At 53.6% G+C, this 57,671-nt stretch carries 52 protein-coding genes, 5 tRNA genes, 1 pseudogene and 1 riboswitch (1 of these 59 running past the window's edge); of the genes and pseudogenes, 47 read left to right on the top strand and 11 right to left on the bottom strand.

Annotated features, from left to right (window positions below; all coding sequences use genetic code 11):
- The 4 genes from TX77_RS06340 to TX77_RS06325 all read right to left on the bottom strand — a co-directional run.
- Positions 1 to 807, bottom strand: partial view of an MATE family efflux transporter gene (locus TX77_RS06340; RefSeq protein WP_044503936.1) — the 5' portion only. It extends 531 nt beyond the left edge of the window; only the first 807 of its 1,338 coding nucleotides appear in the window; its start codon is at positions 805 to 807; its stop codon lies beyond the left edge, outside the window.
- A 62-nt stretch (positions 808 to 869) separates the two neighbouring features.
- On the bottom strand, positions 870 to 1,136 hold the full coding sequence (rpsT, locus tag TX77_RS06335; protein ID WP_044503935.1) for a 30S ribosomal protein S20: 267 nt from the start codon (positions 1,134 to 1,136) through the stop codon (positions 870 to 872).
- Positions 1,137 to 1,226: 90 nt separating this feature from the next.
- Entirely contained in the window at positions 1,227 to 2,192 is a 966-nt protein-coding gene (gene fba / locus TX77_RS06330; protein WP_044503934.1) for a class II fructose-1,6-bisphosphate aldolase, read from the bottom strand.
- A gap of 37 nt (positions 2,193 to 2,229) precedes the next feature.
- On the bottom strand, positions 2,230 to 3,111 hold the full coding sequence (locus tag TX77_RS06325; RefSeq protein ID WP_044503933.1) for an RluA family pseudouridine synthase: 882 nt from the start codon (positions 3,109 to 3,111) through the stop codon (positions 2,230 to 2,232).
- 320 nt (positions 3,112 to 3,431) lie between these two features.
- Here TX77_RS06325 and dnaG point away from each other — a divergent pair, with 320 nt between their 5' ends.
- From dnaG to TX77_RS13605, 7 genes and pseudogenes are all read left to right on the top strand, one after another.
- Positions 3,432 to 5,225 (top strand): DNA primase, encoded by a 1,794-nt coding sequence (dnaG, locus tag TX77_RS06320; RefSeq protein ID WP_044503932.1) that lies wholly within the window; start codon positions 3,432 to 3,434, stop codon positions 5,223 to 5,225.
- A gap of 24 nt (positions 5,226 to 5,249) precedes the next feature.
- A pseudogene (gene rpoD / locus TX77_RS06315) lies at positions 5,250 to 6,498 on the top strand (RNA polymerase sigma factor RpoD).
- Between the two features lie 54 nt (positions 6,499 to 6,552).
- On the top strand, positions 6,553 to 7,368 hold the full coding sequence (locus tag TX77_RS06310; RefSeq protein WP_044503931.1) for a dihydrofolate reductase family protein: 816 nt from the start codon (positions 6,553 to 6,555) through the stop codon (positions 7,366 to 7,368).
- A 360-nt stretch (positions 7,369 to 7,728) separates the two neighbouring features.
- Complete coding sequence (locus TX77_RS06305; protein WP_081651709.1) at positions 7,729 to 8,634, top strand: Fic family protein; 906 nt, start codon at positions 7,729 to 7,731, stop codon at positions 8,632 to 8,634.
- Positions 8,635 to 8,672: 38 nt separating this feature from the next.
- A complete protein-coding gene (locus TX77_RS06300) occupies positions 8,673 to 9,929 on the top strand; it encodes a hypothetical protein (RefSeq protein ID WP_044503930.1) in 1,257 nt (418 codons plus the stop codon).
- Positions 9,930 to 10,531: 602 nt separating this feature from the next.
- A complete protein-coding gene (gene feoB, locus TX77_RS06295; protein ID WP_230198075.1) occupies positions 10,532 to 12,925 on the top strand; it encodes a ferrous iron transport protein B in 2,394 nt (797 codons plus the stop codon).
- A 21-nt stretch (positions 12,926 to 12,946) separates the two neighbouring features.
- Positions 12,947 to 13,096 (top strand): FeoB-associated Cys-rich membrane protein, encoded by a 150-nt coding sequence (locus TX77_RS13605; RefSeq protein WP_154651875.1) that lies wholly within the window; start codon positions 12,947 to 12,949, stop codon positions 13,094 to 13,096.
- Positions 13,097 to 13,450: 354 nt separating this feature from the next.
- On the opposite strand, the gene TX77_RS06290 is transcribed toward TX77_RS13605, so the two are convergent.
- Positions 13,451 to 13,525, bottom strand: a tRNA-Ile gene (locus TX77_RS06290).
- 258 nt (positions 13,526 to 13,783) lie between these two features.
- Here TX77_RS06290 and TX77_RS06285 point away from each other — a divergent pair.
- The 4 genes from TX77_RS06285 to TX77_RS13235 all read left to right on the top strand — a co-directional run bounded on the left by TX77_RS06285 (position 13,784) and on the right by TX77_RS13235 (position 20,452).
- A complete protein-coding gene (locus TX77_RS06285; RefSeq protein WP_044503929.1) occupies positions 13,784 to 15,910 on the top strand; it encodes an ASKHA domain-containing protein in 2,127 nt (708 codons plus the stop codon).
- 12 nt (positions 15,911 to 15,922) lie between these two features.
- Positions 15,923 to 18,394 carry a homocysteine S-methyltransferase family protein gene (locus TX77_RS06280; RefSeq protein ID WP_044503928.1) on the top strand — a complete coding sequence of 824 codons (2,472 nt, stop codon included), beginning with the start codon at positions 15,923 to 15,925 and terminating at the stop codon, positions 18,392 to 18,394.
- Between the two features lie 16 nt (positions 18,395 to 18,410).
- Positions 18,411 to 19,385 (top strand): Gfo/Idh/MocA family protein, encoded by a 975-nt coding sequence (locus TX77_RS06275; RefSeq protein WP_044503927.1) that lies wholly within the window; start codon positions 18,411 to 18,413, stop codon positions 19,383 to 19,385.
- A 143-nt stretch (positions 19,386 to 19,528) separates the two neighbouring features.
- Positions 19,529 to 20,452 carry a metallophosphoesterase family protein gene (locus TX77_RS13235; RefSeq protein WP_044503926.1) on the top strand — a complete coding sequence of 308 codons (924 nt, stop codon included), beginning with the start codon at positions 19,529 to 19,531 and terminating at the stop codon, positions 20,450 to 20,452.
- A gap of 107 nt (positions 20,453 to 20,559) precedes the next feature.
- Here TX77_RS13235 and TX77_RS06265 read toward each other — a convergent pair whose 3' ends face one another.
- Entirely contained in the window at positions 20,560 to 22,170 is a 1,611-nt protein-coding gene (locus TX77_RS06265; protein ID WP_044503925.1) for a peptide chain release factor 3, read from the bottom strand.
- 234 nt (positions 22,171 to 22,404) lie between these two features.
- Here TX77_RS06265 and TX77_RS06260 point away from each other — a divergent pair, with 234 nt between their 5' ends.
- The 15 genes from TX77_RS06260 (at position 22,405) to TX77_RS06190 (ending at position 38,188) form a co-directional block, all read left to right on the top strand.
- The gene (locus TX77_RS06260) at positions 22,405 to 22,848 is read left to right on the top strand and encodes an RrF2 family transcriptional regulator (RefSeq protein WP_044503924.1); all 444 of its coding nucleotides are present in this window, start codon (positions 22,405 to 22,407) and stop codon (positions 22,846 to 22,848) included.
- A gap of 46 nt (positions 22,849 to 22,894) precedes the next feature.
- Positions 22,895 to 23,359 (top strand): DUF2076 domain-containing protein, encoded by a 465-nt coding sequence (locus TX77_RS06255; protein WP_049917313.1) that lies wholly within the window; start codon positions 22,895 to 22,897, stop codon positions 23,357 to 23,359.
- Positions 23,360 to 23,500: 141 nt separating this feature from the next.
- Positions 23,501 to 24,319: a Cof-type HAD-IIB family hydrolase gene (locus TX77_RS06250; RefSeq protein ID WP_044503923.1), complete on the top strand. Its 819-nt coding sequence runs from the start codon at positions 23,501 to 23,503 to the stop codon at positions 24,317 to 24,319.
- 108 nt (positions 24,320 to 24,427) lie between these two features.
- The gene (locus TX77_RS06245) at positions 24,428 to 25,939 is read left to right on the top strand and encodes a phosphohexomutase domain-containing protein (RefSeq protein ID WP_044503922.1); all 1,512 of its coding nucleotides are present in this window, start codon (positions 24,428 to 24,430) and stop codon (positions 25,937 to 25,939) included.
- An 87-nt stretch (positions 25,940 to 26,026) separates the two neighbouring features.
- A riboswitch (ZMP/ZTP riboswitch) is annotated at positions 26,027 to 26,104 on the top strand.
- A 45-nt stretch (positions 26,105 to 26,149) separates the two neighbouring features.
- Positions 26,150 to 27,829 (top strand): formate--tetrahydrofolate ligase, encoded by a 1,680-nt coding sequence (locus TX77_RS06240; protein ID WP_044503921.1) that lies wholly within the window; start codon positions 26,150 to 26,152, stop codon positions 27,827 to 27,829.
- Between the two features lies 1 nt (position 27,830).
- Positions 27,831 to 28,451 (top strand): cyclodeaminase/cyclohydrolase family protein, encoded by a 621-nt coding sequence (locus TX77_RS06235; protein WP_044503920.1) that lies wholly within the window; start codon positions 27,831 to 27,833, stop codon positions 28,449 to 28,451.
- A 107-nt stretch (positions 28,452 to 28,558) separates the two neighbouring features.
- A complete protein-coding gene (locus TX77_RS06230) occupies positions 28,559 to 29,185 on the top strand; it encodes a site-2 protease family protein (RefSeq protein ID WP_044503919.1) in 627 nt (208 codons plus the stop codon).
- Positions 29,186 to 29,200: 15 nt separating this feature from the next.
- Positions 29,201 to 29,743, top strand: coding sequence for a hypothetical protein (locus TX77_RS06225; RefSeq protein ID WP_230198074.1), 543 nt, complete (start codon positions 29,201 to 29,203; stop codon positions 29,741 to 29,743).
- Positions 29,744 to 29,836: 93 nt separating this feature from the next.
- Entirely contained in the window at positions 29,837 to 30,694 is an 858-nt protein-coding gene (gene htpX / locus TX77_RS06220) for a zinc metalloprotease HtpX (protein WP_044503917.1), read from the top strand.
- Between the two features lie 139 nt (positions 30,695 to 30,833).
- The gene (locus TX77_RS06215) at positions 30,834 to 32,363 is read left to right on the top strand and encodes a cobyric acid synthase (RefSeq protein ID WP_044503916.1); all 1,530 of its coding nucleotides are present in this window, start codon (positions 30,834 to 30,836) and stop codon (positions 32,361 to 32,363) included.
- Positions 32,360 to 33,319, top strand: a complete 960-nt coding sequence (gene cbiB / locus TX77_RS06210; RefSeq protein ID WP_044503915.1) for an adenosylcobinamide-phosphate synthase CbiB — start codon at positions 32,360 to 32,362, stop codon at positions 33,317 to 33,319. The genes TX77_RS06215 and cbiB overlap by 4 nt, the downstream gene beginning before the upstream one ends.
- Positions 33,310 to 34,170 carry a GHMP family kinase ATP-binding protein gene (locus TX77_RS06205; RefSeq protein ID WP_044503914.1) on the top strand — a complete coding sequence of 287 codons (861 nt, stop codon included), beginning with the start codon at positions 33,310 to 33,312 and terminating at the stop codon, positions 34,168 to 34,170. Before cbiB ends, TX77_RS06205 begins: the two co-directional genes overlap by 10 nt.
- A gap of 6 nt (positions 34,171 to 34,176) precedes the next feature.
- Positions 34,177 to 35,259: a threonine-phosphate decarboxylase CobD gene (gene cobD / locus TX77_RS06200; protein ID WP_044503913.1), complete on the top strand. Its 1,083-nt coding sequence runs from the start codon at positions 34,177 to 34,179 to the stop codon at positions 35,257 to 35,259.
- A gap of 175 nt (positions 35,260 to 35,434) precedes the next feature.
- Complete coding sequence (brnQ, locus tag TX77_RS06195; protein WP_044503912.1) at positions 35,435 to 36,775, top strand: branched-chain amino acid transport system II carrier protein; 1,341 nt, start codon at positions 35,435 to 35,437, stop codon at positions 36,773 to 36,775.
- 18 nt (positions 36,776 to 36,793) lie between these two features.
- Positions 36,794 to 38,188, top strand: a complete 1,395-nt coding sequence (locus tag TX77_RS06190; RefSeq protein WP_044503911.1) for an amino acid permease — start codon at positions 36,794 to 36,796, stop codon at positions 38,186 to 38,188.
- Positions 38,189 to 38,291: 103 nt separating this feature from the next.
- On the opposite strand, the gene TX77_RS06185 is transcribed toward TX77_RS06190, so the two are convergent.
- Positions 38,292 to 39,191: a fumarylacetoacetate hydrolase family protein gene (locus TX77_RS06185; RefSeq protein WP_044503910.1), complete on the bottom strand. Its 900-nt coding sequence runs from the start codon at positions 39,189 to 39,191 to the stop codon at positions 38,292 to 38,294.
- A gap of 235 nt (positions 39,192 to 39,426) precedes the next feature.
- Between TX77_RS06185 and TX77_RS06180 the strand changes: the two genes are divergently transcribed.
- From TX77_RS06180 to gatB, 8 genes are all read left to right on the top strand, one after another.
- Positions 39,427 to 41,106, top strand: coding sequence for a glutamine--tRNA ligase/YqeY domain fusion protein (locus tag TX77_RS06180; protein ID WP_044503909.1), 1,680 nt, complete (start codon positions 39,427 to 39,429; stop codon positions 41,104 to 41,106).
- Between the two features lie 99 nt (positions 41,107 to 41,205).
- The gene (locus tag TX77_RS06175) at positions 41,206 to 41,481 is read left to right on the top strand and encodes a DUF4321 domain-containing protein (RefSeq protein WP_044503908.1); all 276 of its coding nucleotides are present in this window, start codon (positions 41,206 to 41,208) and stop codon (positions 41,479 to 41,481) included.
- A gap of 17 nt (positions 41,482 to 41,498) precedes the next feature.
- Entirely contained in the window at positions 41,499 to 42,059 is a 561-nt protein-coding gene (locus TX77_RS06170; RefSeq protein ID WP_044503907.1) for a Maf family protein, read from the top strand.
- Positions 42,056 to 42,745, top strand: a complete 690-nt coding sequence (gene radC, locus TX77_RS06165; RefSeq protein ID WP_044503906.1) for a RadC family protein — start codon at positions 42,056 to 42,058, stop codon at positions 42,743 to 42,745. The genes TX77_RS06170 and radC overlap by 4 nt, the downstream gene beginning before the upstream one ends.
- A gap of 101 nt (positions 42,746 to 42,846) precedes the next feature.
- The gene (locus TX77_RS06160; RefSeq protein WP_044503905.1) at positions 42,847 to 43,608 is read left to right on the top strand and encodes an EFR1 family ferrodoxin; all 762 of its coding nucleotides are present in this window, start codon (positions 42,847 to 42,849) and stop codon (positions 43,606 to 43,608) included.
- A 199-nt stretch (positions 43,609 to 43,807) separates the two neighbouring features.
- Positions 43,808 to 44,098, top strand: coding sequence for an Asp-tRNA(Asn)/Glu-tRNA(Gln) amidotransferase subunit GatC (gene gatC / locus TX77_RS06155; RefSeq protein ID WP_044503904.1), 291 nt, complete (start codon positions 43,808 to 43,810; stop codon positions 44,096 to 44,098).
- Positions 44,099 to 44,112: 14 nt separating this feature from the next.
- The gene (gatA, locus tag TX77_RS06150) at positions 44,113 to 45,570 is read left to right on the top strand and encodes an Asp-tRNA(Asn)/Glu-tRNA(Gln) amidotransferase subunit GatA (RefSeq protein ID WP_044503903.1); all 1,458 of its coding nucleotides are present in this window, start codon (positions 44,113 to 44,115) and stop codon (positions 45,568 to 45,570) included.
- Positions 45,570 to 47,009 carry an Asp-tRNA(Asn)/Glu-tRNA(Gln) amidotransferase subunit GatB gene (gatB, locus tag TX77_RS06145; protein ID WP_044503902.1) on the top strand — a complete coding sequence of 480 codons (1,440 nt, stop codon included), beginning with the start codon at positions 45,570 to 45,572 and terminating at the stop codon, positions 47,007 to 47,009. The genes gatA and gatB overlap by 1 nt, the downstream gene beginning before the upstream one ends.
- A gap of 484 nt (positions 47,010 to 47,493) precedes the next feature.
- Here gatB and TX77_RS06140 read toward each other — a convergent pair whose 3' ends face one another.
- Entirely contained in the window at positions 47,494 to 48,225 is a 732-nt protein-coding gene (locus TX77_RS06140; protein WP_230198073.1) for a type I 3-dehydroquinate dehydratase, read from the bottom strand.
- A 135-nt stretch (positions 48,226 to 48,360) separates the two neighbouring features.
- Between TX77_RS06140 and TX77_RS06135 the strand changes: the two genes are divergently transcribed.
- The 4 genes from TX77_RS06135 (at position 48,361) to TX77_RS06120 (ending at position 48,887) form a co-directional block, all read left to right on the top strand.
- Positions 48,361 to 48,437, top strand: a tRNA-Pro gene (locus TX77_RS06135).
- Between the two features lie 9 nt (positions 48,438 to 48,446).
- Positions 48,447 to 48,520 (top strand) — tRNA-Gly (locus tag TX77_RS06130).
- Between the two features lie 9 nt (positions 48,521 to 48,529).
- Positions 48,530 to 48,606: transfer RNA gene (locus tag TX77_RS06125), tRNA-Arg, on the top strand.
- Positions 48,607 to 48,812: 206 nt separating this feature from the next.
- A tRNA-Arg gene (locus TX77_RS06120) sits at positions 48,813 to 48,887 on the top strand.
- Between the two features lie 172 nt (positions 48,888 to 49,059).
- Here TX77_RS06120 and TX77_RS06115 read toward each other — a convergent pair.
- The 3 genes from TX77_RS06115 to TX77_RS06105 all read right to left on the bottom strand — a co-directional run bounded on the left by TX77_RS06115 (position 49,060) and on the right by TX77_RS06105 (position 51,900).
- The gene (locus TX77_RS06115; protein WP_044503900.1) at positions 49,060 to 49,836 is read right to left on the bottom strand and encodes a DUF1828 domain-containing protein; all 777 of its coding nucleotides are present in this window, start codon (positions 49,834 to 49,836) and stop codon (positions 49,060 to 49,062) included.
- Positions 49,826 to 50,302: a DUF6978 family protein gene (locus TX77_RS12970; RefSeq protein WP_154651874.1), complete on the bottom strand. Its 477-nt coding sequence runs from the start codon at positions 50,300 to 50,302 to the stop codon at positions 49,826 to 49,828. Before TX77_RS12970 ends, TX77_RS06115 begins: the two co-directional genes overlap by 11 nt.
- A 371-nt stretch (positions 50,303 to 50,673) precedes the next feature.
- Entirely contained in the window at positions 50,674 to 51,900 is a 1,227-nt protein-coding gene (locus TX77_RS06105; protein ID WP_044503899.1) for an RNA-guided endonuclease TnpB family protein, read from the bottom strand.
- A 551-nt stretch (positions 51,901 to 52,451) separates the two neighbouring features.
- Between TX77_RS06105 and TX77_RS06100 the strand changes: the two genes are divergently transcribed.
- From TX77_RS06100 to TX77_RS06070, 9 genes are all read left to right on the top strand, one after another.
- Entirely contained in the window at positions 52,452 to 53,342 is an 891-nt protein-coding gene (locus tag TX77_RS06100) for a LysR family transcriptional regulator (protein WP_044504834.1), read from the top strand.
- A 220-nt stretch (positions 53,343 to 53,562) separates the two neighbouring features.
- Positions 53,563 to 54,009: a GNAT family N-acetyltransferase gene (locus TX77_RS06095; protein ID WP_044503898.1), complete on the top strand. Its 447-nt coding sequence runs from the start codon at positions 53,563 to 53,565 to the stop codon at positions 54,007 to 54,009.
- Between the two features lie 87 nt (positions 54,010 to 54,096).
- The gene (locus TX77_RS14240; RefSeq protein ID WP_268257933.1) at positions 54,097 to 54,516 is read left to right on the top strand and encodes an aldo/keto reductase; all 420 of its coding nucleotides are present in this window, start codon (positions 54,097 to 54,099) and stop codon (positions 54,514 to 54,516) included.
- Positions 54,517 to 54,521: 5 nt separating this feature from the next.
- Positions 54,522 to 54,941: an aldo/keto reductase gene (locus TX77_RS14235; protein ID WP_268257932.1), complete on the top strand. Its 420-nt coding sequence runs from the start codon at positions 54,522 to 54,524 to the stop codon at positions 54,939 to 54,941.
- 66 nt (positions 54,942 to 55,007) lie between these two features.
- Positions 55,008 to 55,544: a cyclophilin-like fold protein gene (locus TX77_RS06085; protein ID WP_230198072.1), complete on the top strand. Its 537-nt coding sequence runs from the start codon at positions 55,008 to 55,010 to the stop codon at positions 55,542 to 55,544.
- Between the two features lies 1 nt (position 55,545).
- Positions 55,546 to 56,550: an aldo/keto reductase gene (locus TX77_RS06080; RefSeq protein ID WP_044503897.1), complete on the top strand. Its 1,005-nt coding sequence runs from the start codon at positions 55,546 to 55,548 to the stop codon at positions 56,548 to 56,550.
- A 256-nt stretch (positions 56,551 to 56,806) separates the two neighbouring features.
- Positions 56,807 to 56,998 carry a CPCC family cysteine-rich protein gene (locus TX77_RS06075; protein WP_044503896.1) on the top strand — a complete coding sequence of 64 codons (192 nt, stop codon included), beginning with the start codon at positions 56,807 to 56,809 and terminating at the stop codon, positions 56,996 to 56,998.
- A 129-nt stretch (positions 56,999 to 57,127) separates the two neighbouring features.
- Positions 57,128 to 57,301, top strand: a complete 174-nt coding sequence (locus tag TX77_RS13600; RefSeq protein WP_154651873.1) for a hypothetical protein — start codon at positions 57,128 to 57,130, stop codon at positions 57,299 to 57,301.
- A 154-nt stretch (positions 57,302 to 57,455) separates the two neighbouring features.
- Positions 57,456 to 57,671, top strand: a 216-nt coding sequence (locus TX77_RS06070; protein WP_154862479.1) for a hypothetical protein, incomplete at its 3' end; no start/stop codon positions are given.

Raw genomic sequence — 57,671 nt, 5'->3', positions numbered from 1 at the left:
TAAGGTCCCGAATTCTGCCATCAAAAGGCTGACGATGGAAAAGAGGCTGGTCTCACAGAAGACGGCGATGAAGATGGGAATGCCCAGTTCCAACTGGTGATAGGCGTGATGCCAGCTGAAAGGACGCAGGCGGCGCCATAAATCGTACGAGCGAAAGGGTTCCATAAAGGTCAGGACGGCGACGAAGAGTAAAAAGGACACCCAGCCGGCGATGGTAATGGCATAGCCCGTGCCGATGCCGCCCATGGCCGGAATGGGGCCGGCGCCGAAGATGAGCAGGCGAAAGAGGATAATGGTGAGAACCAAGTTGGTCATGAGGATGGCCATCGATATCTGGGTCTTGCCGTGGGCGTCGACGACGTAGCGAATCGTCGCCTGAAGACAAATGGGAACCAGTCCCAAAGCCAGGGCCTTGAGATATTCCCAGGCAATATAATGAACCTTTGGCTCAAGGCCCATGAAGTCGAGAAAGGGCGGCAGCAGCACATAGCCTAAGAGGAAAATCACGACCGTAAAGGCCAGGCTCAGATAGAGGCTCTGCATGATATATATGGGAATCTCTTCCGTCTTTTTGGCGCCGCGGAGCTGGGCGATGATCGGCGAGATGCCGAAGAAGATGCCGCACAGGCCGGCAAAGACGGGAATCCAGATGTTGACGGCAACGGCGACACCGGCCAGATCGACCGTACCGGCACGGCCGCTGAAAATCGAGCTGAAGACCGACGTGCCGACTTGGGCCATCTGGGTCAAGAGCAGGGGAAAAAACAGGGTCAGAAAATGACGCCATTGGCTGCGATGGGGGAACATAGAAACCTCCTTATACGAAAAAAGCGTTGTCTCAGAGGACAACGCTTTTTCTACAGTTCAACTTATTTGCCCATCGCATTGACTTTGGAAGCCAAACGGGATTTTTTACGAGCTGCCGTATTTTTATGGAGAACGCCTTTACGTGCGGCGCTGTCGATTACGCTGCTAGCTTTATCAAATGCCTGTTTAACGGCATCAGCGTCACCGCCGAGGATGGCTTCGTTCGTACGGCGGATAGCGGTATGAACGGAAGATTTTACTCGAGAGTTAGCTGCATGACGAGCTGCGTCTTTTTCCATCGTTTTCATGTTGGATTTAATCTGCGGCAATGGATTCACCTCCCTAATTTACAAGAACACTAGAAAAAATTTTACCATATGCCACAGAAAAAATCAATAGTTTTTTTGCAGGACATGCGATTAGGCTTTACCTTCCGAACCGAGGACGGATTTAATTTTGTGAGCTACGATGTCGTGAACGAACTGACGGCCGTCGGTCAGGTACTGGCGCGGGTCGAAGTGATCCGGATGCTGAGCCATGTGCTGGCGGATGCCGGCAGTCAGGCCGAGACGGAGGTCAGAGTCGATGTTGATCTTGCAGACCGAGAGAGAGGCTGCTTTGCGGAGCTGATCTTCGGGGATACCGACAGCATCAGCGAGGTCGCCGCCGTTGGAATTGATGATCTTGACGTATTCCGGTACGACAGAGGAAGCACCGTGGAGTACGATCGGGAAGCCCGGCAGGCGTTTGGAAATGTCTTCGAGGATGTCGAAGCGGAGCGTCGGCGGTACGAGAACGCCGTCGGCGTTGCGCGTGCACTGTTCCGGAGTGAATTTGAAAGCGCCGTGGCTGGTGCCGATAGCGATAGCCAAGGAATCGACGCCCGTGCGGGATACGAATTCTTCGACTTCTTCCGGACGAGTGTAGTGAGCTTCTTCAGCCGAGACGTTGACATCGTCTTCGATGCCGGCCAGCTGACCGAGTTCGCCTTCGACGACGACGCCCTTGGAATGAGCATATTCAACGACTTTTTTCGTCAAAGCAATATTGTCTTCGAAAGAATGTTTGGAGCCGTCGATCATGACAGACGTGAATCCGCTGTCGATGCAGTCTTTGCAGGTTTCAAAGTCAGCACCGTGGTCGAGGTGAAGGGCGATGGGGAGATCGTAATCTTCCAGGGCTGCGGCTACGAGATGTTTCAAGTACGACGGTTTCGCATATTTGCGGGCACCGGCCGAAGCCTGAAGGATGATCGGGGATTTCAATTCAGCAGCAGCTTCTGTGACAGCCTGGACGATTTCCATGTTGTTGATGTTGAATGCACCGATGGCATAGTGGCCTTCATAGGCTTTTTTAAACATTTCTGTAGTTCCAATTAATGGCATGTTTACATTCCTCCTACAAGTTACGTATAGAATAGTGTTAATGTATATAATTCCAGCCGGCCTGACGGACGAGGGCGTCCATATCTTCAGGCAGCCGGGAATTAACGGTAATGAAGCGATGTGTCATGGGGTGGGTAAACTGCAGGCAGTAGGCGTGGAGGGCCTGACGCTGCATGAGTCGGCGGGAACCGCCGTAGAGGTCGTCCCCTAAGAGGGGATAGCCGAGGTAACTGCTGTGGACCCGGATCTGATGAGTCCGTCCGGTATGAAGCACCACTTGGAGCAGGCTGTATTCAGAGGACCTCGCCAGGCAGGTGAAATCGGAATGAGCCGGCTTGCCGTCGAGCCTGACACAGCGGGTAATGATGCTGTCGGGACATCTTCCGATGGGGGCGTGTACAGTTGTGACCCGCGCAGGGTATCGTCCCTGACAAATGGCCAGATACAGCCGTTTATAGCTGAGATCTTTTTTGTCGAAGGCGTACTGAATCTGCGGTTCTTTGGCGACCATGCACAGGCCCGACGTATTTTTATCGAGGCGATGCATGGGGTGATATGAGCAGTGTTGACCCGTCGCGGCGTAGTGATAGGCCACGGCGTTGGCCAACGTCCCGTCTCGAACGGCCGACGTCGGATGCATTAAGATGCCTGCCGGCTTATCGATGACCATGAGGTAGTCGTCTTCGTAGACGATGCCGATGGGGATATCCTCGGGTGCAAATTCGTTTTTGACGGGAATGACGATGGACACGACATCCCCTTCCCGGACGAAATCGCGCGTCGAGGCAGGCTGGCCGTTGATGGTACAGCTGCCGCTGTGCTTGATGCGGCGTCTTAGTGTGGATGAGACGCCGAAGTGTTTCATCGCGCCGGCTACGGTCGTAGGCCGGTGGAGCGGACCGACTGTAAAATGAATCATTGGCATATTCCTCTATCTTGGCGTTGTCTATCCTTATTATACCCAATAGAAATAAATAAATCCACACATTTCAGGAAAAGAGGTGGGCTATATTTTAGCCCGCAAGCAAGGAAATACGCTGATTTTGAGAAAATGGAGAAAATTTCATCTTCATAAACAGGAAACTTGACGCTATGCGTCGAAATAGTATAACATAGAAAGGCTATGTATCCGTTTTCGGCATTTCTGCGAAAAGGGCCTTTCAAAAAGAAGGAATTGGACAGGTCGACAGAGAATATATAAATACATCAGCTTAATTGAAACAAAGCAGGTGATAAGGAGTGAAACGGTTTTCCAGCGAATTTATTGAACAGGTTCGCCAGGCCAATGACATCGTCAGCGTCATCTCGGATTACGTCTCGCTGAACAGACGGGGCCGCAATTTTTGGGCCTGCTGTCCTTTCCATAATGAAAAGACGGCGTCCTTCAGCGTCACGGCCGATAAGGGATTTTTCTACTGCTTCGGCTGCCATGCCCATGGCGACGTTTTTCAGTTCATTATGAAAAAAGAAAACCTTTCCTTTGCAGACGCCGTCGAGCGATTGGCCGAACGGGCCCATATTGCCCTGCCCGTCATCGAACGGTCGGCTGAAGAAGTAGCCCGCGATAAACTGCGGGACCGACTCTATGAAATCAATGAAATGGCAGGGAATTTCTTCCATAACTGCCTGGTAAAGACCCATTACGGGGAACCGGGGCTGGCCTATTTTCACAAGCGTCACGTATCGGGCGATACGATTGACGCCTTTAAGCTGGGCTTTGCACCGGACAGCTGGGATAAGCTGACCGGCGCCTTTATGAAAAAGGGCGTCACCGGCAAAGAACTGGTTGCACTGGGTCTGGCAAAAGAAAAAAACGGCCACTTTTACGACGCTTTTCGCGGCCGGGTCATGTTTCCCATCCGCGACGGCCGCAGCCGCATCGTCGGTTTCGGCGGGCGAGTCCTCGACGACAGCAAGCCGAAATACCTCAATTCCCCGGAAACGCCGATCTTCAATAAACGGCGCCTCTTGTTTGCCATGGATATGGCCCATAAGGCGATTTTCGAAGAAGGGCGGGCCATTTTGGTAGAAGGCTATATGGATGTCATCTCGGCCCATAACCGAGGCATTCACAACGTCGTAGCGTCCTTGGGGACGTCCTTTACAGATGAACAGGCGCGGCTCCTCCAGCGTCAGGCTAAAGAACTCGTCCTGGCCTACGATATGGACGGCGCCGGCCGCCAGGCCACCCAGCGGGCCATGACCATCGTCAGAGGCCTCGGCATGCACATTCGCATCCTGTCCCTGCCTCAAGGGAAGGACCCTGATGAATACATCAATGCTGCCGGGCCGGATAAATTCCGGGAAGCCGTAGGCGATGCGCCCAACGTTCTCGACTACATGCTGAGACGGGCCCTGACCCTTTACGATGCGGCGACCTTGGAAGGAAAGTCGGCCATTACGGCCATGGTCCTCCCCGTCGTGGCCGCCGTCGACAATCGGGTCCTCTTAGAGGCTTTTTTGAAAAAAATGGCCGGTCAGCTGCAAATCGGCGAAGACGCCGTTCGCAGTGAATTTAATAAATACGTCGCAGCCCATCCGGAGGCCGGACAACAGCAGGTCGTCATCTCGCCGTCTGTATCGCAGCACAATGCTGCCGCCCGCGGCACGGGAACCATGGCAGTCGCCGAAGAAAACATCCTGCGCTTTCTCTTGGAAAAGCCGGCGGCTTGTGAGCGCATCCGCGCGAAAGTAGACCCGGTGTTCTTTGCCGATGAACGGCGCCGCCGTATTTATCAAATTATATTAGATACATATGCACACCAAGGGATGTACACACTACATGACATCCAGCAAAAATTAACTCCTGAGGAGGCCGAAGAAGTTGCAAGAATTATGGTTCTGCAAGATGTCCCGTTGGACGAAAACGTGTTGATGGATTATGTCAAACGGTTTCGCCTGGCGGACCTGCAAAAACAGTACCTTGAACACAGCCGCCTGGCTGCCGGCTACAGCCGCACGGGCGATGCAAGATTGGCAGCTGAGCTTGCCATCTGCAAACAAATTAACGATGAAATGAAGCAATGGTCTTAAGGAGCAGAAAGGAGCCTGTACACCATGGTGAATAAAAAGACAGACGATATGAACGAAACGAATAAAACGACAAAGAAGACCGTACGCCGCAAGACGACGAAGAAGAAAGACGCGTCGGCGAAACCGGCCCTGACGGAAAAAGAACGTCGGGAATTGGCCCTGCAGCACATACAGCAACTCCTGCAAACGGGGCAGAAGAAGGGCAGCCTGACCTATACGGAAATCATGAACCTCATGGAAGAAGACGACTTGACGCCGGACCAAATCGACAAGATGTATGAACTCTTTGCCGATAAGGGCATCGACATCATCGGAGAAGATGACTCCATGCGCGATCGTGATGACATAGATGATGAAGATACGGAAAAAGTACCGGATATGCACACCGTCGACCTCAGCGTGCCCGAAGGCATCAACATCGACGACCCGGTCCGCATGTATTTAAAAGAAATCGGCCGCGTGCCCCTCTTGTCGGCAACGGAAGAAATCACCCTGGCCAAGGCCATTGAGCAAGGGAACGCTCCCGATGCGACGGAAGAAGATATCAAAGCCGGCACCATTGCCAAGAAAAAACTGACCGACGCCAACCTGCGTCTCGTCGTCAGCATTGCCAAGCGCTACGTCGGCCGAGGCATGCTGTTCCTCGACCTCATTCAGGAAGGCAATCTGGGCCTCTTGAAAGCCGTCGACAAATTCGACTACAGCAAGGGCTATAAATTCAGTACCTATGCTACTTGGTGGATCCGCCAGGCCATTACCCGCGCCATTGCCGACCAGGCCCGGACCATTCGAATCCCGGTCCACATGGTCGAAACGATCAATAAACTGATCCGCATTTCCCGTCAGCTCCTCCAGGACAAGGGCCGCGAACCTCTTCCGGAAGAAATCGCCGAAAAGATGGATATCCCCGTCGAACGCGTTCGGAATCATGAAGATCGCCCAGGAACCGGTATCCCTGGAAACGCCGATCGGCGAAGAAGAAGACTCCCACTTAGGCGACTTCATCGAAGACTCGGAAGCCGTAGCGCCCGATGACGCCGCGTCCTTCATCCTCTTGAAAGAACAGATCGAAGACGTCTTCTCGTGTCTCACGGACCGCGAACGAAAGGTCCTCTACCTTCGCTTTGGCCTCAAAGACGGCCGGCCGCGGACCCTAGAAGAAGTAGGGCAGCACTTTAACGTCACCCGTGAACGTATCCGCCAGATTGAAGGCAAGGCGTTGAGCAAGCTCCGCAACTGGGGCAAGCGGGAAAAAATCAAGGATTTCCTCTAAGCCATTTATATTTCTATTATATAGGATCTCGTTTCTTTCGAAGGAGGCAGTTTCATGGATAAAGCCAATCGCCCCCACATCTTCTGCCATATGGAGACGTCTCTTGACGGCAAGATCATGGGGAAGTACCTTTGGATCGAAGAAACAAACGCTGAAGAAGATTCGTTTTACACCTTGTTTTCCGGCCCCAAGGCGTACTTTAAGCCCCAGGCACTCTTAAACGGCCGGACGACGGTGGAAGACAATTTCACCTTTTATAAGACACCTGACGTCGATGAGAGCGCCGCTCTCGTTCCCGACGGAGACTTTTTAGCCGACGACGGCAAGACGGGCTTCTACCTCATCGTCACCGACTCCAAGGGCCGCGTGGCCTGGGAAGAGGGACAGCTCACCGATTTCTACGGCCATGAAAAAGCCCAGGTCGTCGAAGTCCTGTCGGAACAGGCGACGAATGCCTATAAAGCCTACCTGCGCGACAAGGGCGTCAGCTATTTGATCTGCGGGAAAGACAGCATCGACCTGGAGCTGACCTGCCGCAAATTGAAAGACGTCCTTCACCTCGATTCGGTCATGCTCGGCGGAGGCGGAGCCATCAACTGGAGCTTCCTCCAACAGGGCTTATGCGACGAAGTGAGCGTCGTCATCGCCCCGGCAGCCGACGGCAGTGCCGACACGCAGACCTTGTTCATGGCCCGTCCCGGTTTTTCTGACGACCAGCCCGTCGTCTTTTCCGTGAAAGACTGTAAGGTCATGGCCGACGGCAAGGTTTGGCTGCGCTATGACGTAAAGGGGAAGAGTCAACACGATTTTGCCGCTGACAGTGAATATCAGGCCGTTCAGGATATGCTGGCCAAGGTCGGTAATCCGTAAAGGAGGATTCCCAAAAGAACGTCCATGACAATCCGTACATCGAAGTCTCCCTCGGGAGCCACGAAGTGCAGGGCAAGATGGGCATGGGATGCCTTTTGACCGGCAAGGCTGAATTCTTTAAAGAAGGCGACCTCTTTGACGCCATGAAGGACAAATGCGCCTTTACCAACCGCGTCTGGTCTTTACATCGGAAACGTGCAAACAGACGATTTAACAAAAAAACGAACTCCTCTGACAAGTGTCGCCGTCGTGCGGCCTGTCGGAGGAGTTTTTTTTGCCTTTGGCCTTCATGGGGAAGGGCCGTTCTTTTTATGATATAATGGTATATATATTATGAGGACGCAAAAGGAGTAAGGCCCTTTGGAGAGAGACACTGCCCAATCCGGCATAGGGACGGGAGACGCCTTTGGCGTCTGTCCGCGGACGGTTGTGATGGCCTTTGCCGACGGTCCGGGGCCGGTACAGCCGAATTGGAAGGCGATAAGCATCGTTTCGGCAGGCGGTCGAATTGCGGAGCTTTATGGGAGGTCAGCCATGGATCGATTGCAAGACAAGATAGAGCGTTTTCGGCGTCGCTTAAGGAGCCTCAGTGATTTTGAAAAATGGGACTGGCAGGAAGAATTTCGCCTTCGCTTTACCCATGATTCGACGGGAATCGAAGGGAGCCTTCTGACCGTCCTCGACGTCAAGATGATCCTCTTCGACGGCATCATTCCGGCCGGGACCAAAGTCGCTGACTACGAGGCCGTACGCGGTCACGACCGGGCTTGGACAGCGCTGAGAGAGGCGGCAGCGGCGGGCCTTCCCTTGACAGAAGCGCTGATAGGAGACATCCATAGATTGGCAGCGCCCTTAGATACGAGGGGCGGCTCCTATCGGGACCGATCCGTTTCTATCCGCGGCTCGCAGTATGTCCCGCCGGCAGCAGAAACGATCTCTGAGGCGATGAAATGGTGGCTTTCTCGGATAGGCGATGACGCCGTTTTAAATCCCCTTGAAAAAGCCGCCCGGATCCACGGTGAATTCAGTAAGATCCAACCTTTTTTGTCGGGAAACGGACCGACGGCCCGCCTGATGATGAATTACCCCTTAGTAGGGGCCGGCTATCCGCCTCTTTCGATACAAAAAGCACAGCAGACGGAGTATTTTCAGGCCCTCGAAGCCTATGAGCTGGACGACGAGATCCAGCCCTTGCGGGAGCTTTTAACGGAGTGCTTGGAAGAACGCTTGGCTGAATTTTTTTCGATGTACGGCCGCTCTTACTAGTCAACGGCTGTCGATGAGCACTTAAGGAGGGGAGTGTGATGAAAGAAGAGAGAAGTAAGAGCTATACCCTGCGATCTCACGATACGGCATTGCTTGATTTTTCCCTGTATCTAGAGAAAGCCATGATCGCTCACGCCTCGTATACAAAGTATCGGATTGAAATCAATAAGTTCTATTCAGAACAGGAGGCCCTCTTGCCCATGGCTCTTAAAATAGGCGGCCCTCTTACGGGAGAAAGGCTTTTCCACTGGATACAGTGCCGTAAAGTTCCCCGGAATCGTCGTTTTTCCGAGTCTATCCGCGCTTCCCTTGACGGCGGCCGGTTCCTCGGTTATGTTGATGTGACGCGAGCCTTGTCCCTCAATGATGTCTATTGGATTACCGCTGCGGATGATTCGACTTCCTGGGCGGACTGTAATTTATACGATAATCCCTTCGATGACAGGCTGACACAGATTGCTTTTACCGGGGCGGGAGGCTCTGTGTCCGGCATGATTGCGACGCCGGAAATCACGACTTGCGGGATGCTGAGAAAATGCTGGATTCGAAAAGGCGGCGATATCTATTTAAGAAAGGGAGTCGATTTTATGCCGTCTCCTGAAGGCTTGAATCAGGCCGTGCTGGAATGGTACGCTGCACAAGTCGCTGCCGTCATGGCATTTTCTCACGCTCTTTATGAGCTGGAAACCTATACTCATTCCGACGGGACGAGGGAAACGGTATGCCTGGGAAAACTGTTTACCAGTACCGATGTGGGCTATGTCGATGCCTATACGTATTTTTCCTATAAAGGTCTTGATAGGAATGCTTTTCAGACCTATAGTTTAGAGATGCAGCACGTCATGGCTGAGCTCTACGGACGGTGCGAATATGCTGATATGATGATATTTGACAGCCTAATCTGCAATAAGGACCGCCACTATGGAAATTTCGGCTATCTTTACGATACCCGGACGGGCCGATTATTACAGCCGGCACCGTTGTTTGATAATGGTTGTTCTTTGCTCTATGATGCCAATTCCTATGAATTGGAACATATCGATGAATACCTGCGGACGTCCGGCAGGCAAGGGGCGTCGATGCCCTTCGATATCCTGGCCCAATTCTTTGTGGAGCCCCGCCATATAGAGGCTCTTAAGAGGCTGACGGTCTTTTCCTTTGAAAATCATCCGACCTGTCCCTTGCCGGAAAAGACCTTGGCACGGCTGACGAACTTCGTCCGCCTGCGGGCTCAGCGTATTATTGATTTATACGAAGCCAGGGAGAAGCACCATCGCCTGACGGCTACCGATTAAGAGCCTCGTTGAGAAAAAATGTCTTGGCCTTGTGATAACGGCTGCAAAGTAAAAAAATATGCGCCGACGCCTTGGCGAAGCAGTCTGAGTGTACATTATAGGATGTTGATCAGGCGATAGCAGAAAAGCAGTCCCCCTTGTTCGGGACTGCTTTTCTTGTCAGGGGGTTCATGGTTTTCCTCATATCAAACGCAGGTGCCGCCCCGATGCGGCTGGCTGTTTTTCGGTGATGGTGTCATGCGGAATCTCTCAAGGTGCCCTCTGCTGCTCGTTTGGACATGGTTTCCGCCCTTTTGGCAGACTGTAAGGGAATGGATTGACTTTATTCTCATATAGCATCATACTACAGATATAACGATTAAACGATTATTTGATGGCTGCCTGAATAAGATGTATAAAGCCATTGAATCCTATCCATATAGGAGGCAGGTATCTTGCCTGCAATCCTTGAAAGAAAGGGGGTTGCCGTAACCATACGGAAAGCAAGCCCTTTGATAAAACACACAGTGTCGGCCGACAAATCTGCAATCCGTTGGCTGACAGGCAGATATGCCCTGTGATTGAGAAAGGCCGGGAACACATTGCAAAAGAGTAGACATACGATGAACGACATGATAACCATGGATCAATTAAGGCCGAAACAGAGTGCCTATATCCGTGCCATTGGCGGCAGCGGTGCCCTTCGGCATCATTTATTGGATATGGGGCTGACGCCGAAGACCGAGGTTACGCTCCGTAAAATCGCGCCCCTGGGAGATCCGATCCAAATTGAACTGCGCGGCTATGAATTGACCCTGCGCCTCGATGAAGCGAAAAAGATAGAGGTAGAGGATATTCATCAAAAGGCGCAGCCCAAGAGCCAATCGGAATCCTACCGACCCATTGCCCATCCCGGCGTGGGGGAATTGGGAACGGACGGGGACTACCATGTCCATGACAAGGCGGACGCCATTGCCAAAGGGCAGCCCTTGACCTTTGCCTTAGCCGGGAACCAGAATTGCGGCAAGACGACCTTGTTTAATCAACTGACCGGAGCCAAGCAGCATGTCGGGAATTTTCCCGGTGTCACCGTCGATCGAAAAGACGGGACCATTCGCCATTATCCGGAAGCTACGGTTACCGATTTGCCGGGGATTTATTCCCTGTCGCCCTATTCCAGTGAAGAAATTGTAACCCGGGATTTCCTGATGAAAACCAGGCCGTCGGGGATCATCAATATTGTCGACGCCTCCAATATTGAGCGCAATTTGTACCTGACCATGCAGCTCATGGAGTTGGGAATCCCCATGGTCCTGGCGCTGAATATGATGGATGAGGTACGGGCCAATGGCGGTTCTGTCCGCATCAACGAATTAGAGCAAACCCTGGGCATTCCGGTAGTGCCTATTTCGGCTGTAAAAAATGAAGGGATTGACGAGCTCGTTGACCATGCCATTCATGTGGCAAGGCATCGGGAAATCCCGGCCCGGATTGATTTCTGTGCCGAAAGCGACATGCCGGGAGATCAGGTCGGCGCCGTGCATCGAGCCATTCACAGCACGGTTCATCTCATCGAGCCCTATGCGAAAGCAGCCGATCTTCCGGTCCGTTTTTCGGCGACCAAGGTGATTGAGAATGACCCTTTGATCGGGAAAGCGCTGGCCTTGCCGCCGGAAGCCCAAACGGCGTTGGAACAAATCGTACGGGTCATGGAAAAGGACAGCGCCCTTGATCGGGAAGCGGCCCTTGCCAACATGCGCTTTACTTTCATTGAAAATGTCTGCGCGAAGACCGTCGTAAAGCCTCGTGAAAGCCGGGAGCACCGACGCAGCGTCGCCCTGGATCGGATATTGACCGGCAAATATACGGCCATTCCGGCTTTTCTGGGAATTATGGCCTTCATTTTTGTCATGACTTTCAACTTTATCGGAGCCGGCCTGTCGGAGCTCATGGCCATGGGCGTAGATGCCGTGACGGGCTTGATCGACGCGGGACTGACGGCCGCCGCCATCAATCCCCTGGTCCATGCCCTGGTCATCGATGGGATCTGTAATGGCGTCGGCAGCGTCTTGAGTTTTCTTCCCACCATCGTCACCTTGTTTTTCTTCCTCTCTATCCTCGAGGACAGCGGCTATATGGCCCGAGTGGCCTTTGTCATGGATAGACTGCTGCGGCGCGTCGGCTTGTCCGGTCGGAGTTTTGTGCCCATGCTGATCGGCTTTGGCTGTTCCGTCCCGGCCATTATGGCCACGAGGACCCTGTCCAGTGAACGGGATCGAAAAATGACCATCCTCCTCACGCCCTTTATGAGCTGCAGTGCCAAACTGCCGATTTACGGGCTCATGGTCAGTGCCTTTTTCCCGAAACAGTGGCAGGCTGTGGTCATGATCGGCTTATATTTCTTCGGAATTTTCTGCGGCATCCTCTATGCGCTGCTGCTGAAAGGGCGGGTGTATAGAGGCGAGCCGGTGCCCTTCGTCATGGAACTGCCGAACTATCGGCTGCCGTCGGCCAAGAGTGTCGTCCGCCTCATTTGGGAGAAAGCCAAGGGCTTCATTCAGAAGGCCTTTACCATTATTTTTGCGGCGACGATCATCATCTGGGCCCTGCAGACCTTCGATACGCAGCTCAACGTGGCGGCCTCGCCGGATACGAGTCTGCTGGCCATGATCGGCAGCCTGACGGCACCGATTTTCAAGCCCCTGGGCTTTGACGATTGGCGGGTGGCGACGGCCCTGATTACCGGGTTTACGGCCAAGGAGAGTGTCGTTTCGACGCTGTCCGTACTATTAGGTGATGATGTGTCGGCCCTGTCGACGTTGTTTACGCCCTTTACGGCCCTTATATTCCTGGTGTTTACCCTGCTTTATACGCCCTGCGTGGCAGCCGTGGCAACGGTGCGTCGGGAGATGGGGTCGGCCCGGGCAGCCGCCGTTACCGTCGTAGTACAGTGTGCCATTGCCTGGGTTGTCGCTTTTATTGTCCGTGAAATCGGACTCCTCATGGGGTTCGTCTAGCGAAAGTGAGGTGAGATACGCATGAATGCGGCGAGTTTTCTGTTATTGGCCGTCATCGGCGTGTTATTCGTCCTTGCCGTCCGCAGCGTTCTAAAAGGCGGCGGAAATTCATGCGGCGGCAACTGTTCCGGATGCTCGATGCGCTGCAAGGAAGGGAGACGAAAAGGGTGAGGGATGCTGCTAAAACCTGGCGGTGACAGTCACCCGGTAAAGTCGTTTCCGCGCGTCCTTTAAGGCATCTTTGAAATTATGGACGCCTGCGGCATAGGGATGCGTCAGAATCGGTTATGGACCGCGTCGTCGGACAACAGGAACTACACATATTTATTGATTTATAAGAAGCGGGAAGTCTCAAGGATACCTGACGGCAGCCTCTTGGAATCCCGCCTCAGGTGCCGCGGCCAGGCCCTTTTTAACGGCATAAAAAGCAAAAAAATACGACGACCTGTTATCTCCGGGATAAGGTCGTCGTATTTTTGTGTCGTGCTGTAACGGGTTCTCCTTCGCTGAAGAAAGCGTTGTAATTGGTGGGCCCACTTGGGATCGAACCAAGGACCAACCGGTTATGAGCCGGTGGCTCTACCGCTGAGCTATAGGCCCATGTAATCAGCGCGTAAAGTCTTACCAAGTTATTATACGCCAATCGGAAAGGGCCGTCAAGAAGGGAGATGGCATGGTCGCCGACGGTACGCCGGTCTATGAGGGGAACTGACGAGGAAGCCGTGCCTAAACTCGTGGAAGTGGGACGATTTTTAGCCTGTCAGCGGCAAAATCCCATAAATTTGCAATTATCGGTGGCAGTCTCCTTCGATTTTCGTTATAATATAGCTTAAATAATTATGTAAGGGGGAAAAGGTCATGGCTGATATTCGTATTTTAAGGGGACAACGGATTGTTCCCGACGTCGATCAGGCGCTGCACTTTGCCGGCTATCAGAAGGCCGGTCTCGGCCGGGACAAGAGCCTTGCTCGCTGTCAGGAATTGGTACCGGTCCTGCGCCCGTTGATGCAGGCTAAGGCCGTTTTGGCGTTTACCGACGACAAGGTCTATGCGATCCTGACGTTAGGCGAGGCCGTCAGCCGCCAGCTTGATCGATATGAAAAAGACGGCGACGTCATGGATTCTCTCTTGTTCAATGCCTTGGCCGATACTTGCCTCATGGCCCTTGAAGCAGACGTCCTTCAGAAGCTTCAACTCATCTGCCGGCAAAAGGGGTGCGGCATTACGGGCCGTCACGAACCGGGCAGTGACATTCCCATAACGGCCCAGGCCGACGCTGTGCGAGAAACGAAGGCCCGTCAGTCCGTCGGCGTCACCGTGAATCGAGACTCCGTCCTGTCGCCGGCCAAATCGATGAGCCTGGTCTTTGACGTCGGGCCCGATGCCAACGTATTTCGCGCTGCCCATGACTGTGCGGCCTGCCCTAAGACCGACTGTGACCGCCGGCAGGAGAAGAGCGGCGAAGCCGTCGTGACCGTTCCGGCCGGGGTTAAGGTCGATGAGGCCATCCAAGGACAGGGAACGAGCCTTCCCATGCCCTGCGGCGGCAAGGGCCGCTGCGGAAAGTGCCGCGTCCGCGTCGTGTCGGGAACGCTTGCCGTGACGCCGGCCGACCGCAACGTCTTCTCCGACAGCCAATTGCGTGAAGGTTGGCGGCTGGCCTGTCAGGCCGAAACGACGGAAGACACGGAGATCGCCGTACCTCTTCGCGAACAGCAGGGATTTTCGGCACTGGCCCTTCATGAAGATGAGACCTCCGGCGATGACCTTTTGGCGAACCATGGCTGCGGCATTGCCGTCGATATCGGGACGACGACCATTGCTGCGGCCCTCGTCGATCAAAGGGACGGCCGCATCGTGGCTGCGGCGACGACCGGAAGCCATCAGCGCTCCTTTGGGGCCGACGTCATCAGCCGTATCGATGCGGCCAATAAGGGCAAGGGCAAGGCCTTGCAGAAAGCCGTTCGCCGGGATATTCTGGGACTGATGGAAAAACTCTTTGACGATCATCCCGAAGCCAAGGCCTCGTGCCATAAGGTTGCCATCGCGGCCAATACGACCATGATTCACCTGCTCATGGGCTGGTCCTGTGAAGGCCTTGGAAATTGGCCTTTTACGCCGGTCTCCTTAGGCGGCGAGACCTATTCGTTCAGCGAGGTCTTTGGAAAGGGCGGCTTCCTGACGGACTGTCAGGTTACCTTGATTCCCGGTATGAGTACCTACGTCGGCGGCGACATTACGGCCGGCATTGCCGCCTGCGGCCTCATGGATTCCGACGAAGTTACCTTATTCATCGATTTAGGTACCAATGGGGAATTGGTCCTGGGCAATCGGAATCAGCGCTTCATCGCCTCGGCGCCGGCAGGCCCGGCCCTCGAAGGGGGCAAACTAAAGTGGGGGACGGCCAGCGTCTCCGGCGCCATCTGCGGCGTCCGCATCGAAGGCGGTAAAGCCGTTGTCCGCACCATTGACGGCGCCGTTCCCGTCGGTATCTGCGGGACCGGCATCATCGAAGCCATGGCCGGCCTCGTTTCAGAAGGACTCGTCGATGAGACGGGAAAATTAGAGGAACCTTATTTCACCATGGGCTTTACCCTGGGGTCGACCCTCGATTATGAACGCATCGTCCTCAGCCAGAAGGATATTCGGGAAATCCAAATGGCTAAGAGTGCCATTCGGGCCGGTATTGAAACCCTCATCGAACGGAGCGGCATCGATCGCCGACGCATCGATCGGGTTTGCCTGGCCGGGGGGTTCGGTTATCGCCTCGACCCGGAGAAAGCCGCCGTCATCGGCCTCTTGCCGCCTGATTTAGCGGCTAAGGCGACAGCTGTCGGCAATACGGCCCTCCAAGGGGCAGCGGCCTTCCTGTCAGGATCCCTTTCGGAGGAGAACCTGCGGACGGCTGCCGCCGGGGCTGAAGAAATTGTCCTTGGCAACGAAGAAGCTTTTCAACGCTTGTACATTTCATATATGAATTTTTAGGGGGAAGGTAGATTGACCAACGAAGCATTTCAGCGGCTCTTAGACAGCGGCGTCGTCCTCCTCGACGGCGCCACGGGAACCAATTTACAGCAGGCCGGCATGCCTATCGGCGTCTGCCCGGAACAATGGATTTTGGAAAATCGTCAAGTCATGATCGACTTGCAGCGGAAATTCATCGATGCCGGCACGCAGATCGTCTATGCGCCGACCTTTACGGGAAACCGCCTGAAACTGGCGGAATACGGATTAGACGATGATTTAAAAGCCATCAATGAGGGGTTGGTGGCCATTTCGAAAGAAGCGGCTGGAGACAAGGCCCTGGTCGCCGGCGACATGACCATGACCGGCCGCCAGCTCTATCCCATGGGGGATTTGACCTTTGAAGAATTGGTGACGGTCTATAAGGAACAGGCGAAGGTCCTTTATGAAGCCGGCGTCGACCTCTTTGTCGTCGAAACGATGATGAGCCTTCAAGAAACGCGGGCCTGCGTCCTGGCCATCAAAGAAGTCTGCGATTTGCCCATCCTGGCCACCCTGACCTTTGAGAAAGACGGCCGCACCTTATACGGTACGCCGCCGGAAGCGGCTGTCGTCGTCCTCGAACACTTAGGCGTCGACGCCGTCGGTCTTAACTGCTCGACAGGGCCGGCCGACATGGTCGATACGGTGCGAACGATGTACGAGTACGCCAATATCCCTATCATCGCCAAGCCCAATGCGGGCCTTCCGGAACTTGACGGTGACAAGACGGTCTATAAGACGACGCCCGAAGAATTTGCCAAAGACGGACTCCTCCTCATCGAAGCCGGGACCCATATCGTCGGCGGCTGCTGCGGAACGACGCCGGCTCATATCAAGGCCTTGGCCGACGCCGTAAAAGATTTGACGCCGAAAGTTCCTCAGGCCGTCCATTCCCGCGTACTGGCCTCGGAACGGCAGGTATTAGAAATTCACCTCGACGGCGATTTTCAAGTCATTGGCGAACGCATCAATCCGACGGGCAAGAAAAAACTCCAGGCTGAATTGAGAGCGGGAAAACTCGACTTAGTCCGCTCCATGGCCCGCGAACAGGAACGGTACGGGGCGTCCATTCTCGACGTCAACATGGGGACCAACGGCATCGACGAAAAAGACATGATGCTCAAAGCCATCTATGAAGTAACCGGTGTATCGGGACTGCCCCTGAGCATTGACACCAGTTCGCCGGACATCATGGAAGCGGCCCTTCGGATCTATCCCGGACGGGCCTTGGTCAACTCCATTTCCTGTGAAACGGAAAAATACGAAAAGCTCCTGCCCGTCGTCAAGAAGTACGGCGCCATGTTCATTGCCCTTCCCGTATCGGATGAGGGCATTCCCAAGACGCTCGCAGAAAAACACGCCGTCCTCGATGAGCTCTTGGATCACGCCGATAAGGCCGGATTTAAGCCGGAAGACATCGTCGTCGACGCCTTAGTGGCCACCGTCGGTGCGGCGCCGTCGGCAGCGCTCGACTGTATGGCGACCTTTTCCCACTGTAAAAAAGATTTGGGCCTGGCCACGGTCTGCGGCCTGTCCAACATTTCCTTCGGCCTGCCCGACCGGATGTACGTCAATGCCGCCTTCCTTTCCATGGCTATTGCCAGCGGCCTGACCATGGCCATTGCCAATCCGTCTCAGGACCTCTTGATGAATACGGCAGCCGCTGCCAATATGCTCATGAACCGCGAAGGAAGCGACCTCGGGTATATTCGCCGCATGCAGTATTTCGACAAGAAAGAAGCCGAAGCGAAACGTCAGCAGGAAGCGGAACTCTTGGCCCGTCATGGTGAATCCTTGTCCGGACCGGCCTCGGGGGAGTCTGAGGGCACGGACGAAAAGCCGGTCAGTCCCGTCTATCAGGCCGTCTTAGACGGCGAGAAAGAGGCCATCGTTGCCCTGGCTCAAGCGGAGCTGGCCAAGGGGATGACCCCTGGGGCCGTCATCGATGAACAGCTCATTCCGGCCATTACGAAAGTCGGTGACTTATACGACAAGCAGATTTATTTCCTGCCCCAGCTCATTGCCAGCGCTAATACGATGGAGACGGCCATTGCTTACCTTGAGCCCCTCATCCAAAAGGCACCGGGCGAGAGCGACATGGCGACCATCATCATCGCCACCGTCGAAGGCGATGTCCATGACATCGGCAAGAACCTCGTCGGCCTCATGCTGCGCAACTACGGCTATAAGGTCATCGACCTCGGCAAAGACGTGCCGGCCGGCAAGATCATCGAAACGGCCCTTTGCCACAAGGCGTCTGTCGTCGGCCTGTCGGCCTTGATGACGACGACCATGATGCATATGAAAGACGTCATTGCCGAAGCTGCCGACCGGCATTATGACGGCAAGATCATTATCGGCGGCGCTGCTGTCACGCCGAGCTTTTCTGAGGAAATCGGTGCCGACGGCTATTCTAAAGACGCGGCAGACTGTGTGAAACTCGTCAGCCGCCTGTTATCGTAAAAGGGGGATTTGTATCATGACATCTTATCGTTGGGCAACCTTAGGCTGCGGTGTTATCGGCAATGAATTGGCTCAGGCCATGCAGCAGTTAGGGGGAAACTTGTATGGCGTCGGCAATCGGACCCATGCTAAAGCCGTCTCCTTTGCCGAAAAATACGGCATTTCCAAAGTTTATGACAAGCCGGAAGACATCTTTTCCGACCCCGACGTCGATATCGTCTACTTATCGACGCCGCATAATACCCATATCCAGTACCTGATTCCGGCCCTTGAAGCGGGCAAGCACGTCCTCTGTGAAAAGTCGATTACCCTCAACAGTGACGAACTGGCCCGGGCCCGTAAGGTCGCCGACGAAAAAGGCGTCGTCCTGGCCGAAGCCATGACCTTGTACCACATGCCGATTTATAAGAAACTTTCTGAACTCGTAAATTCCGGTGCTTTAGGGAAACTGCGCTTCGTCCAGATGAATTTCGGCAGCTATAAAGACTACGATATGAAGAACCGTTTCTTCAACCGCAGCTTAGCCGGCGGCGCCCTCCTCGATATCGGAGTCTACGCCCTGTCCTTCGTGCGCTACTTCATGACGGCTCAGCCCGACCAAATCGCCTCTCAGGTCCTGCGGGCCCCGACCGGCGTCGATGAACAGGCGGGCATCCTCCTTCAGAATAAAGAAGGGGAAATGGCAACCTTAGCCCTGTCCCTTCACGCCAAGCAGCCGAAACGAGGCATGGCCGCCTTCGATAAGGGCTATATCGAAATCTACGACTATCCCCGGGCTCAAGAAGCGACTATTACTTACACCGAAGACGGCCGCAAGGAAGTCATCCGGGAAGGCAGCACGGCCAAGGCCCTGCAGTACGAAGTCCTCGACATGGAACAGGCCGTTGCTAACGGCGGCAAGGGCATGTGCCAGGAATACACGAAAGACGTCATGGACCTCATGACTGCCATCCGTCAGCAGTGGGGCCTGACTTATCCGGAAGAAGAATAGGCATAATTGAGACTGAAAGGACCTTATAGAACGCGTCCTTTTACAGACATTTCCACCAGTCTTTGCAAAAGTTATACAGGCTCTCGCTATACTTAGTATGTACAGCGAGAGCCTGTTTTTATTGGGGATGAGGAGGAGATGCCATGTTTTCGTCACTGTTTTCCAGGAATCGAGACGACCTGGAAAGAAAAAATTATTCGCGCCTGTCCATCATTAGTGATTTCCATTATCCGTGTAAAAAGCTGGTCACGCCGAAAGAGCGCCTGCGCTATATGGCTGCCAAAGAGGGGGCCCTGCAGGATATGAACGACTGGCGCGACCTTGATTTAGCCGTCTTTACGGGCGATATGGTCCAGCGTAACGGCAGTGCCGAAGAATACCGCCTGGTGCGGCTCGTCGTCAACGGCCTGAAAAAGCGGAAAGCCTTCATTGCCGGCAATCATGAACTGCTCTATACGGGCCACGGCGAGGATCTCCGGCCCTGCAGCAGTACGGAACGAATCCTGCACTTTGCCCGCTATACCAAAACCTTCGGGCCCCTCTATTATGCCAAGGAACAGCGGGGCTATCTCCTCGTCTTCCTGTCGCCGGACACGGTTACCGGCGGCGCTGCCGTCGAATTATCTCACCAGCAGCTGACCTGGCTCGACCAAACTTTGGCCGCTCACCGTCAGATGCCGACGATCATCTTCTGTCACGCTCCTTTAGAAAATACAGCCGTTCCCGAAAAGAACGGCGTCAGCCTGCCGTCGCCGCGCAACTCCGCCCAGCCCGCCGCCGACATCCGCCGCATCCTGGCCCGCCACCACCAGGTCCGCCTGTGGGTATCGGGACACACCCATACCATGCCGGACGATGCGACCTTTATGGATGACCAGAACTATTATGAAGGTCGGGTCCTCAACGTCTATAACAGCGACTGGGACGAAGATACCATCTATTCCAACTCTATCTATCTTTACAACGACCGCATCCTCATTCGGACTTATAATCATACCGAGGGCATTTGGCTGCCCGCCTTCGACCGCACCATCACCCTGCCGGAATGGTGCCGCGCCGTCGCTTAGTCTGTATATTGGAATCAACCCTTATCTTGTTCAGCATATAAAGAAGACCGGAAAGAAGTGCATTCCATTTCTTTCCGGTCTTTTCAGCGTGCTTACGATGCTTGTGATTATTCTTCTTCGTCTTCGATGGCCAATTGGTCCGGCGTCGTGCAGAAGGTGAAATCGGGATTCCGTTCGACGATCCAGTTGGCCTGCCATTCGTTGGTGATGAGCAGGACGACGCGCTGTTTATGGTCTTTGACGATCATGGCGCTGTCGATGTTCTTGAGGTCCTTATAGTCGTTTCCGTTGTCCTGGATCCAGCGGGCGACGGTGTAGGGCAGGCGGTTCATTTCTAAATCGACGCCGTATTCGTGCTTCAGCCGGTATTCGAGGACTTCGAACTGCAATTGGCCGACGGCGCCGACGATGTAGCTTTCCATGGAGCCCATGTTTTCATAGATCTGAACGGCCCCTTCCTGGGCTAACTGGGTCATGCCCTTGAGGAACTGTTTGCGCTTCATGGAGTCCTTGGCGCGGATGCGGGCGAAGAGTTCCGGCGGGAAGGTCGGGAAGTCTTTAAAGGTGACCTTCTTTTTGCCGTCGTATAAGGTGTCGCCGACGCCCATGGTGCCGTTGTCAAAGACGCCGATGATGTCGCCCGGGTAGGCATCTTCGATGATCGTCCGTTCCGTAGCCAGGAACTGCTGGGGCTGCATGAGCCGCAGTGTCTTGCCGGACTGACGGTGGGTGACGGACATGCCCTTTTCGAATTTGCCCGAGCAGATGCGCATGAAGACGATGCGGTCGTGGTGCTGGGGATTCATGTTGGCCTGAATCTTAAAGACGAAGGACGTGAACTGATCCGACGTCGGGTCGACGGAGCCTTCGAGGCATTTTCGCGGCTGCGGTTTCGGTGCCATGCGCAGGAATTCTTCGAGGAAGGGTTTGACGCCGAAGTTGGTCATGGCCGATCCGAAGAACATGGGCGTCAATTCGCCGCGCTTGACCTTTTCCATGTCGAATTCGTCGCCGGCTTCGTCGAGGAGTTCGATGTCGTCGATGAGGCCCTGGTGGACGTCTTCTTCGAGGAGTTCCTTGAAAATCGGATCGTCGGCAGACCCCTTGGTCGAGGCTAATTTTCTCTGGCCGTGGGTCGTGTCCTTTTCAAAGAGTTCGATAGACGACGAGGCCCGGTCGTAAATGCCCTGGTAGCTGCCGTTGAGGCCGATAGGCCAGTTCATGGGGTAGGCGTGGATGCCCAGGATGTCTTCGATTTCATCCATGAGGTCGAAGGGGTTGCGGCCGAAGTGGTCGATTTTATTGACAAAGGTAAAGATGGGGATGCCCCGTTCTTTACAGACGCGGAATAACTTTTTTGTCTGCGCTTCGACGCCTTTGGCGACGTCGATGAGCATGACGGCGCTGTCGGCGGCCATGAGCGTCCGGTACGTGTCTTCACTGAAGTCCTGATGGCCCGGCGTATCGAGGATGTTGATGTGATGGCCTTCGTAGTCGAACTGCAGGACCGAGCTGGTAACCGAGATCCCACGCTGCTTTTCGATTTCCATCCAGTCGGAAACGGCGTGCTTGGCCGTTTTCCGGGCTTTGACGGAACCGGCCAGGTGGATGGCGCCTCCGTAGAGCAGCAATTTTTCAGTCAGCGTCGTCTTACCGGCATCGGGGTGAGAGATGATGGCAAAAGTACGGCGATTATTTACTTCATCGATTAATGACATAGTACACCTCATCTATTGTTAAAGCTAAAATATGCAAGTACTCTTTATTATATAAGTTTTTGCAGTCACTGGCAAGATTCTATTATGCATAAAACGGGTCCTTCAGGCCCTTACTTATAAATTTTAGATAGATATGAATTTTTTATCATTTCCTATGAGTAAAGTATAGCCTTCCTCTTGATTTCAGGTTATAATAGACTTAATCCATAGAGAATAGAGAAGGAGCATGTTAAAGTGATAATAACAAGAGAAACTGACTACGCAATACGTATTTTACGGTCCCTGGCCGATTGGGAACAGAAGAATATTCGGGAAATCAGCGATGAACAGATGATTCCCCGTCAGTTTGCTTACAAGATTTCCAAGAAGCTCGAGCAGGCCGGATATATTGAAATCATCCGCGGAGCCCAAGGCGGCTGCCGACTGGTGAAAGATTTGCATGAATTGAACCTGATGGACGTTATCACCGTTATGGATCGGGATAACATGATCATCAGCTGCCTCGACGGCAACTTTGAATGCCTGTATCGCCGCCGTCACGGCTCTTGCCCGACCCACGATGCCTATGCAGCCATTCAGGATAAGCTGGCGGAAAACTTGGCGGCCATCCCCTTACACACTTTGATTTCTGCTTCGGCAGCAAAAACGGACCCGCTTCCGGCAGAGAAAGCAGAATAACGCCGGCTGCCGTTCCGGTTCATCGATAGATAGGAAAGGAATTACCATGAAGAAAAAGCTTTTTTGCGTGACTTGTCTCTTACTTCTCCAGACGGCCTTCTTTGCGGCGCCTGTGTACCAGCCGGTCCAAGCTGCAAAAGGCGGTATTCGCATGTCGGCCCCGCGGTCGGCACCGGCGGTGACGGCTCCCAAAGCGGCGCCTAAGGCCAATACGAATAATAACGCTTCATCGGCACAATCCCAGACTCGCAATCAGACGGCTGCGCCTCGGGCCAACGCCAATACGACAGCCAATCGCTCGTCGGCTTGGGGTGGCGCTATGCGCGGCATCGGCCTCTTTGCCGGGGGCATGTTCCTGGGCAGCATGTTGAGCAGCCTCTTTGGCATGGGGAACTTTGGCTGGGCCGCCGATTTTCTCGGCCTGTTGTTTAATGTAGTACTCATTTATGTGCTGTTTAAGGCCGTGTCGGCTGTGTGGCGGGCCATCCGCGACCGGCGGCATCGATCATAAAAAAGGAAGGGCAGAAGCCCTTCTTTTTTGACTATAATGGGACTGATTCTGTCCCTGGGGTGGCGGGAATGCCTCAGACATGATATGTTCGTAGTATCAGTTAGTAACTATCCCGTCATGCGATTTGTAAAGGAGTAGGTCATGAATAACTATAAAATCATTGCTTGTGATATGGATGAAACGCTGCTCAGCAGCGATGCGACGATTTGTCAGCGCAATATCGAAGCCATTGCCAAGGCTGTCGCAAAGGGCGTCAAATTCGTGCCCTGCACGGGTCGGAGTTTTCGCACCATTGACGGCGTCTTGAAGACACTCCGTCTTTTTGAACAGCCCGACCAGTACGTCATCGGCCTCAATGGCGGCAACATCACGGAAAATAAGGGCAGCCGCTCCCTTTTCTGGGACCCCATTCCCTTTGACCTGGCCGATCAGATTTTTCGCAAGTGTGCTTCCTACGGCCAGTGCCTGCACATCTATACGCGGGACGTCGTCTACATCACCAATATTACGCCGGACGAAGAAGCCTTCCTGAAGGGCCGCATGGCCTACACGCCCTGCGAAGAAACGACCCTCGATTTTATCCGCGGTAAAGAAGAAGTCGGGAAATTGATCCTGACCAATACGGACTACGACTATTTGGAACGAGTTCATGCCGAACTGAAACCCCTCCTCGACGACATTACGGTCAGCTTCTCCAGCAACCGCTACATCGAATTCATGCATAAAGGCGTCAATAAGGGCGCCGGCCTCTTGAAATTGGCCGACATCCTCGGCGTGCGTCCGGAAGAAACGATGGCCATTGGTGACAACATCAACGACATCGATATGCTTAAAGCCGCCGGCCTGTCCGTCGGCGTCCGCAACCTGAATCCCGTCATTCGCGAGTACTGCGACGTCGTGACGGAAGCGACCAACAACGAGGGCGCCGTCGCTGAAGCCATCGAAAAATACGTATTATAAGTGACTGGTCCCTGCACGCCTTGCGTCAGGGGCCGATTTTCAGTATGATAGATGTAGATTACAGAAAGGAAAAGCTGCCTTATCGGGATAGGCAGCAGGAACAGGCATATGAACTCTACCGAAGCTATCTTAAAATTACAGAATGGCAGTGACGTCCGCGGCATCGCCGTCGAAGGCGTCCCTGACGAAAAGGTCAACCTGACGCCGGAAGCGGTCAACCGCATTGCCGCCGGCTTTGCCAAATTTTTAGCGCAGAAGCTGGGCAAAAAGGAAGGGGACTTACGCATCGCCGTCGGTCACGACTCGCGCATTTCAGCCGATATGATGAAAGAAGCCGTCTTTGCCGGTCTCCTCGGCCGGGGCGTTTACGTTACGGACTGCGGTCTGGCATCGACGCCGGCCATGTTCATGTCCATCATTTTTGAAGACACGGCCATGGACGGGTCCATCATGATCACGGCCAGCCATCTGCCGTACAACCGCAACGGCCTCAAATTCTTTACCAAGGACGGCGGCCTTGAAAAGAAGGAGGTCAAAGAAGTCCTGACGCTGGCGTCGAACCTTACGGCAACGGCCGTATCGACGGCAGCCATCGCCTCTTTGGACCTCATTGAACGCTACGCCCTCCACCTGCGTCAGAAGATCTGCGCCGGCCTCTGTGCCGGCATGTTCGACCGCCCCTTAGAAGGGATGCACATCGTCGTCGACGCCGGCAACGGCAGCGGCGGTTTCTTTGCGACGAAGGTCTTGGCACCTCTCGGCGCCGATACGACGGGGAGCCAGTTCCTCGAACCGGACGGCCACTTCCCGAACCATATCCCCAATCCGGAAAACAAAGAAGCCATGGCCTCCATCCGGAAAGCCGTCCTCGACAACAAGGCCGACCTGGGCCTCATCTTCGATACCGACGTCGACCGCATGAGCGCCGTCCTGCCCAGTGGGGAAGAAATCAACCGCAACGCCCTCATCGCCATGATGGCTGCCATTTTGGCGCCGGACTATCCGGGCAGTACCATCATTACCGACTCGGTCACGTCCGACGAATTGACGACCTTCCTTCAGGACGAACTGCACCTCGTCCATCATCGTTACATGCGGGGCTATAAGAATGTCATCGACGAATGCATCCGCCTCAACAAAGCCGGCACCGTATCGCCCTTGGCCATCGAAACGTCGGGGCACGGCGCCTTAAGCGAAAATTACTACCTCGACGACGGCGCTTATTTGGCCGTCAAACTCCTCATGGCTGCCGCCAAAGCCAAGAAGGCCGGAAAACCCTTAGGCGACCTCATCAAAGCCCTCGGCCAGCCTGCGGAAGGCGTGGAATATCGCCTTAAGATCACCGGTGACGGCGACGTACAGGCCTACGGGGCTGACGTCCTCAAGGCCTTTGAACAGCGGGCCGAAGAAAAGGGCATTGCCATTGCCAAACCGTCTTATGAAGGCGTCCGCCTCGTATTCGACGGCGGCTGGGCCCTCCTGCGCATGTCCCTCCACGACCCCAATATGCCCCTTAACATCGAAAGCAAGACCGTCGGCGGATGTGAAACCATCGCCAAGACCGTAAAAGGTTTCCTGGCCGGTTTTGACCGCTTAGACATTACCGTCCTTCCGGACTAAGACCGGCGGCGTCTTGTTCCAACGTCCATTCATACCGTACGTAAAAACAGCCCTTGACGACGAGGGCTGTTTTTTTGTATAATAAATGCACAATCATGTGACTGACGGAAGTGGAGTTACCACGGGGAGCATGATTTCTTGAAGCCGACCGTCTGGGCAACTTACCAGCGGAGCGGCCTTTTTTTATGCAGCGGACAAGGAGTGACTACCATGGCAAAGGTATTAAGCGATATCGAAATTGCACAACAGACGACATTAGAACCGATTACGACCATTGCAAAAAAGGTCGGACTGACCGACGACGACTTGGAACTCTACGGGAAATACAAGGCTAAGATTTCCTTTGACGCCATCAAGCGCCTTTCTAAAGAAAAAGACGGCAAACTTGTCTTGGTTACGGCCATTACGCCGACGCCGGCCGGCGAAGGCAAGACCTTAACGACCATCGGTTTGGCACAGGCTTTGAATTACATGGGCCATAAGGCCGTCGTCGCCCTGCGCGAACCCTCTCTGGGCCCTGTCTTTGGCATCAAAGGCGGCGCTGCCGGCGGCGGTTATTCCCAGGTCCTGCCCATGGAAGACATCAACCTCCATTTTACCGGTGACATGCACGCCATTACGGCGGCCAACAACCTTCTGGCAGCGGCCATCGACAACCACGTCCATCAGGGCAACGCCCTTCGCATCGACGTGCGCCGCATCATCTGGAAGCGGGTCATGGATATGAACGACCGGGCCCTTAGAAACCTTGTCGTCGGCATGGGCGGTAAGGTCTGCGGCTTCCCTCGGGAAGACCACTTCATGATCACCGTCGCTTCGGAAATCATGGCTGCTTTATGCTTAGCCCGTGACCTCATGGACCTCAAGAAGCGGATGGGGGACATCACCGTCGCTTATGACCTGGACGGAAATTTGGTTACGGCCCGTCAGCTCGGTGTCGAAGGGGCTATGGCCATCCTCATGAAAGATGCCATCAAACCGAACCTGGTCCAGACCATCGAACATACGCCGGCCCTCGTTCACGGCGGTCCCTTTGCCAACATCGCCCACGGCTGCAACTCCGTCGTCGCCACGAAACTGGCCATGAAGATGGGCGACATCGCCGTTACGGAAGCCGGTTTCGGTGCCGACCTCGGCGCTGAAAAGTTCATGGACATCAAGTGCCGTTTCGCCGGGATCAAACCCGATGCCGTCGTCATCGTCGCTACCGTCCGGGCCCTCAAGATGCACGGCGGCGTCGATAAGAAGAACCTCCAGGAAGAAAACGTCGAAGCCTTGAAGAAAGGCTTTGCCAATCTTGCCAAACACATTGAAAACATGCGCCTCTTCGACGTTCCCGTCGTTGTCGGCATCAATAAATTCATCAGCGATACGGATGCTGAAATTAAGGCCCTGCGCGACCTCTGCGCCGACTACGGCGTCGAAGCAGCCCTCAACAACTGCTGGGCTGAAGGCGGCAAGGGCGGCGTCGAAATGGGCGAAAAGGTCCTCAAGATGCTGGAACAGCCCAAGACGCCGTACAAACCGATCTACGACGTCAACGCCTCCATTCCGGAAAAACTGACGGCCATCGTCCAAAAAGTATACGGCGGCGACGGCGTCGTCTTTGAAGGCAACGCGAAAAAACAGATTCAGGAACTGGAATCCTTCGGTCTCGACCACATGCCGATCTGCGTCGCTAAGACCCAATATTCCCTGTCGGACAATCCGGCCCTCCTCGGTGCTCCCAAAAACTTTACGGTCACCGTCAAAGACGTCCGCGTCTGCACCGGTGCCGGCTTCATCGTCTGCCAGACGAGCAATATCATGACCATGCCGGGCCTGCCGAAGGTCCCGGCGGCCAACCGCATGGACATCGACGAAAACGGCGTCATTACAGGTCTCTTCTAAGATGGATTATACGAAGTTCCAATCGATGCCCCTCGACGAGCTCCTGACCGTTACGGCATCGAAAGAGCCCATTCCCGGCGGCGGCGGCATCGCCGCCATGACGGCTGCGTCGGCAGCAGCCTTGGTCGAAATGGTGGCCAACCTGACCATTGGGAAAAAAGGCTATGAAGAGATCGAAAAACTTATGATTTCCATTCGCGATAAGGCCCGGGTGCTGCGGCAGCGGTATCTCGAAGGCATCGCCGAAGACGCGGCGGCCTTCGACAACGTCATCCGTTCTGTCCGCCTGCCCAAGGATACGCCCAATCGGGCGGCCATCGTCCAGCAGGCCTTTAAAGATGCAGCCACGTCGCCCTTTGAGTTGGGGAAGGACATCTTCGCCCTCCTGCAATTAGCGGAACAGGTCGTCCGCTACGGCAACGCCTGGGTCATCACTGACGGTGCCATTGCCGCCATGAACGCCAGAGCCGCCATGAGGTCTGCCTTCTACAGCGTCCGCATCAATCTGCGGTCCATCAAAGACGAAGCCTTCGTAGCCCGGATGATTGCCCAGATTCGCGAAATTGAAGAAAAGGCCGTCATGGTCGAACAGAATGTAGAATACGAATATCGTCAGCGATAATAAAAACAGCATAACCTGAGAGAGACTGTCGTACCCGTGTGCGGCAGCCTCTCTTGTTATATAGGGCAAGATACCGTATAATATAAAGTATACGAAAGGAGAATACAATGTTTGATTTTAATATACTCGCGATTATCGCCGGTATCCCCGGCCTGCTCATTGCCCTGGTCATTCACGAATATGCCCACGCCCAAGTCGCAGACTGGATGGGGGACGATACGCCGCGAATGATGGGGCGCCTGACACTGAATCCCGTAGCTCACATCGATCCGGTAGGACTGATGATGCTCCTCGTAGCCCGCTTTGGCTGGGCGAAACCGGTCATGATCAACCCCGGCAACTTCCGCAACTGGCGGAAAGGGGAGATCTGCGTCGCCTTAGCCGGCCCCGTATCCAATTTGATCACGGGTTTTATCGCCCTCGTCGTCCAGCTGATTTTTGCCAAGCTGAACCTCTTCACCTCGACGGCCCTGCCCATGGTGCTGCAGCTCATCGTCTTGTATAACGTCAACTTCGCCATCTTCAACATGCTGCCCTTGCCGCCGCTGGACGGTTCACGGGTCCTGATGTGCTTTTTGCCGACGGAATGGTCGTATAAGCTGGCCGGCATCGAACGCTACAGCTTCCTGATCCTCATCGCCTTGATGATGACCCCTGTTTTTACGTATATTTTGATTCCCCTGCAGCGCTTGATCTTCACGTTGTTCTCGCTGCTTTTGGCTCCCTTTTGGTAAGGAGGGTTTATGATGATGTATAAGAAAATAATCGCAGCCGGTTTATTGTGGACGGCCCTTACGGCCTCGGCCGGCGCTTTTGACTATAACCAGTCCGTCGATGAAATCGCGGCCAATCCTTTGACGGCCTATCAGACGGTGTACCTCGGCATGCCGAGAGCCGATTTTGACGGCAACTTCTCGGTTTTATCGGATTGGACCTTCTACGGCAGCACCGTGTCCTTCACGGAAAAAGCCGAACGGACGTCGGTCGTAAAGAACGTTTCCGTCACGGAAGGCATCGAAATCTTTTCGGCCGATACGTCGGCCAAAGGCCGGGTCCTTGCCTTTGACAACTATTTCAAGACCAAGGACAAGGCCACGGCCAAGTCCATTTACACCCGCCTCGTAGCCACTATCTATTCCAATATGGAAAACTTCCCGGTCAAACAGAGCGATAAGGAAGTGGAATGGAAACAAGACGACGTCTCCATCACCGTCGCCTTTGACGGCCAAAAGGACAGTGACGGCGACTACATCGTCTACATCCGCCGCTACAACAACGAGATCCTGAAATAGCCTTTGTTGACAATGAACCTGAGAACGTATATAATAGGGTCATAGTTGATTTAACCTTTTGACCTTTAGCTTTTTTTGAAGAGGGTGAGTTTTATGAACAGTGTGAAAACGGTATTCCTCATGACGGCCCTGGCCTGTATCCTCATGGCTCTGGGCGGCATTTTCGGCGGCCGCAGCGGCGTCATGATTATGTTTATTATCGCCATGGGTATGAATTTCTTCTCCTATTGGTTCAGCGATACCATGGTACTGCGGGCTTATAAGGCCGAACAAGTCGGAGAAGATCACTATCTGTACCGCATCGTAGCCGATTTGGCGCAGCGTGCCGATTTGCCTATGCCCAAAGTCTACATCATTCCGACCGACGTGCCCAACGCCTTTGCAACCGGACGAAATCCGTCCCACGCAGCCGTAGCGGCAACGGCAGGGATCATGAATCTCCTCGATGAAGATGAAATCCGCGGCGTTTTGGCCCATGAAATGAGCCACGTCCTTCACTGCGACATCCTCATCAGTACCATCGTCGCTTCCTTTGCCAGTGCCATCGCCATGATTGCCAATATGGCCCAGTGGGCTGCCATCTTCGGCAGCGGCCGCGATAATGACGGCGAAGGCGGCAATCCCATCGCCCTCATCGCAACGGCTCTCTTAGCGCCCTTAGCGGCGTCGGTCATCCAAATGGGTATCTCGCGGACGCGGGAATACATGGCCGATGAAGAAGGGGGACGCATGATCGACGATCCCATCGCCTTGGCCCGTGCCTTGGCGAAAATCGACAATTACGCCCACTATCAGGTATTGCCCGGTGCCAGCAAGGCAACGGCCCACATGTGCATCATCAATCCCTTTTCCGGCGCCCGCAGCACGCTGATGAACTTGTTCAGCACTCATCCGCCGACAGAAGAACGCATTGCACGCCTCGAAGACTTAGACAGACAATTACACGGATAAAACCTATGCAGCCGCTCTCTGGAAATTATTTCCGGAGGGCGGCTTTTTCCGTTTCCCGGCGTTTGCATTTTTTTGCAGAAACGATATAATTAAACCATTGCAGCCACACCGTTTTTTTTATGACAGGAGGGGATAAGGGTTGGCACAATATATCATGCTGCAGGGGACGAGTTCCCATGTCGGCAAGAGCATCCTTACGACGGCCTTGTGCCGTATTTTTTTACAAGAGGGACAGCGCGTCGTTCCCTTTAAGGCCCAGAATATGGCCCTCAATTCTTATGTAACCGCCGACGGGCTGGAAATGGGCCGGGCCCAGGTCGCCCAAGCCGAGGCGGCAGGCCTCCTTCCCATGGTCGACATGAACCCCGTCCTCTTGAAGCCGACGGGAAATGCCTGCTCCCAGGTCATTATTGACGGCCGGCCCGTAGGCAATATGTCGGCCCGGGAATACCACAAGGGCTATGCCATAAAAGCCTTTGACGCCGTAAAGGCGGCTCTAAAACGTCTCGACAAGGCCTACGACACCTTGGTCATCGAAGGCGCCGGAAGTCCCGCCGAGATTAACTTAAAAGATCATGACATCGTCAATATGCGCGTCGCCAAATACCTGGGCGCACCGGTCCTCTTAGTAGCCGATATCGACCGCGGCGGGTCCCTGGCGGCACTGGTGGGCACCTTGGAACTCCTCGATGAAGAAGAACGGGCTCACGTCAAAGGCCTCATCATCAATAAATTCCGCGGCGACGTCTCCCTCTTTACGCCGGCTGTCGAGTTCTTAGAAAAAAAGACGGGAAAGCCCGTCTTAGGCGTCATTCCCTATATCGGCGACCTCGGCATCGACGACGAAGATTCCGTGTCCTTGGAGGACAAGGGAAGCGGGCCGCTGGCCGATACGGTAAACATCGCCGTTGTGAAAGTTCCCAAGATTTCCAATTTCACCGACTTCGACAGCCTGTCGCGGGAAGAAGATACCAATCTCTATTATATCAGTCGACCTGACGAACTTCACGGTGCCGACGCCGTCATCCTGCCGGGCAGCAAGAATACGACGGAAGACTTATTGTTCCTGAAAGAACACGGCTGGGATCAGGCGCTTGTGGCCTTCATGGAGCAGGGAAAACCGGTCGTCGGCATCTGCGGCGGCTACCAGATGATGGGCGATGCCGTCGTCGATCCCGACGGGAGCGAATCCGACTTAGGATCCGTCGAAGGCCTTCACATCCTTCAGGGGACGACGACTTTCAGCCCGGAGAAGCTGACCTTTCAGGTGACGGCCGAATGCCGGAGCCTGCCCTTTTTGGGCGAGTCTATCGACGCCGGGACGCTTACGGGCTACGAAATCCATATGGGACGGACCGACGTTGATGGCAGCGATGCCCATCCCTTTATCGTAACCAGCCGCTCGAAAGCGCCCTGCCAAGTAACGGTCGGTGCGGCCCGGACGGATGGCCTGGCCTGGGGAACTTACATTCACGGCATCTTTGACAACGATGACTTCCGGTGCCGGTTCCTGAACGTCCTGCGCCGCCGCAAAGGCTGGCAGGATCTTCCCGTTTCCCTGCACTACCGACAGGAAAAAGAAGCAAAGTACGATCGCTTGGCTGCCGTCGTGAGAGAATCCCTCGACATGCCACGCCTGCAGCGCATCATAGAGGAGGGGATACGATGATTACGGTCATCACGGCATTCATTATCGATTTTATCATCGGCGACCCGCGGACGACGCTTCATCCCGTCGCCTTGATGGGGTCCTTTATCAGCATGCTCGAAAGACTCTTTTACAATGAAAAATCATCGAAGTGGGAGCATTTCATCTTAGGCGGTCTCTTGGTTTTCATCACCTTGTTATTTTTCTATAATCTGACCCTGGCCATCGTCCTGATCTTGGAATTTCTTCCTCACCAAGGGGTGAATTACGCCATCCAGGGCCTTATCTTGTCCTTTATGATCTGCCCTCACAGCCTGGCCAAAGCCGGCCGGGATATATATAATTATCTCCTGCGCCACCACCTGCGCATGGCCCGCATCAAGGTCGGCCAGATCGTCGGCCGGGACACGAAGCACCTCGACAGTCCGGAAGTGACGAGAGCGACGGTGGAAACGATTGCCGAAAATACCGTCGACGGCATCGTATCGCCCTTATTTTTCTTCGCCCTCGGCGGGCTGCCTTTGGCCGTCGTCTATCGGGCGGCCAATACCCTCGATTCCATGATCGGCTATAAGAACGACCGCTACCTCTACTTCGGCCGCGTCGCTGCCCGCATCGACGACGTCTTAAACTACATCCCGGCAAGACTGACCGGCCTCTTATTCATCGCCGTCGCTGCCATCCTGGGCCATGACTACAAACAGGCCTGGAACATCATGGGCCGCGATGCGAAAAAGCACCCCAGCCCCAATGGCGGTTACGCTGAAGCGACCGTGGCCGGTGCCCTCGGTATCCGCCTGGGCGGCCACAATCGCTATTTCGGAAAAGATACCTTCCGGGAATACATGGGCGATGCCGGCCGCGAATTGGAACCGATCCATATTAAACAGACCATCCGCCTGATGTACGGCGCGTCCCTGTTGGCAGGGGCCATGACGGCCCTCTTGTCCTGGGCACGGTACGGCCTATGGAGCTGATCGTCCGCGTACCCGGTTCCTGCGGGGAAATCATGCAGGGCTATTGGCAGGGCGAGCCCTTTTTGGTGACCTGTCCCATCGACCGCTACAGTACGGTTACGGTCCGTTCGGGGACGGGACGCCTTGTCGGCGGCGGGGCCAAGGCGAAACGCGCTTTTTCTCTGGCCCTGACTTACTGCCGGGTATCCGAGCTGCCCTATGATTTTTACCTTACGTCTGATCTCCCGGAAGGCAAGGGCATGGCCTCGAGTTCAGCCGATATCTGCGCCGTCCTGGCCGCCGTCGGCTTCGTTTTAGGACGCCCCTTACGTGAACAAGAGATTGGCCGCCTGGCCGCTTCTATCGAGCCGACCGACGGCATTTTTTGTCGGGGCATGGCCGTCATCGAGCCCGATACGGGACGCATCAAGGCCGTATTTTCACAGGTTCCCAAGCTTTCCATCGCCGTCTTTGACTCCGGCGGCATCGTCGATACCGTCGCCTTCCACGAAAAGGGGCGGCGCCGAAGACATCCCGATTCAAAGGCCATGGCGGCCGGCATGGCCCTCTTACAGGACCCACTTACGGCCGAGAACCTGGGGCGGGCGGCGACGTACAGCGCCCTGGCCAATCAGGCTCTCCTGGAAAAGCCGGACTTTCCGGCCTTCGTCGAAAGGGCCCTCCAAAAGCCCTGTGTCGTCGGTGTCAATACGGCCCATAGTGGGACCGTTGCCGGTGTCTTTTTTACCGAAGGGGAGGGCCTTGACGTCCGAGCGGACATCGTCCGCCCCTTGACGGCTGCCTTTCCCGACTGGACCTACGTCGATACGGTCCGTCTCCAAGAGGGCGGCATTTTTATGGAAAGGAGGTGATAGGCAGTGCTTAAACGATTTGAACATGGCGGCAATATTTATGCGGCTCCGCCGCCGGGAAAGGCCTGGCTCGATTTCAGTGCCAACATCAATCCACTGGGACTCTCGCCGGATGTGAGAGATGCCATGACGGCTCACATCGACGCCGTCGTCCACTATCCCGATCCCAAGGGGACGGCCCTTCGGGAAGCCCTTGAAAGAACGTACGGCGTCTCCAAAGATTCTCTCCTCCTGGGAAATGGGGCAGCCGAACTCTTTTATCTCTATATGCATACGTTTCGGCCCCGGCGGGTCTTGATTCCCGTGCCGTCCTTCAGCGAGTACGAACGGGCGGCACGGGCCTGCGGAGCCGTCATTGACTACTGTCATTTGTCGGCGGAAGGGGATTTTTCTTATCCCTGGGAACCCCTGCGCTCTGCCTGTGGTCACGTCGACTGCATCATTATCGGCAATCCCAATAATCCCACAGGGACTTTGGCCTCGGCTCATGAGCTGAAAGCCCTTACGGATCTTGCGGCCCGCAAGGGGACGGACATTCTCGTCGATGAGTCTTTTCTCGATTTTCTCCCATCGGAAGAGGCTTATTCCGTCCGAGAACTGGCACAGGAGACGGATTCGCTGTTCGTCATCCGATCCCTGACTAAATTTTATGCCCTGCCGGGGTTGCGCCTTGGTTTTGGCGTGACGACGCCCTTGCGGCGAAGTCTCATGGAAGGCCATAAAGACGATTGGAACGTCAACGTCCTGGCCCAGTATGCCGGCGTCGCCGCCTTAGGGGACCGGGACTACCAAAACGAGTCGCGCCGCCTCGTCGCCGCAGAACGCGATCGGCTCTATGAGGCCTTAACCCATATGCCCGGCATCGAAGTCTGGCGGCCCTGCGTCAACTTCCTCCTATGGCGCCTGGTCGACGGATCCTTGGCGGAACCGCTCATATCCGCCCTTCGCGAAGAGGGAATCTTAGTCCGCTCCTGTGCCAACTACGTCGGTTTATCGCCGTCCTATATAAGGACAGCCGTCCGTTCTCCTTTGGATAACAAATCGTTTATACAGATTTTACAAGAAAAACTAACGAATTTACATGATTAACGAAAAAATATTAAAAGATGGACCTTTGTCTATTAGAATTAGATTAAAGTTGACATGAATTCGTGATTTTTTCCTTTTTTATGATAGAATAAATTCAAGATTAAATTATTTAATTTAATCGATTCAGCGTCCTTATTATTTATTGACACGATTAATTGTTAGGAGGAGTGTTATTATGGGAGAAAATAAGGGAAACAGAACGGTAGCCATAGGGCTTATGCTGTTCGCGCTGTTTTTCGGGGCCGGGAACCTGATCTTTCCGGCTGCCATGGGTCAGGCTGCCGGCGTCAACGTCTGGTGGGCTGTCCTGGGCTTCGTCGTCACCGGCGTCGGCTTGCCTTTGGCCGGTGTCCTGGCCATGGGTTACTCAGGCTGTAAGAACCTGCAGGAACTGGCTGGCCGCGTCCATCCGGCTTACGGCCTCTTCTTTACGGTCATCAGTTATCTGACCATTGGGCCGTTCTTCGCCATTCCCCGTACGGGCAGCGTTTCTTATGAAATCGCCGTTCGTCCGTTCTTGCAGAGTGGCGGCAGCGAAGCCATCATGACCGGCTTTTTGGTTTTATTCTTCCTCATTTCGTTATGGTTATCCATTTCGCCGCAGAAACTGGTCGACCGCATCGGCAAGATCTTGACGCCGGCACTGCTGATCGCTATTTTACTGCTCATCGCAAAATCCTTCATTACGCCGCTTGGCTCGCCGCAGGAACCGATTGCCGCTTACGGCACGGCTACCGTCGCCGCCGTTCAGGGGATCCTCGACGGTTACAATACGATGGACGCCATCGCTTCCTTAGTATTTGCCATCCTGGTTATTGAATTCGTCATGGAAGACGGGGCCACGACGCCGTCGGCCATTACGAGAGAAGTATTTAAAGCCGGTGCCATCGCCGTCGGCTGCTTGGGCTTCGTTTACATCTTCGTCGCTAAAATCGGCGCCGACAGCGTCGCCGCTTTCGGTATCCAGGAAACGGGCGCTCCCGTTCTTTCTAAGAGTGCTATGATCCTCTTCGGCAACGCCGGTGCTGTCATCTTGGCCGTCATCGTTCTCTTGGCTTGTCTCTCGACGTCTATCGGCCTGATTACGTCGTGCGCATCGTACTTCAACGAACTGATCAAAATCGGTTACAAGAAATGGGTTGTCATCTTTACCCTCATTTCCTTCTTCGTTGCCATGTTCGGTTTGAAGACGATCATCACCGCCGCCATTCCGGTCCTGATGTTCATCTATCCGCTCGTCGTTGCCATCATCATCTTGGCTTTCCTGCACAACACCTTTGGCGGACGGCAGTGCGTCTATGCATGGACTATCGGCCTGACCTTGATTCCGGCTATCGTTACGGGACTTCAGACTGCTGAATTCTCGCTTGGACAGATTGATACTATTTTTGCTACTATGGTACCGCTCCACTCGTTGGGGATGGGCTGGGTATGCTTTACCATCGCCGGGTTCGTCATCGGCTTTATCTGGAAAAGCATTTTCTCCTCTTCGTCTAACGGTGTGACAGCGAAATAACAGACAGGGGATGAGCTTATGGACATTTTACGCCGTAAATCCTTCGATGATTTGCTGGCCCATACGAAAGAAAAGAAGTTGAACAAGGCTTTAGGAGCCTTCGACATCACCATGATGGGTCTGGGCATCATTATTGGTACGGGGATCTTTGTTCTGACCGGTATCGGCGCTGCAAAATACGCTGGCCCTGGCCTGATGTTATCCTTCGTATTTGCAGCCGTCACATGTGCGTTTGTGTGTTTGGCCTATTCTGAATTAGCTTCGTTTTTGCCTGTATCAGGCAGCTCCTATACCTACGCCTATGCATCGCTCGGTGAAATCTTCGGATGGTGGGTCGGTTGGAGTTTGATTTTGGAATATTCTGTCGGTGCCAGCGCCGTTGCTGGCGGCTGGTCGGCCTACTTCGTCGGGATCCTGCATTCCATGGGCATCGACCTTCCCAAGGCCTTGACGGCCGTTCCGGCAGATGGAGGCATCATTAACTTACCGGCTGTGCTCATCGTTGCATTGGCGACGGCGCTGCTCGTCGTCGGCGTCCGCGAAAGTGCGCACGTCAACCGCATTTTGGTCTACGTTAAAATCGGAACGATTTTCTTGTTCCTCTTCTTGGCAGGTCCCCATATCGAACCGATGAATTGGGAACCCTTCCTGCCCTATGGCGTCCACGGTGTCTTCGCCGGGACCGCCGTCCTGTTCTTCGCTTACCTCGGCTTCGACGCCTTGTCGACGGCTGCCGAAGAAACGAAGAATCCGAAACGGGATATGCCGATCGGCATCATCTCGGCTCTGGCTATCTGTACGGTCCTCTACATCGCCGTTTGTGCGACCATGACCGGCGTCGTCCCGTATCCCATGCTGGATACGGCAGCACCGGCATCGTTTGTTCTGGAGTATATCGGCCTTCACCTCGGTTCGGCCATCGTCGGCACCGGCGCTATCTGCGGCCTGTCGACGGTTGTCCTGGGCATGCTCTTCGCCCAGAGCCGTGCCCTTTACTCCATGAGTCGTGACGGCCTCATGCCCATGAGCCTCTACAAGGTTCATCCCAAGTTCCAGACGCCGTACATCATTCAGATCGTCATCGGTGTCATCGTTGCCTGCATTACGGGCTTCACGCCGATCCATATCGTCGCTGAAACGTGCAGCGCCGGTACGATCTTCGCCTTCTTGTGCTCCAGCGTCGGTATCCTGGTTCTGCGCCGCATCTATCCGAATCATCCGCGCGGATTCCGCTGCCCCGCTGTCCACATCATTGCACCTTTAGGATTCATCTGCTGCGCATTCATCTTCTTTGAACTGTCGCCGCATACGCTGATGCTGTTTTCGGGCTGGACGATCCTTGGCTGGTTGATCTACTTCGTCTATGGCCGTAAACACAGTGTGCTTCAGAAACAGGAAGAAAATCCGTCGTAAGGGCCTTCCCGTTTGAGATACCACTACCAAAAGGAGCTGCGGAGAAATGAGTGATCATTTCTTCGCAGCTCCTTTGTTGTGTGCAAGGTTATTGCTTTGAGCCTTATTTTACTTTGTTCTTCAAGGTGCCGATGGCGGGAATCGTGATTTCGACGGTGTCGCCGGAATGGAGGAAGCGGGGCGGATTGAAGCCGACGCCGACGCCGCTCGGCGTGCCCGTTGCGATGACGTCGCCCGGGAAGAGGGTCGTCCCCTGGGAAATGGTGTGGATCAGTTCGGGGATGGTGAAGATGAATTCGCCTGTCGAACCGTCCTGGCGGACTTCGCCGTTGACCTTGGTGATGATGTCAAAGGTTTCAGGGGCAGCATCGCGCAGGAGAACGTAGGGGCCCATGGGGCAGAAGGTATCGAGGCTCTTGCCGTGGAACCACTGGCCGTGGTTGGCCTGGAGGTCCCGGGCCGTTACGTCGTTCAAAATCGTAAAGCCGTAGACGTGATTCATGGCTTCGCTGATGGGGATGTCAGAACCTTCTTTGCCGATGACGACGGCCAGTTCCCCTTCGTAGTCGACCTGTTCGGTTACGTTTTTATGGGGTTCGATAGGGTCGTCCGGGCCGATGACGGCCGACGTGGCCTTGGTGAAGATGACCGGATACTTCGGTTTGTCGGGCAGGGCCGTCTTATCGAATTCGGCGATGTGGTCGGCGTAGTTTTTGCCGATGCAGAAGACGTTCCGTTCCATATGGGGAATGGGGGCCATGATGCGGACCGTGTCGAGAGGTTTAGCCTTGACGGCGCCGGTCTTTTCGTTCTGTTCGAGGGCATCGGCTAAGGCTAAGATGCCGTCGTTTCCCTGGCGGATGAATTCTAAGAGCGTTTCCGGAAGGGGCGTAAAGAAGGCTTCTTCTAATGGAATGGCCCCGTAGACGGCTTTTTCCGATTCATCGAGGACGCCCCATTGGACGAAACCGAGGTCCTCAAAGGTGACTAATTTTTTTATCATTGCAGCATCGACTCCTTTATATTTTTATAAATTAGATTATATCATGCCCCTTTGGGACTGTCCAAACTTCCTTTGAGGCGGATGGCGGGAACGGTTGCGGTGGCGGGGAGAAGGCCATTCCTTGTCGGGAGACTCGTATTCTTATAGGGTATATGAGTTGCAAAGACAAGGGTATACAAGGTATAATTAAATACTGAACAAGCATTCATACATAGATAAAAGGGGAGACACATCGATGGATAACGAAACGACCAAAAATTTTATTGAAACCATTATCGATGAAGACAACGAGAAAAATACATACGGCAAACGAGTACACACCCGTTTCCCGCCGGAACCGAACGGCTATCTCCACCTGGGCCATGCGAAATCGATTTGCCTGAACTTCGGCATCGCCAAGAAATACGGCGGTCTGACCAACCTTCGTTTTGACGATACCAATCCGTCCAAGGAAAATACGGAGTACGTCGATTCCATCAAGCGCGACGTAAAGTGGCTGGGCTTTGACTGGGACGACCGCATGTTCTATGCCTCGGACTACTTCGATAAGCTCTATGAATACGCCAAAAAGCTGATCACCCTCGGCAAGGCCTACGTCGATGACTTATCGGGCGACGAAATCCGCGCCTACCGCGGTACCTTCAACGAACCGGGGAAGGAAAGCCCGTATCGTAACCGTAGCGTCGAAGAAAACTTGAAGCTCTTTGAAGAAATGAAGGACGGCAAGTATGCCGACGGTGAAAAGGTCCTCCGTGCTAAGATCGATATGGCCAGCCCCAACCTCAATATGCGCGACCCCATTCTCTACCGCATCGTCCACGCCGACCATCACCGGACGGGCAGCAAGTGGTGCATCTATCCCATGTACGACCTGGCTCATCCCGTATCGGACGCCATTGAACGGATCACCCATTCCATCTGTACCCTCGAATTTGAAGCCCATCGTCCGCTCTATAACTGGGTCCTCGAAGACTGGGAAGATCCGGAAGGACAGAAGCCTCGGCAGATCGAATTTGCCCGCCTCAACGTCACCAATATGATCACCAGTAAGCGCAAACTGCGGACCCTCGTCGAAAAGGGCATCGTCAGCGGCTGGGACGATCCCCGTATGCCGACCATTTCCGGCATTCGCCGCCGGGGCTACACGCCGGAAGCCATCCGCGACTTCTGTGAACGCATCGGCGTCGCCAAAGCCGACAACATGGTCGAAATGGCCCTCCTCGAATACTGCATCCGCGAAGACCTCAAGATGAAGGCGCCGCGCCTGATGACCGTCATCGACCCGATCAAAGTCGTCCTGACCAACTATCCTGACGGCCAGACGGAAACGATGAAGGCCGACAACAATCAGGAAAATGAAGCCATGGGCACGCGCGACATGACCTTCAGCAAGCATTTATACATCGAACGGGGCGACTTCATGGAAGAACCGGTCAAGAAATTCTTCCGCCTGGCTCCGGGCAAGGAAGTCCGCTTGAAATATGCCTACATCATCAAATGCGAAGAAGTCGTCAAAGACGAAAATGGCAACATCGTCGAACTGCGCTGCACCTACGACCCTGAAAGTAAGAGCGGCAGCGGTGCCAATGCCGACCGTAAGGTAAAAGGGACCCTCCATTGGGTCAATGCCGAAGATGCCGTCGACGTCGAAACCAGGGTCTACGATTCCCTCCTTCGCCAGGATGACGGCGATTCCAAGGATTTCCTCGACCAGATCAATCCCGACAGCCTCGTCGTCTACCACAGTAAGGCCGAAAAGGCCCTGGCTGACTATAAGGCCGGCGACAAGTTCCAGTTCCTGCGCCAGGGTTATTTCGTCATCGATCCCGATACGACGGCAGATCACATGGTCGTCAACCGCATCGTCGGCCTCCGCGACACGTGGGCGAAGATGCAGAAACAGAAAAATCAATAAAGCCGATGATAAAGGGTTGTCTTTCTCCGGAAGGATTAGAATTTCCTGAGAGGAGGCAGCCCTTTCTTCGCATGGTGTATATAATGGAGGAGGGGAAGCATGAAAAATCTTGGTTCGCACAGCTGGCTGTCCTTATTTATCTTTCTCATTGCCGGCGGCATCCTCGGCGGTATCGTAGGCGAAGCCTTATACGCCGTCCCGGCCCTGCAGGGCGTCCTGCCGGCATTGACGCAGCATTATGAAATCTTGAACATCCAGCAGATTCACCTCAATCTTTATCTCATGGAATTGCAGTTTGGCATCCATCTGGCACCGAATTTACTGAGTGTCATCGGCATTCTCTTAGCCGGTGTGCTCTTTCGCCATATTCAGTAACTTACAGGAGGGATTACATGCTTATTTTAGCCTCTGGTTCGCCGCGCCGCCGCGAACTGTTGACCCAAATCGGCGTGGCCTACATGGTCAATCCGAGTTCTTATCATGAAGAATCACCGAAGAAGAAAGATCCTCAGAAGTACGTCCAGGACCAGGCCCTCGGCAAGGCCCGCGACGTCGCCCAAAAGTTCCCGGGCCAGTGGGTCCTCGGCGCCGATACCATCGTCGCCCTCGACGGCGTCATGATGGGCAAGCCGAAAAACGGGACGGCGGCCATGGAAATGCTGCGCGAACTGTCGGGCAAGAAGCATTACGTCTATACGGGCATCGCCTTGATCAACGACAAGAAGGAATTTACCAAGGTCGTCGAAACGAAAGTCTGGTTCCGCCATTTGACGGATAAGGAAATCAAGGCTTATATCGCCTCCGGGGAACCCCTCGATAAGGCCGGCGCTTACGGCATCCAGGGACGGGCAGCCGCCTTTGTTGATAAGATCAACGGCTCCTATACCAACGTCGTCGGCCTGCCTCTGTCTCAGGTCTGCAAGCTCTTTCATAAGGCCAAGGTCCATGTATGAATACGCCGGTGAGGGAACTCGCCGTTTGTGAGAAACCGCGAGAGAAATTTATCCGCCACGGTCCGGCGGCAGTGACCGACCAAGATCTTTTGGCCATCTTGCTGCGGACAGGGACTAAGGGCCACTCGGTACTTCACGTATCGCGGCAGGTCATCCGCTCTCTGCCCGGTGAAAATCTCTGTTACCTGAGTAATGCCAGCGTCGACGATCTCTGCCATATCCGCGGCATCGGCGAAGAAAAAGCGGTCACGGTCTGCGCCGCCATCGAACTCGGCCGGCGCATTTCCCGCCAGCAGGCCCTGCGCTCAGCTCCTGATTTCAGCACGCCTGATGCCGTTGCCGGTTACGTCATGGAAGACCTGCGTTTTCTGCCGCAGGAACAGTTCGGCGCCGTCTACTTATCGACGAAAAATCAGCTCATTACCTACCGCACCCTGACCATCGGCACCATCGATGCCAGCCTCGCTAAGGGGCGCGACGTCTTTCGCTATGCCTTGCGATACAATGCGGCAGCCGTCATCTTAGTCCATAATCATCCGTCGGGAAATCCCGAGCCGAGTAAGGACGACATCCGCATTACCCGGCGCATCGTCGAAGCCGGTCAGATCATGGAAATCCCCGTCTTGGACCACATCATCATCGGTGACGGCATCTTCGTCAGTCTCTGCGAACGGGGATACATATAATATAAAGCCCATCAAGACAGAAAAGGCCCTTCATGCTATAATAGATATAAATTATCGACTGTCTTCTTCGAAAAGAGGCAGTTGTCTTTGAGGTGGACTTTATGATTGGATATTTTTCAGGAACGGGCAATTCCTTATATGCAGCGAAAAAACTGGCTGAACTGACCGGCGACAGGGCCCTGCCGCTGGCCGACATCATGGGCCAGCCCGAACACTTGCCCCATCGAAGGTTCGGGATTGTCTTTCCCGTCTATTTCGGCGACGTGCCGGAACCGGTGCGGGATTTTATCGCCAAGGCACCCCTCGATAAGGGGACCTATTTCTTTGGCATCGCCACCTGCGGCGGAACGGGAGGGCGGACCCTCAGGACCCTGTCCCGACTGCTTAAAAAGAGGGGCTGCGACCTGGCTTATGGCTTGGTCCTGCCCATGATTGCCAACAGCACCGTCGCCTCGCGCCGTCATATCCACTACGATATGAACCGCCTCGAGCGGGCTGACGATGTCCTCCATGACTGTGCCGACGACATTCGCCGCCAGGTCCGCGATGCCTCAGAGGTCACCGGTTCTTTGGCAGCCGACGTCATGAATTTCGGCCCCCTCCGGAGCTTTGGCAACTATTGGCTGACGCCGGCTGTCGATCCGAAACAATGCGTGTCCTGCGGGATCTGCACCAAAATCTGTCCCGTCGACAACATCCAAAGCACCTCGTCGGGTGCCGTCATCGGGCCGCGCTGCAGCCGCTGCCTGGCCTGCCTGCACTGGTGCCCTCATCAGGCCGTGACCATCCACGGGAAGACCGTTTTGCCCCAGGATCAGTACCACCATCCCGATGTGACCATCCGCGACATGATGGTGCGGTAAGGATACAGGGAGTGCTCTTTTTCCAAGCCTTTGGCGCTTGTCCAGTCAGGCGCCTTTTTCCTTGTCCGGAAGAAGGACGCCGGCGGCTGCCGTGCCTGCGCTTGCAAAATACAGCAAAAGGTGATTAAATTGTATATGTGTGAATGTTGACAAAGTCTTTCGATTTGTCAATGTTAAATTTTTCTCAAGGAGTGTCAGTATGAAAATCAGTGCCGAAGAAATAAAGAAAATCGCACTGTTGTCCCGACTGGAAGTCAAAGACGACCAGATCGAAACGGTCGGGAAACAGCTGAACGACATCTTATCGTACATGGATCTCTTAGGTCAGGTCGACGTGACCGGTGTCAAGCCGACGGCCCATGCTGTGGCCATGTCCAACGTCATGCGCGACGACGTGCCCCGGCCGTCGATCTCTAATGAAAAAGCGCTTCAAAATGCGCCGGAACAAGACGAAGGCTGCTTCAAAGTTCCGAAAGTCATTCAGGATTAATAGGAGGCCGATGTATGTTAACCATTCACGAACTGCATGAAAAGCTCGTCCGCCGCGACGTTTCTGCCGTCGAAGTGACAAAGGCTTTTCTTGCTCATAAAGATACTGTAGAACCGAAGGTACGGGCCTTCTTATCGGACAGCCGCGAAGGCGCCCTCAAAGGAGCCGCCGCCGTCGATGAAAAAATCGCCGCCGGCGAAACGATTGCCGACCTCGCCGGGATTCCCGGTGCCATTAAGGACAACATCTGCATCGAAGGCCAGCAGGCAACGTGTGCTTCGAAGATCCTTGAACACTTCAAAGCCCCGTATAATGCAACGGTCATCGAAAAATTGGCCGCTTCCGACTATATCAGCTTAGGCAAGGCCAACATGGACGAATTTGCCATGGGCAGCTCGACGGAAAACTCGGCCTTCCATGAAACGCACAACCCGTGGAACCTCGACTGCGTCCCCGGTGGTTCGTCCGGCGGTTCGGCAGCCGCTGTCGCTTCCGGTTCTGCCGTTTGGGCCCTCGGTTCTGATACGGGCGGATCGGTCCGTCAGCCCGCCGCTTATTGCGGCGTCGTCGGCCTCAAACCGACGTACGGCCTCGTATCCCGTTACGGCCTCATCGCCTACGCGTCCTCCCTCGATCAGATCGGTACGCTCACGAACGACGTCGAAGACTGCGCCATCGTCTTGAACGCCATTGCCGGCCACGATCCCAAGGACTCGACCTCGATTCCGCAGGAAAAACAAGACTATAAACAGGCTCTGGTAAACGACGTCAAAGGCCTTAAGATCGGCATCCCCGAAGAATTCTTCGGCGAAGGCCTGGACCCTGCGTCCCGCAAGGCCCTCGACGACGCCATGGATACGTATAAGAAACTGGGCGCCGAAATCGTTCCCATCAGCATGCCCAACATGAAGTACGGCATCGCTGCCTACTACATCATCGCCCCGGCTGAAGCCAGCTCCAACCTGGCCCGCTACGACGGCGTCGGCTTTGGCATGCGCGTCGACGGCAAAGACATCGTCGACATGTACATCAAGACCCGTACGGAAGGCTTTGGCGATGAAGTCAAGCGCCGTATCCTCCTCGGGACCTACGTCCTGAGCTCCGGTTACTACGACGCCTACTACCTGCAGGCCATGAAAGTCCGGACTTTGATGAAACAGGACTTCGACGAAGCCCTCAAGAAATGCGATATCCTCTTGACGCCGACGGCACCGGATACGGCCTTCAAGATCGGCCAGAACAGCGGCGATCCCCTGGCGATGTACCTCGGCGACGTCTGCACCGTTCCCTTGAACTTAGCCGGCCTTCCGGGCATCAGCATTCCCTGCGGCTACAAAGACGGCCTGCCCATCGGCATGCAGCTCATCGGCAAGGCCTTAGGCGAAGCGACACTGCTCCGTGCGGCCTATACGTTTGAACAGAATCGGACGGATCTTCGCATGCCGTCGCCCATGGGGGAGGTTGAACTTTAATGAAATATGAATCCGTTATCGGCTTGGAAGTCCATGTCGAATTAAAAACGAAAACGAAAATCTTCTGCGGCTGCAGCACGGAATTCGGCGCTGAACCGAATACCCACGTCTGCCCGGTCTGCTTAGGCCTGCCCGGCGTCCTGCCCGTATTAAATAAAGAAGTCCTGCACTATGCCGTAAAGGCGGGCCTTGCCCTTCACTGCGACATTTTGCCCTTCAGCAAATTTGACCGCAAGAACTACTACTATCCCGATTTACCGAAAAACTTTCAGACGTCCCAGTTCGATCTTCCCATCTGCAAAGGCGGCTACATCGATATCGACGTCGACGGTAAACAGCGCCGCATCCATTTGACCCGTATCCACATGGAAGAAGACGCAGGCAAACTCGTCCACAGCGGCAGCACCATTGCGACCTCCGACTCGAGCCGCGTCGACTATAACCGTACGGGCGTGCCCCTCCTTGAAATCGTCGGTGAACCGGAACTTAGAAGCGGTGCCGAAGCTCGGGCCTACCTTGAAAAACTGCGCTCCATCATGCAGTACCTCGGCGTATCGGACTGCCGCTTAGAAGAAGGCAGTATGCGCTGTGACGCCAATATCTCCATCCGTCCCGTCGGTTCGACGACCCTCGGCACGAAGACGGAAATCAAGAACATCAACTCCTTCAGCGCCGTTCAGAAGGGGATTGAATACGAAGCCGTCCGTCAGGCACAGATCCTCGAAGAAGGCGGCACGATCCAGCAGGCAACCCGCGGCTGGGATGAAGCCAAGGGCGTAACCATCCTCCAGCGTGTCAAAGAAGGGGACAGCGATTACCGCTACTTCCCGGAACCGGACCTCATTCCTATCGAAGTCTCGCCGGAATATATCGAAGAAGTCCGCAAAGAACTGCCGGAAATGCCGGATGCTCGCTGCCAGCGCTTCCAGGACGAATTGGGACTCTCCGAATATGATGCCAACCTGTTGACCCTTGAAAAACAGACGGCTGACTACTTTGAAACCGTCGTAAAAGAAGGCGTCGACGCCAAAGAAGCGGCCAACTGGATGCTCGGTGAATTTGCCAAGAAGCTGAACGAAGAAGGCATTGGCATTACGGAATCTCCCGTCGCACCGGAATCCTTGGCAGGCCTCTTGAAGCTCATTGCCAAAGGCACGATTTCCGGTAAGATCGCTAAGAAAGTCCTTCCGGAAATGTGGACGTCGGGCAAATCGGCTGACGACGTCGTCAAAGAACAGGGACTGGTCCAGATTACCGACACCGGTGCCCTTGAAGAATTGGTGAAGAAAGTCATCGCTGCCAATCCCCAGTCGGTAGCAGACTACAAAGCCGGCAAGAAGAAAGCCATCGGCTTCCTCGTCGGTCAGATCATGAAAGAAACGAAAGGCCGGGCTAACCCGGGCGTCGTCAATCAGTTATTGACGAAAAACTTGCAGTAAGTCACGGTCTATCAAAAGGTCATCACCGGAAAGTTTCCGGCGGTGGCCTTTTTTGGTTCTATAATAAGGTTCTATAATAAATGTTGGAGTCTGGTGGACACTCCGGTTCACAAGACCCCTTGGTTTATATAAAATAAGGCATATCCAACACTACCAGTTAGCTCAACCACCGCGAAGAACTGAAAGGAGTATATAGATGTGTATCTTACCTGTTTTATCGAAAAATACTTCAATTGGGAAGAGGAAACGGTCAAAAAATTAGAAAATCACGAGGGAGAATGAGTCCTCTGCGCCATAAAAATACTGGCGGAATGATTTTTGATAGGACAGGGGAAAGGGCGGGAACTTTTCCAGTGAAGGCGCTATGAATGGCCAACGAAAAAACCAGCCCTCGGTCAGGAAGGCTGGTTGATCTGTGTTTTCATGAGAAGGGGATGTTCTCCTTGGCCTTGAAAAGGCGTAGCGGGGAGCGTTGTTATCCCCATTACCCTTCGGGGTGAATGAGGGCCTGAACGTCCGCAGCAGGCGGCAATTCGCCCTGTTCATCGCCGGCGTAGAGGATGGAAGCGCCGAAGGTGTCGCCCTTCAGCAGGGCTTCTTTGGCGATGGGGCCCGTGGGATGGGGGATGACGACGGCGTCGTGGTGCTTTTCTTTAAAGGTCTTGGCGGCGGCTTTCAATTCGTCGATATCGGCTTCTGATGCGACAGGGACGACGAGTTCAAAGGTCACGGCTTCGAGATCCCAGCGCTTTTCCATCATGGCGACGAGATCGGCTGCTTTAGCCCCTTTTTCGCCGCGGATGACGATGATTGGTACACAGCCGAGAGCCACGGCCTGACCGGCAATGTCTTCCAGGTTGTCGTCGTCGAGGCTGCCTTCAATCTTGACGGCGTCGATGAGGGACGAGCGGATGGCAAAGCGCAGGATCGATCCGTAATCGCGGTCGGTCTGGTACATTTCAGGAAGCTTGCTCTTGTCACAGGAAAAGAGGACCGACGGATTGGCGGCTTCGCGGGCGATGTACAGCAAGGCGTTCCAAAGCTGGGATAAATTGACGGCACCGTTAAAATAACCGGCATCAAAGGCCATCATATCATAAGGGTTTTCTACAATCTTGGCCATTCGGATCTGAAGGTCCTGAATCGTTTCCCCTTCGAGGGGAACGGCGATAAAGGGATGGTCCGATTCAAAGTGAATACTCATTGCGCTTGGCATGAAACATTACCTCCTACGTAAAAGACTACCTTTATTGTACTCGTTATGAGGACGGTTGGCAATGCCTGTCCTTTGTGGCAGGAGAAGAAAAACGTTGACAAGTTATGCTATATCTTGTATAATATTTTTTGTTGGCGGGGCATAGCGCAGTTTGGTAGCGCACCTGGCTTGGGACCAGGGGGTCGCAGGTTCAAATCCTGCTGCTCCGACCATACGAAGATGCGGGTGTAGCTCAGTGGTAGAGCGCCAGCCTTCCAAGCTGGTTATGTGGGTTCGATTCCCATCACCCGCTCCATTTTTTGTTGACTCAGTAGCTCAGCTGGATAGAGCAACAGCCTTCTAAGCTGTGGGTCTAGGGTTCGAATCCCTACTGGGTCACCAACTTGAATCGACACGAACTTTTCGCGGTTGCAGCAGACTGTGATTGCCGGAGAGTTCGTTTTTATCATTATATCGGGCAGTTTTTCGTATTCGGCTGCCGGCAGGCGACATCCCTGCCAAGAAAGGTTCGTGCCATAAGAAAACCTTGCATCGACCTTATGAATATGGTATTATAAATAAGTGCTCTTTAGAGCACATTTATTCATGCGCCTATAGCTCAGGGGATAGAGCACCGGTCTCCGGAACCGGGTGCGAAGGTTCGAATCCTTCTAGGCGCACCAAAGAAACAAGCGGTTTCACAGAAATGTGGAACCGCTCTTTTTTTGTTTGGTGTGAGTTTTTGGTGTGAATTTCAGGGAAAAATATATACAGGGTGAAATCCATGGAAGCGACGACTTAACTTTTTAGCCAACTATTTTTGCCTTCAGGATATGCTGAATACATCAGGAGTTGTCAGGCTGCCGATAATTTTTTTATGTTTTCAGGCTTTAGGCGTTCTGAAAAAAGAATATAATCGGTCCCCTTGGCGAGTAAGGCATCCAGGTATTTTTTATCGACGCCTTTTTCATCGTTGATGATGGCCAATCCCGTTACCTTTTTACGGGCGCTCTTTTGCCGCTCATCCCGTATGTCCAGCCAATCGAACAGGAAGGCGGCTAAGTTGCCTCGATTGATTGAATTGAAGGAATTGATAAGTATTTCGGAGGTTCTCCCGGCAATCTGAAAGTTGAAATTGAATTCCAGTCCCGTGCTTCCTTTGGCTAGAAAGTTGGGCGTGTAAATAAGCTGCTGTTGGTCAAAGTAATCGGCCACGTCATCCAAGAAGATTGTTTTTACGGTGGTGTTGTTCAGCATAAACATATCGTTGACGGTAAGCATGGCTTGGATGAACATGTGCATACTGGCAGCATAGTTTTTCGTGTCTGTGTGCATAATCATCTCATTGTTTTGATTTTCGACGCCATAAGAAAAAAGAAGTTGATCTAAAATGACGGCTCGTTTAGAACCGCGCAGAGAGACTCCGTCAGCAAGCAAGTCGTTAATGATGTACCCGTCATCGGATAAGGTGATAGCGTTACCGTCCCGTTTTGCATAGATTACCAGGCCGTCATTATGGCGGTCCATGAACGGCGTCCCTATTTCTGTCCAGCCATTTTTCAAATTCCGGGCAGATAAGTTCTTCTTTATCCATTGGTAATATTCGGAAATCCAGTCGAAATTAGTATCCATCAAAAAGCACCTCCGGTTCTGCAAGATGTACTTGATCTTTATTGATTACGTTTGAATAGGCCAAGAAGTCCATAAACAAGCCGATGATATCGTCGGTATGATTAAACTCATTCGGCAGAGGATACGCGAATTTGTCTCCGTGCCCTTCTTTGTATATATGGATATGGGGCTCTAATGCTTCGATTCTCGTCCCATCAGGATTCGTATGTGAGGTAGGGTCTTGTGTATCAATCCTTACCAATATTATACCCTGCGCATAGAGCAGACGAAAAGATACTTTCTTGGGATTTTTTTTGCCCCGAAAAGCGGAGATGGTCATATCATCTTTTCGACGGCCCTCTCTTTCATACCATAACGGGTATAATTTAGTTTCCCGTCGTTCCGGCAGCCGGATGCTGGTCGGGTTTATGAAAGCCTTTTCTATTTCGCGCAATGTATCTGCTTCTCGTTGCGTTAATATCATCATGAACATCCTTCCACATTAAAATATCTTAATTTTCCCGATGTACTAAAAAGCCCCACTGCATAGGCAGTGGGACTAGTGCCCGACACATAAAATGTGCTGAAGCTTTTCCTTGTCTATAGTCTATCATAATGTGTTATAAAGTCAATATAAAAGCATAATTATGATATAAAAGGCCGTTTAACCTTGTTTTCTTTTTAACAACCTAGGATTTGAAAGAGGAAGACCTGTGAAGTTACGTCAACGACTCCCACTTATAGAAGCGGGAGCTTGTAAGTCAGAGAAACATAGGTGGCAGCGCTGCTGAGAACAACATCTCCCTAATTCTGCCTACATCATCGGGCAGTTGACGATGCCCGTTTTACCAAGGAGATTTACTCCGAGGCAGTTATTTTTCTCTCGTAACGAGGGGGATTGTCTCCGGCAATCCACATCGTACCAAGAAGCTGGATATTCATAGCTCCGATACGGTCATCATTGGATTTGTATCCGCACTGGCAGCGATACAGGTGTTGGTGAGGCTTACGGTTTTCCTTATGGATAGCAGCACACTTCGGGCAACGCTGAGAGGTGTATTTTGCCGAGACTTTCAATACTTCCGAGCGATTTTCGTGGGCCTTGTAGGTCAGAAATTGCTCAAGCTGATAGAAAGGCCAGCTTCGCAGGTCATAGTTCTTCTTTGCAGTTTGGGAGAGATTCGATTCTTCAAAGCTGACACCCGTCAAATCTTCCAGCACGAACAGCGTATCCTTGCCGTATTTCGTAACGAGTGTCTTAGAAATCCGATGATTTACATCGGACATCCAACGGTTCTCTCGTCCTGAAAGGGCCTTGAGTCTGCGCTTTGCCGATTTTGTGCCTTTGGATTGGAGCTGCTGTCTAATTTTGAGGAACTTATGTCGTTTGCCTGCAATCTTTCGCCCGGAAACGAACTCTGTTTTGCCTTGCTCATCGTAACTGACCGTCAGAAAACGCAAGCCACGGTCGATACCGACAACGTGACGGACGTTCTCTTTCTGGAAACCTTCGACGGCTTTAGTGACGGGAATATGCAGATACCACCGACCTTTAAGTTCAACTAACTTTGCTGTGCCAAGATTCCATGAGCCGTCCAGATATTCCGAAAATGGCTTGCTTTCAAAGGTACACCGGGTTCGTTTCCCAAGGGTGTTGATAGACAGGCTTTGTCCATTATCCACGAAGCTGTAATCACGATTGCGAACCAAATCGGCTTGCGGGCGCTTGAAGAAGATGGGCTTCCAAAGCCATTCGAGTGTTTTTGTGATGTATTTCCAGCTGCCATCTTTGTCCTTGTATTTATATGGCTTTTGGAAGAGCTGCTGCTTGACAGTCTTATAACGAGCCATAGTCGTCTTGATGGACGATTGTGCAAGTTGCGACTTTAGCCCAAACCGTTCGCGGAGATTGCGGTACAGCGCTTGGTTAAGGTTTTGGTAAGCCAAGTTGAATTGATTGTCGAAGATGTACTGCGACACAAAATTACACGCCTGACGATAATGCTCTGTCATTTGGCGAAACAGAATCTCTTGTTCCGGAGAAATATGGATGCGAAGTTTTATAGTCTTGGTTAAGTCGGGCACTTTTTTCTCACCTGCCTTTCTGAAAATATATGGCTTCCCTTAAGACCACCATATCATATATGTTACTAAAACTCTAGTGTTTTAAGAAAGTGAGGTGAAGCGGGCATTCCTCCCCGACCTAAGAGGTCGGAGTATCCTGCCCGCATTTAGATGAATTTTGGGAGCTGCAGTCAGAAATGGGGACACTGTATAAGTTATCAAAAATCCGACTTCACTATCGTTGACAGTGTTAGTACGACTCGACAGATGAGGATAAAAGGAAATGGTAGGGGGCTTGCCTGATGGTATTGACGAAGAATCCTGCATGCGTAGAGAAAACCTTGATTGAGGTACTGACGAAGATTTATGACGCCGTGAGCTTTCAAGGGCGGTTCTCCTTTTTAGTGGCCGTCAGCGAGAAGATACGCCGCTTTTATCTTTTTTCGGAAAACTTGGACAAGGGTTCCGGGCGGCGTCTTTTAACATGTGATATAGGGAAAAAGCATTTCTTGCAGTCAGATATGTTGATTTCCTCCGGCTGCATGGTTATACTTTTTTTAGGAGGGATGGATATGGAACTTCGGGTATTGAGTTATTTTCTGGCCATTGTCAGAGAGGAGAATTTTACACGGGCGGCGGCTCAGCTCCATGTTACCCAGCCGACCTTATCCCGGCAGATTGCTGATTTGGAAGCCGAGCTTGGCGTGAAGTTGTTTACCCGCAGCAATCATAACGTGGTGCTCACGGAAGACGGTATGCTGCTAAAACGGCGGGCCCGGGACATCTTGACCCTTGCCGAGAAGACGAAAAGAGACTTTCTCCGAAAGGAAACGCTTTTGGAAGGGACGATTACCATCGGCAGCGGTGAATTTCTATCGACGCGTATCTTGACCGACTGCATGGCCGCCTTCCACAGCCGATACCCCCAGATTCGCTATGAGGTTTTCAGTGGTCATGGGGAGACCCTTAAAGACGGGATTGATCGGGGGCTTTTGGATATGGGCCTTATGGCCGAACCCCTTGATATTCAAAAGTACGAATTCGTGTCCATGCCGGTGAAGGAGGAGTGGGGCGCCTTGGTTCGGGAAGATTCTCCTTTCCTGTCTAAAACCGTCATCACGCCTCAGGATTTGGTGGGGATTCCCCTTATTTCTGCCGTCGGCAACATCGCCGAAAGTAATCTTGGGAAATGGTTCGGACCGGAGCTGAGCAAGGCGAATGTCGTCGCCAAAGGGGACCTCCTGTACAATGAGGCTATGCTGGCTAACAGTAAGGTCGGCGTCGTCCTGGCTATGCGGTTGAACTGCCGATACGACGGGCTGCACTTTATTCCCCTGTCCCCTAAGCTGGAAGGGTCGACGGCCCTGGCCTGGAAAAAAGAACAAGTCTTTTCACCGGCAGTCGCTGCCTTTCTTGAATTTGCCAAGAAATACGTTACAGGCATGTCTCACGATGACCGATAAGCATTAGGAATTGCAGCTACATATTGATACAATAAAGGTATTCTGGGAAGGGAGTACCTTTTTTGGTTATAGAGTCCTTTCCTTTTCGATTCCGGAAGGGGCAGCTGCGGTTGCGTAAAACCAGGGACCGCCCATCTTTTCCCTTGAAGGACGCTATGTATCAGGAAAGGGTTTTTGTATGAGGATCAGCATTCATGGACCGTTGAAGGAGCGATGACGTATGAGAATTATCCCGGCAGACATAAAAGATGTACCGGAACTATATCAGCTGCAGTTGCTGGCTTTTGAGAGTGAAGCCGCTATGATCGGCAGTCGCGACGTTCCGGCACTCCAGGAAACAGAGGAAGAGGCACGCCGGGATTTTGCAAATTGGGATACCTTTAAGCTCGAAGACGACGACGGCACGATCATTGGCGCCATTCGCTGCCGACAGGATACGGGCTTCATCGATGTCGGCCGCTTGATGATTCATCCCGATTACCGCCGCTGCGGCCTGGCCCAAAAGCTCCTTGCCGAGGTGGATGTCTTGTATCCGGACGCGGTGAAAGAGTTGTACACTTGTACCAAGAGCTGGAGCAATATAAAGTTGTACGAAAAAATGGGCTACAAGGCGTATAAAGAACACCGGGAAGACAGCGGTTTATCTTTCGTATACATGAGAAAATAGGGGGCTTCAAAGGGCTCCGGCTGCCGTCGAATGAGACTTTTTGAACCGACTTTCAGGGTCTGCCCCTTTAGGAAGGAGAGCGTATCTATGATTCAGCTAAATAATGGTGTAAACATGCCGCTCCTTGGCTTTGGCGTGTTTCAAATTACCGACTACGACCTTTGTAAACAGAGCGTCTTGACGGCGCTTCAGACGGGGTATCGTCTCCTCGATACGGCGGCCTGCTACGGCAACGAAAGGGCCGTCGGAGACGCGATTCGTGAGAGCGGTCTCGACCGGAAGGACGTGTTCGTGACCTCCAAGGTCTGGATTCAGGATGCCGGCTATGAAAAAACGAGGGCTTCCTTTGAAAAGACCTTAGAAAATCTACAGACCGATTATCTGGACCTCTATCTGATTCACATGCCCTATGGCGATTACCATGGGAGTTGGCGGGCCATGGAAGAACTCTACCGGGCCGAAAAATCCGGGCCATTGGGGTGTGCAACTTCTTACCGGATCGGCTAATCGATTTGATCCTCAGTCACGACGTCGTGCCGGCCGTCAATCAGGTTGAACTCCATCCCTTTTGTCAGCAGCGCAGCCTGCGTCAGGTCATGGAAGCGTATCGAATTGCGCCGATGGCCTGGGCTCCCTTTGCCGAAGGGCAGCACGGCCTCTTTACGGACCCCGTGTTGACGGCCATTGGCAGGACGTATGGAAAATCACCGGCCCAGGTCGTACTGCGGTGGCTGCAGCAGAAGCAGATTGTGGCCATTCCTAAATCCGTCCATGCCGAGCGGATTCAGCAGAATTTCGAGGTTGATGACTTCGCCCTCTCCCCGGCAGATATGGTGCAAATCGATGCCTTGGATCTGGGGCACAGCCTGATCTTGGATGTCCCCAGCCTGAACGAAGTGTATCGCCTCCACGGCATCCGTTTTGAACCATAATATCCACGTAGGTAATGTTTTTGAAGCCTTGCGATATCGAAAGGTACGATCGAAAAAGGAGGTCACATGGTGACACACAAGGTCCTGTTATTCCTATCAAGCATCCTGTTGCTGTGCAGTCTGACGGCCTGTGCCGGCCAGGCGAATCGGCCGGAAGGGGATGCGGCATCGATGGCTGCGGAAACATCAAGTGCCGTGGCAGATAGGGATTCCGGAAACACACGGGCAGGTGAAACGGCGGCAGCCGAACGGACCATAAAGATGACCGTAGACGGGAAGGACGTCGCCATCGTCTTGTATGATACGCCGGCGGCCAAGGCCCTTTATGAGGCCCTGCCGCTGACGCTGAATTTCTCTGATTTCAACGGCACTGAGAAAATCGCCTATCCTCCCAATGCCTTGCCGACGAAGGGGGAACCGGACGGCACGGATCCCGAGGCAGGCGACCTGTGCTACTATGAGCCTTGGGGCAATTTGTGCATCTTCTACCAGGATTTTCGCTATTCTAAATCCCTCATTAAACTGGGGCGGGTAACCTCCGGGATGGAAGTGCTGTCCGGCATGAAAGGCGATTTTACGGCGTCCTTAGAAAGGGTGAACTGATATGGAATATACGACATTAGGCTCGACGGATATTGAAGTTTCCAAAATTTGCGTAGGCTGTATGAGTTTCGGCAAGGCCGGTACGATGCACGACTGGACGCTGGACGAAGCGGCGACCGAGGCCATGGTGAAGCACGCCCTTACGCTGGGCATCAATTTTTTCGATACGGCCAATTGTTATTCTGCCGGAACGAGTGAAGAATACGTAGGTCGGGCGCTGAAAAAGAATATCTCCAGGGACAAGGTGGTCATCGCCTCCAAGGTCTATTTCAACGACGGCCGCCTGTCCCGTAAGGCGATCTTTTGCGAGATTGACGGAACTTTGAAGCGCCTGGGAACGGACTATCTCGACCTCTATATCATCCACCGCTTCGACTATGAAACGCCTATTGAAGAAACGATGGAAGCCCTGAATGAGTTGGTGCAGTCCGGTAAGGTGCGGGCCCTGGGGGCATCGGCCATGTACGGCTATCAGTTCTACAATATGCAGCTCTGCGCCCGCGATCATGGCTGGGCTCGTTTCGAGGCCATGGAGAACCACTACAGTCTCCTGTACCGCGAGGATGAACGCGAGTTGATTCCTATTTGTAAGCAAATGGGCGTGACCTTGATGCCCTACAGTCCCTTGGCAGCGGGACACTTGGCCCGGCCTACGTGGAAGTCGGACACCCTTCGCTCCCGGACGGACCGGGTCGCCATGGGAAAGTATGACCGTACGGAAGAACAGGATATGGCCATTGTCCGCCGTGTCCACGAATTGGCCGAAAAGCACGGCGTAAAGATGTCGGAAATTGCCCTGGCTTGGCAGTGGGCGAAGGGCGTGGCCTCACCTATCGTCGGTGCGACGAAGCCCCAATATCTGGATGATGCCGCAGCGGCCCTGACCGTCAAACTCACCGAGGAAGAGGCGGCATACCTGGAAGAGCCTTATGTGCCGCACCCTGTTGTCGGTGCCGTCGATCACAATCCGCCCCAAGGCGTCATGTTGCTGGATGAAAAGAAATAAGGCGATGTCGTTTCAGAAGAAGCCTTACCGATTTCGGGGAGATGCTTTCTTTTATTTTTGATATTTATTTCGAAAGAGAAGCCGTTCCATGAGGAGCGGCTTTTTTCTATTGCCGTCGATGACCCCGATGAAGGGCAGAAGCTGTGGATAATGGCCGGGTCGACAAATGAGATTGAAACTGATACAATGAAACATAATGATGACGGTTAGTTTTAGTGAAGACCTAGGCTTTAAACGGTGGGAGGTGGATTTGGCCATGGCGAAACATACTTGTCCCGTGTGTGGAAAATATCAATTTGAGGCTTGGAACGACATGGATATCTGCGATGTCTGCGACTGGTGTAATGACGGCGTACAGGAATCAAAGCCGGACTACCGCGGCGGCGCCAATCGCATGTCTTTGAACGAAGCAAGGGAGGCTTATAAAGAGGGAAGGCAGATCCGATGATGACGCTGCGGGTTCGTTGAATTTGAGAAGCGGCCCTATAGGGGCTGCCGTATATGCAGTCTGTGAGTCCACGTGTTCGATGATATCATTCGAAGGGATTGTCCAAAAAGCACAGGAGGTGCGGGAACGATGATGGTAAGATGTCCCTTGATCGATAAAGACATAGACGAATTCGATTGCTTTGAAACCGGTACCGTAGCCGAAGGACTGGCTGCCATCCGTTCGTCTGTCGGTGTCGAAGAAATTAAGTGTACGGAGAACTTTAGGATTCGCTGCCTGGCCTGTGAAAATCATATTATGTGAGGCCCCGGCGCAATGGACGAGGTGTTTTCTTGAATATCCAATTAGATCGAGAAGAAGGAATCCTTTGATCCATTTTGCTTTTCGGTACGGTATAATGGTTGGCTGAGCAGATCGATAGCCGTATGTTGCTGCGGAAAACATAAAGGGAGTGGTGATGATGGCCTTAACGGAAACGCCTATAGGAGTAGAAAAGAAGTTGTCAGAGGTGCTGGCGCGGATTTGGGATAATCATGAGTTTATCTTAGGCACCCGATTATTCCTGCAAACCGATGAAGAACGGCAGTCCCTCATTGATGCAGTTGTGGCAGAAAAAATTAAGAATCCCAGCGACATTCTTTTATTTGCCTACGATATCCATAAAGAAAGAGAA

The sequence above is a fragment of the Megasphaera massiliensis genome, from assembly GCF_000455225.1.
GTDB lineage: Bacteria > Bacillota > Negativicutes > Veillonellales > Megasphaeraceae > Megasphaera > Megasphaera massiliensis.
The sequence above is the reverse complement of the archived record's forward strand: the minus strand, read 5'-3'. Positions and strand labels throughout refer to the sequence as shown.

Coding starts and splice junctions, on each gene's coding strand:
- fba (WP_044503934.1), bottom strand. CDS start 2,192: ATGCCATTAATTGGAACTACAGAAATGTTTAAAAAAGCCTATGAAGGC.
- TX77_RS06325 (WP_044503933.1), bottom strand. CDS start 3,111: ATGATTCATTTTACAGTCGGTCCGCTCCACCGGCCTACGACCGTAGCC.
- TX77_RS06310 (WP_044503931.1), top strand. CDS start 6,553: ATGGATAAAGCCAATCGCCCCCACATCTTCTGCCATATGGAGACGTCT.
- TX77_RS06300 (WP_044503930.1), top strand. CDS start 8,673: ATGAAAGAAGAGAGAAGTAAGAGCTATACCCTGCGATCTCACGATACG.
- feoB (WP_230198075.1), top strand. CDS start 10,532: ATGAACGACATGATAACCATGGATCAATTAAGGCCGAAACAGAGTGCC.
- TX77_RS13605 (WP_154651875.1), top strand. CDS start 12,947: ATGAATGCGGCGAGTTTTCTGTTATTGGCCGTCATCGGCGTGTTATTC.
- TX77_RS06285 (WP_044503929.1), top strand. CDS start 13,784: ATGGCTGATATTCGTATTTTAAGGGGACAACGGATTGTTCCCGACGTC.
- TX77_RS06275 (WP_044503927.1), top strand. CDS start 18,411: ATGACATCTTATCGTTGGGCAACCTTAGGCTGCGGTGTTATCGGCAAT.
- TX77_RS13235 (WP_044503926.1), top strand. CDS start 19,529: ATGTTTTCGTCACTGTTTTCCAGGAATCGAGACGACCTGGAAAGAAAA.
- TX77_RS06265 (WP_044503925.1), bottom strand. CDS start 22,170: ATGTCATTAATCGATGAAGTAAATAATCGCCGTACTTTTGCCATCATC.
- TX77_RS06255 (WP_049917313.1), top strand. CDS start 22,895: ATGAAGAAAAAGCTTTTTTGCGTGACTTGTCTCTTACTTCTCCAGACG.
- TX77_RS06250 (WP_044503923.1), top strand. CDS start 23,501: ATGAATAACTATAAAATCATTGCTTGTGATATGGATGAAACGCTGCTC.
- TX77_RS06245 (WP_044503922.1), top strand. CDS start 24,428: ATGAACTCTACCGAAGCTATCTTAAAATTACAGAATGGCAGTGACGTC.
- TX77_RS06240 (WP_044503921.1), top strand. CDS start 26,150: ATGGCAAAGGTATTAAGCGATATCGAAATTGCACAACAGACGACATTA.
- TX77_RS06235 (WP_044503920.1), top strand. CDS start 27,831: ATGGATTATACGAAGTTCCAATCGATGCCCCTCGACGAGCTCCTGACC.
- TX77_RS06230 (WP_044503919.1), top strand. CDS start 28,559: ATGTTTGATTTTAATATACTCGCGATTATCGCCGGTATCCCCGGCCTG.
- TX77_RS06225 (WP_230198074.1), top strand. CDS start 29,201: ATGTATAAGAAAATAATCGCAGCCGGTTTATTGTGGACGGCCCTTACG.
- htpX (WP_044503917.1), top strand. CDS start 29,837: ATGAACAGTGTGAAAACGGTATTCCTCATGACGGCCCTGGCCTGTATC.
- cbiB (WP_044503915.1), top strand. CDS start 32,360: ATGATTACGGTCATCACGGCATTCATTATCGATTTTATCATCGGCGAC.
- TX77_RS06205 (WP_044503914.1), top strand. CDS start 33,310: ATGGAGCTGATCGTCCGCGTACCCGGTTCCTGCGGGGAAATCATGCAG.
- brnQ (WP_044503912.1), top strand. CDS start 35,435: ATGGGAGAAAATAAGGGAAACAGAACGGTAGCCATAGGGCTTATGCTG.
- TX77_RS06190 (WP_044503911.1), top strand. CDS start 36,794: ATGGACATTTTACGCCGTAAATCCTTCGATGATTTGCTGGCCCATACG.
- TX77_RS06185 (WP_044503910.1), bottom strand. CDS start 39,191: ATGATAAAAAAATTAGTCACCTTTGAGGACCTCGGTTTCGTCCAATGG.
- TX77_RS06180 (WP_044503909.1), top strand. CDS start 39,427: ATGGATAACGAAACGACCAAAAATTTTATTGAAACCATTATCGATGAA.
- TX77_RS06175 (WP_044503908.1), top strand. CDS start 41,206: ATGAAAAATCTTGGTTCGCACAGCTGGCTGTCCTTATTTATCTTTCTC.
- TX77_RS06170 (WP_044503907.1), top strand. CDS start 41,499: ATGCTTATTTTAGCCTCTGGTTCGCCGCGCCGCCGCGAACTGTTGACC.
- radC (WP_044503906.1), top strand. CDS start 42,056: ATGAATACGCCGGTGAGGGAACTCGCCGTTTGTGAGAAACCGCGAGAG.
- TX77_RS06160 (WP_044503905.1), top strand. CDS start 42,847: ATGATTGGATATTTTTCAGGAACGGGCAATTCCTTATATGCAGCGAAA.
- gatC (WP_044503904.1), top strand. CDS start 43,808: ATGAAAATCAGTGCCGAAGAAATAAAGAAAATCGCACTGTTGTCCCGA.
- gatA (WP_044503903.1), top strand. CDS start 44,113: ATGTTAACCATTCACGAACTGCATGAAAAGCTCGTCCGCCGCGACGTT.
- gatB (WP_044503902.1), top strand. CDS start 45,570: ATGAAATATGAATCCGTTATCGGCTTGGAAGTCCATGTCGAATTAAAA.
- TX77_RS06140 (WP_230198073.1), bottom strand. CDS start 48,225: ATGCCAAGCGCAATGAGTATTCACTTTGAATCGGACCATCCCTTTATC.
- TX77_RS06115 (WP_044503900.1), bottom strand. CDS start 49,836: ATGGATACTAATTTCGACTGGATTTCCGAATATTACCAATGGATAAAG.
- TX77_RS12970 (WP_154651874.1), bottom strand. CDS start 50,302: ATGATGATATTAACGCAACGAGAAGCAGATACATTGCGCGAAATAGAA.
- TX77_RS06100 (WP_044504834.1), top strand. CDS start 52,452: ATGGAACTTCGGGTATTGAGTTATTTTCTGGCCATTGTCAGAGAGGAG.
- TX77_RS06095 (WP_044503898.1), top strand. CDS start 53,563: ATGAGAATTATCCCGGCAGACATAAAAGATGTACCGGAACTATATCAG.
- TX77_RS14240 (WP_268257933.1), top strand. CDS start 54,097: ATGATTCAGCTAAATAATGGTGTAAACATGCCGCTCCTTGGCTTTGGC.
- TX77_RS06085 (WP_230198072.1), top strand. CDS start 55,008: ATGGTGACACACAAGGTCCTGTTATTCCTATCAAGCATCCTGTTGCTG.
- TX77_RS06080 (WP_044503897.1), top strand. CDS start 55,546: ATGGAATATACGACATTAGGCTCGACGGATATTGAAGTTTCCAAAATT.
- TX77_RS06075 (WP_044503896.1), top strand. CDS start 56,807: ATGGCGAAACATACTTGTCCCGTGTGTGGAAAATATCAATTTGAGGCT.
- TX77_RS13600 (WP_154651873.1), top strand. CDS start 57,128: ATGATGGTAAGATGTCCCTTGATCGATAAAGACATAGACGAATTCGAT.